Raw genomic sequence first — 54,015 nt, forward strand, 5'->3', positions numbered from 1 at the left:
ACCATGGCCTCTCGACCTTTGGGCGTCAGGGGGGCATTCTTGTGGGTGTCCATTCGGTTCTCCGCGAATCGCTGGTGGTTTGGCGACTTCAGAGTTCCCGGTCAGGGCCGAATGGACAACCTCCTGAAAGCCCACATCTAGTGGAGCTTCGGATTTGATATTCGCTCGGCGAACCCGGGGCCGGATGGGCAGCGAATGTCAAATCCGCTCCACTAGCCACCTTGAAGTCCGGCTCGCGCTGCATGATCTTATGGCCACCACGGCCACGGCGATGGCTGATCGGAATGATTTTTGGGCCTGCCAAATCCGTTCATGGATTCATCTGAAATCACCCTCGAAGCGGTTTCTTCCGTCAGCCAGATTGCGGCTGACGAGTGGAATGCCTGCGCGAATCCAGTTGCTTGCCCTGATGGACTGCCGGAGAACTTCAAGAACCCCTACAACCCCTTTGTCTCGCATGCGTTTTTCGCGGCCGCCGAGGCGTCCGGATCGGCGACGGCCCGGACCGGCTGGGGGGCGCGTCATTTGCTCGCCCGGCGAGAGGGCGAAATCGTCGGCATCGTCCCCTGCTATCTGAAATCGCATTCGAGGGGCGAATACGTGTTCGACCGTGGCTGGGCCGATGCGTATGAGCGCGCGGGCGGAAGTTATTACCCGAAGCTTCAGGCCTCGGTCCCCTTTACACCGGCAAGCGGCCCTCGCCTCCTGATCCGCGGCGATGAGAACCAGGACGAAATCCGCTCGGCGCTGGCGCGCGGTCTGATTGGGCTGTGCCAGGCCACCGAAGCGTCATCCGTGCACGTGACGTTTGCGCGCGAGGCGGAGTGCAAATTTTTGGCCGGGCACGGCTTCCTGCAACGGACCGACCAGCAATTCCACTGGCGCAATCAGGACTACCGCAGCTTCGATGATTTCCTTGCTACGCTGAATTCGCGTCATCGGAAAGCGATCAAGCGCGAGCGGCGCGAGGCGGTCGCCAGCGGAATTACGATTCACGCGCTGAGCGGCAGCGACATCACCGAGGACGCGTGGGATGCGTTCTTCGCGTTCTACATGGAAACCGGCTCGCGCAAATGGGGCCGGCCTTATTTGACCCGTTCGTTCTTCTCGCTGGTCGGCGAGAGCATGTCGAACGACGTGCTGCTGATCATGGCGAAGCGCGACAGCCGCTGGATTGCGGGCGCCATCAACTTCATCGGCTCGGACACGCTGTTCGGCCGCAACTGGGGCGCGGTCGAACATCATCCGTTCCTGCATTTCGAGGTGTGCTATTATCAGGCCATCGACTACGCCATTGCGCACGGCCTGAAAACGGTTGAAGCCGGCGCGCAGGGCGAGCACAAGATCGCCCGCGGATACCTGCCTCAGACCACGTATTCAGCGCACTTTATCGCCGACCCGGGCCTGCGTTATGCAATCAACGATTATCTCAAGCGCGAGCGCGCCTATGTCGCCGAGATGGGGCGCGAACTTGCCGAGACCGGACCGTTCCGCAAAGACAGCGGCATTGTGGACAACGATTAGATCAGGAGATTTTCATGTCCGCCTATGACCCGCAAAATCCGTTTGCCAAGATCCTGCGCGGCGAATTCCCCTGCTACAAGATCCATGAGGACGAGCACACGCTGGCCTTTCTCGACATCATGCCGCGCTCTCCGGGCCATACGCTGGTGATCCCGAAGGCGGCCGCCCGCAACATCCTCGACATCGACCCGGATGACCTTGCGCATGTGACGCGCGTCGCGCAAAAAATCGCGAAGGCTTCGATGACCGCGTTCAATGCCCAAGGCATCACGGTCCAGCAATTTTCGGAAGCGGCCGGCGGACAGGTCGTGTTTCACCTGCATATGCATGTCATGCCGCGGCAGATGGGCGTGGCGCTGTTGCCGCCGGCCAGCCGCAAGGAAGATGGCAAGGTGCTGGAGGCCAATGCCGCCAAGCTCATGGCGGCGTTGAAGGGAAATTGAATTTAGAAGGGGTCCCTCAATACCCCGGCTCTCCCCGTTGCGCAGCGAGCGGCGAGAACTCGCAACGATCGGGCTTGAGGTCGATCAACGGCGTCTCATCGAGACAATCGAGCCCTCGCACCAACACGCTCGAACCTTCGATGCCGACGAATTTGACGATCGAGGTGCCGATTGGGTTCGGCCGCACCGGCGAGCGTAACGAGAATGTGCCGCGCGTCTTTCCGTTTTTCTTCGGGCTCTGCAGCACGAGATTGCGCGGCGATCGGTGCAGCCAATAGATCACTTCGAGGTGCTGGTAGAAATCGACGCCGTGGAGCGCCGGCACCCACGGTTCGAAGATCTCGAGCCGGCAGACCGGACCCTCATGGCCGCCTTGCCGCGGCGTTTGCTCGTGCGATTTCCAGGGCGTGCGGATGCGGCCGATAAAAACAAGACCGGCATCATGAGCCGCTGGCATTTCGACGGCGACTTCGCCTTCCCGTAGTTGCGCTTTCACAGTCATTATTTCAGTCCAATGAAATGTTCCGCGCCTTGACCACCGCCGACCACCGGGCACGATCGGCCTCGATGAAGGCGGTAATCCCGGCCGCGCTTTGCGGGCGCTTCACCGAATAGCCGATTTTCTGAAGCGTCGCACGAAACGCCTCATCATTGAGGGCCCGGTCGAGGCTCCCTTTCAGAATGGCTGCGACATTCTCCGGCACCTTCGCAGGCACGGCAATCGAGAACCAGACACTGACGAGGTAGTCGGGATAGCCGCTCTCCGCAATGGTCGGGACATCAGGCAGTTCGGAGCGCCGTTTCACTGACGTCACACCGAGTGCTCGCAACGATCCAGCCTTGACCGAGGGCAAAGCCGTGCCGAAGGAATCGAACATCAGCTGGACGTTGCCAGCCAGCAGATCGACCAGCGCAGGGCCCGCGCCCTTGTACGGCACATGGGTCATCTCGATGCCGGTCATCTGCTTGAACATCTCGCCCGCGAGATGAATCACGCCCCCGGTTCCAGCCGAGCTGAAAGAGAGCTTCCCCGGATGCTGTTTGGCGTAAGCCACAAACTCCGCAACGGACTTGGCCGGCACGGAGGAATGGATCTCCATGACGAGCGGATCCTCCGTGACAATCGCCAGCGTCCGAAAATCCCGATCGGGATCGTAGGCGAGCTTCTTGTAGAGCATGGGATTAAGCACAAACATCGAGCCCGACACGACCAGGAGCGTGTACCCGTCGGCATCGCCGCGCGCGACCGCTTCGGCACCGATCGCGCCCTGGGCGCCGCCCTTGTTCTCGACGAACGTTGCCTGCTTGAGGTCCCTGGCGAGATAATCCGCAACCGCCCGCCCGACGACGTCGGTCGGACCGCCGGCAGAATAGGGAACCACGAGGCGAATGGGCCGCGTCGGAAACTCGGCCGTCTCGCCGCGCGTTGCTGCGAAGAGGGCCGCCATACCGACAAGTCCAGCGATCAAGGCCGACTTGAGAGGTGGGCCCATTCTCGTTTCCTCCGCAAGCGTCATGGTGCTAGTGGTCCGATTCTAACATTCGCATCCCTTCTCAGCGGACATTTTTGCGAATGTTAGAATCAAAGGACCACTAGCAAATATATGTTTCTAGTGGAGTTTAGGATTTGACATTCGCTTTCCGAACTGGCGGCTAGATGGGTAGCGAATGTCAAATCCGCTCCACTAGCGGGATCATCAAACCAGCAATGTCGGGGTCAGCCAAGCCACCATTTGCCGGCCAGCATCACAAGTTCACCGGATACGACGCCCGCGAAGATCGACCGCCGCGTCAGCGCGAACACGACAAAGCCCACCACCACCGCGCCATAGCGCAGGACGTCCGGGACGCTTGCGAGCGCGCCCGGCGGCCGCACCAAAATCTCCGCGATAACGCCTGCGAGGATCGCTGTAGCCACTGCCTTGATCCACATCAGGAGATCGGAACCCTCGTCGATTCCGCTGCCGAGCCACAGGCCGAGCATGCGCCAGATCTGGTTGGGGAATACGCCCGCCAGCAACAACACCACGAGTGCGTGCCAGTCGCCGACAAAATTGAGCAGGAAGTCGCTCATGACCTCTCCCGCCATTTGTGGACGCCAAAGGCGATCGTGCCGGCGGCAACTCCGCTGATCAGGATATCGATGCCGCTGTTGAGCAGCGAAGCCAATGGATAAAACGCAAGCCCGAGGCCCAGCGCCAGCACGTCCGCAAGCCCCCGGGAGTTGCGGGCGGTCGAAAACAGAAACGATAGCGGCGTCAGCAGCAAGATCGCGGAAGCAAATGTCTGGGTCAGGTTTGCCGCCAGCTCATAACCGATCGCGGTCGCCACCAGACCGATCAGCGCGAGCCCGCTGCCAAGCCCCTGCACAAAGGCCATGCGGCGGTCGCGCGGCACATGCGGCAGGAAGCGGTAGCACTCGACCCAGAGCGTCACCGCCGTAAAATGCGCGACCAGCGCGAGCTGACGCTGCCTGGTTTGCGGCGTGCGCATCATGGGCAGCACTGCGACCACCATCGGAAACAGCCGGACCGCGCTCACGGTCACCGCGATCGCCGCTTGCACGATGGACGCGCCGGAGGAAAGCGTCGAGATCAGGATGATCTGCGCAGGTCCGGCCCAGACCAGAAGGGTCGCCAGTATGGCCCAGGCCAGCGAGAAATGCGTGTCGTGGGCGAGCGCGCCGATGCCGACATAGGTGACGAAAAGCACCAGCGACAGAATGGTGAAGCGAACCGCGGCCATCCCCAACGCAAACGCACGTAATGGCCGGTGCCATTGGGGTGAATCGAGCGGCGGAAATGACATGAAAGATTGGCGTTAAGGTGAATCGGCGCTGGCCATAACGCGGACGAACCGTGTGGCCGTCAACCTCGCCGAAGTTCAAGGCTGTCATGCGCCGCTTACCCCCGCATCCCCACGTTCCTCAGCACGAAACATGCGCCGCCGGCGCGGCGGATGCGGTTACAGAGGTTGTCAGCCTCCGGCCGCGTCTCGGCGCCGATGCGCACCTGGTAGAACGTCCGCATGCCGCGGCTGTGATTCTGCGAACTGAGCAAGCTCGGCGACTGGTCGCCGATCACGCCGCGTAATTTCGCCATCGCGCGCGAATACATCGCCATCGCCAGATCACGATTGAATCCTCCGGCTAGCTGCACGCCCCACGGCTTGGCTGCACCGAACTGAACGTTCTCTTCCAGCCGGCTGACGAAATAATTCGGAGCGCGCTTGAGCAGCGCCATCAGGTCCCGGCAGGTGGTATGCGCGGCCCCACGGTCAGACACTTGCCCGCCCCGGCCGGCCGATTGCCATTCCTCGACCGTGGCGCCGGTAATCACCGAAACATAATGCCGCGTCTCCTGTGGCATCGATCCGCCGCCGGCTAGCCATTCCTGCACCCGCCGCGGCCCCGCATTGTAGGCGGCCGCCGCGAGCCCGAGATTGCCAAACTGACTACGCAACTGGCTAAGGAATTCGGCCGACTTCGGCAGCGCCTGCACGGGATCGAACGGATCGAGCAAGCGGCGCTCGCTTGCCGTTCCCGGCATGAACTGCGCGATGCCCTGCGCGCGCTCACCGCCGCGGGTCATCGGTCCGATGGCGTCGGGCTGAAAGCGGCTTTCTTGCCAGATGACGCGGGCAAAGAACTCGAGCGGCAGGTTATTGGCCCTCGCCGCCGCCTCGATCATCAGACACATGGCTTCCCGCGTGTTGGGATCGGCCGGCTTTTCCGGCGCCGGCGGGATCGCGAGTTCTTCGACGCTCGGGATCGCTATTCCGAAGCGATCGTTCTCGGATTGAGTCTCCTGCGCGACTGCGGCGCCGATGCCGCAGAAGAGCATCGCGGTAGCGACGGAGACCCAAATAGAGGAGCCGTTGAACCCGTGCATTGCAGTCCTGCCTTGGAAGTAAAGCGCCTTGACACCTTACGCCCGCCGTTTAGCTATCGTTCCAAGATGGCGGCTTGAAGAGAGCGTTCCCGATGACGACCGTTTCCGACGACCGTACTGGCTTCGCGCCCGACGACGATGCGCCGATCCCCTATATGGCGCGCACGCGGGAATATTACGCCGCAATCGGCTACACCACGCCCTATCGCTGGGCGCATTATGTCGGTGCGCCGTTTCAACCGCTGCGCAAGCCCCTCGCGCAGTCACGCATCACCGTCATAACGACCGCGGCACCGTTCGATCCCGCGAAAGGCGACCAGGGTCCTGGCGCCAAATACAACAGTGGCGCGAAGTTCTATTCCGTCTACGACGGCGATACTTCCCGGACGCATGATTTGCGGATCTCGCACATCGCCTATGACCGCGTGCACACCTCGGCCGAGGATAGCGGCAGCTGGTTTCCGCTGCCGCAGCTGCTACGCCTGGCCTCCGAAAAGCGGATCGGCGAAGTGGCTCCGCGCTTTTTCGGCGCGCCGACCAACCGCAGCCAGCGCGCGACGATCGAGACCGACGCGCCGGAAATTCTCGTCCGCTGCCAGGCCGATCGCGTCGATGCAGCGGTGCTGGTACCGAACTGTCCGGTCTGCCACCAGACCGTCAGCCTGGTCGCCCGGCATCTCGAAGCGAACGGTATCCCGACCGTCGTGATGGGATGCGCCAAGGATATCGTCGAGCACGCGGCGGTACCCCGCTTCCTGTTCTCGGATTTCCCGCTTGGCAACTCTGCCGGAAAGCCGCACGACGTCGCGTCGCAGGCCTTCACGCTCGAACTCGCCCTGCGCGTTCTGGAGACGGCACCGTCGGCCCAGACCACGGTGCAGTCGCCGCTGCGCTGGAGTGCGGACCCCTCCTGGAAACGCGACTACAACAACGTGGCGGCCTTGAGCGCCGAGGAGCTCGCCCGGCGCCGACGCGAATTCGACGCCCAGAAGCAAATCGCGCGGACATTGCGGGACACCGCTGCCTAAATTGCCTGCATACCCGCGGTGAGGGCTCAATCTTCGCAATATTGATTTACGTTAACGCGGCTTTTTGGCCGCGATGGCCTTCCGCTACCGCCAAAGCCGCGTAAAAGTCTGCCCGTTTTTTAGGAGCTTTTTGATGGTTGAGCGACGCCAGGCCCCACGCGACAAGGTGATTTACGGCGGCACCGCCGAGATTGCCGAAAATGGCGCGTCCCGGGATTGTGTGATCCGCGACATCTCGGAAAACGGCGCACACCTCGAATTCGGCAATACCGTCCGTCTTCCCAAGAACTCGTTGCACCTGACCATCGCGCGCAAAGGCCGCTCGTTCATGGCGCGGGTCATCTGGCTGCGCGACAATTTCGCCGGCGTGGCGTTCAACACCGAGCACTCCTTCGAGCTGCCCGGCTCCGACCTCGCTGAACGCTTGCGCAAGAGCGAGAAGAAGAAGCGCCAGCTGCAGCGGCGCATCAAGGAATTGATCGGCGAAGGCTGAGGTCAGACGCCTCAACCTTGCCGTGGATTGGCGCGATCGGCCGCCGCGCCTCGCCTGCTTCCAGCACGAAGTGCTGATCGAGCGAATACCAGGGCGCCGCGAAGCCGAACTCGTCGGTGGGCTTGTCGTGGCGAACGTAGTTCCCGATCAGCGCCCGCGTCACACCGAACTGGACATCCGAGTCGATGTTCGGATCGTCCGGTGAGTAGACCTGCGAGATCAACGTCTTGAAGCCGGGCTTGAAGACCATGAAGTGCAGATGCGCCGGACGAAAGTTGTGGCGGCGCGTGGCACGCACCAGATTGCCAACCGGTCCGTCGACCGGAATTGGATAGCCGGCCGGCTTGACGCTCGTGAAGGTGAACCGGCCGCTTTGGTCGGAAACGAAGCGGCCGCGCAGGTTCATCTCGGCCTGCTTGGCGTCCTGGTTCTCATAAAGTCCCTCTGGCGAGGAATGCCAGACATCGATTTCGGCGCCTGCAACCGGATTGCCGCTGGTGTCCACGAGCGAAACCGCAACGCACAGGCCCTCGCCCGGCGTTGGCGAGCGCACAAGCGAGGAGCCGCTCGCAGCCATCGGCTGATCGTCGCGCCAGAACGGCCCCAGCATGTTGGCCTGGGTTTCCGTCTGTCCCTGATTGCCGTTGTTGAGCAGGCAGACCAATGGCGACACGCCGAGCGAACCCGCCATCAGCATCACCTCGTTGTGCGAGGCGGTCGTCTTCTGCCCCATCGCCGCAATCAGCCGAACTGCATCGCCAAACTCGCGTTCGGTCAAACGCACCTCACGTACAAATCCGTGGAGATGCCGCACCAGCGCCAACAGGATTTCGCGTGAGCGCGGATCCTCGACGCGGGACATGGCCTGTTCGACCGCCTTTGTCACCATGGCTTGATTTTCGATGATCATATCGGCCTCCCCGCGCCGCTTTCCGGCTGGCCTTGTTTCTAGCAAAAAGGCCGGCGCGATGCGCCGGCCTTTCTCTATCTTCATGTCGCCTGCCCTAAGCTTTCACCAGCGGGCCTCGCGAGGCCGGGCCCTTCGACCCGCCGCCGCCCCCCCCGGGACCACTCGGCTTTGGCTTACGCAGCACGGTGCGCTTGCGCGCGCCGGGCAGTTTCTCGGGCTTCGGCGTGACCGGTCCATCGACAAACTCGAAGCCGATCTTGTCCTGGGACGTCGCCTCGTCCTTGACCAGCACGACACGCACATGGCCGCCGCCCTTGAGCTTGCCGAACAGAACCTCGTCGGCCAGCGGCTTCTTGATATGCTCCTGGATCACGCGCGCCATCGGCCGCGCACCCATTTGCTCGTCATAGCCATTCTGAATCAGCCAGGCCTTGGCGGGCTCGGACAGTTCGATCGTGACATCGCGATCGGCAAGCTGCGCTTCGAGCTGAAGCACGAACTTCTCCACCACCATGCCGATCACATCCGCATTGAGGTGCGCGAACGAAATGATGGCATCGAGACGGTTGCGGAATTCCGGCGCGAACTGCCGGTTGATCGCCTCATGGTCGTCGCCTTCACGCCTGGAGCGGGTGAAACCGAAGGCCTGACGCGCGAGATCCGACGCGCCTGCATTGGTGGTCATGATCAGGATCACATTGCGGAAGTTGACCTGCTTGCCGTTGTGGTCGGTGAGCCGGCCGTGATCCATGATCTGGAGCAGCACGTTGTAGAGATCGGGATGCGCCTTCTCGATTTCGTCGAGCAGCACCACGCAATGCGGATGCTGATCGACGCCATCGGTAAGCAAGCCTCCCTGGTCGAAGCCGACATAGCCGGGAGGCGCGCCGATCAGGCGCGACACGGTGTGCCGCTCCATATATTCGGACATGTCAAAGCGCAGCAACTCGACGCCGAGGCTCGCCGCCAGCTGCTTGGCCACTTCCGTTTTGCCGACGCCGGTCGGACCCGAGAACAGGTAGCAGCCGATCGGCTTCTCCGGCTCGCGCAGGCCTGCACGCGCCAGCTTGATCGAGGCCGACAGGGACTCGATCGCCCTGTCCTGGCCGAACACCACCCGCTTCAAGGTCTGCTCGAGGTGCTTGAGCACCTCGGCATCGTCCTTGGAAACGCTCTTGGGCGGAATCCGCGCCATCGTGGCGATCGTCGTCTCGATTTCCTTGATGCCGATCGTCTTCTTGCGCTTGTTCTCGGACACCAGCATCTGCGCCGCGCCGGATTCGTCGATCACGTCGATCGCCTTGTCCGGCAGCTTGCGGTCATGGATGTAGCGCGACGACAGCTGCACCGCGGCCTCGATGGCCTCGTTGGTGTATTTCAGCCGGTGATAATCCTCGAAATAAGGCTTCAAACCCTTGAGGATCGCAATTGCGTCTTCCACCGTCGGTTCATTGATATCGATCTTCTGGAAGCGGCGCACCAGCGCACGGTCCTTCTCGAAGTGCTGACGGTATTCCTTATAAGTCGTCGATCCCATGCAACGGATGGTGCCCGAAGCCAACGCCGGCTTCAGCAGATTGGACGCATCCATCGCACCGCCCGAGGTGGCGCCGGCGCCGATCACGGTGTGAATTTCGTCGATGAACAGGATCGCATTCGGATGCGCCTCGAGCTCCTTGAGCACCTGCTTCAGCCGCTCCTCGAAGTCGCCGCGATAGCGCGTACCGGCGAGCAGCGTGCCCATGTCGAGCGAAAACACGGTCGCCGCGGACAAAACTTCCGGAACTTCGCTATCGACAATGCGCTTGGCGAGCCCCTCCGCAATGGCGGTCTTGCCGACGCCGGCCTCGCCCACGAACAGCGGATTGTTCTTCTGACGGCGGCAAAGCACCTGGATCGCGCGGTTGATTTCGGCGTTGCGTCCGATCACCGGATCGATCTTGCCGTCGCGCGCCTTCTTGTTGAGATTGACGCAATAGGTCTCGAGCGCCTCGCCCTTCTTCTTGGCGTCCTCGTTGCCCTTGGTCTCGGTCTCCTCGTCGACGCCACGAACGGGACGCGCTTCCGAGACACCCGGCCGCTTGGCGATGCCGTGGCTGATGTAGTTGACCGCGTCGTAGCGCGTCATGTCCTGCTCTTGCAGGAAATAGGCTGCATGGCTTTCGCGCTCGGCGAAGATCGCGATCAGCACGTTGGCGCCGGTCACCTCTTCGCGCCCTGAAGACTGCACGTGAATCACGGCGCGCTGGATCACGCGCTGGAATCCGGCGGTCGGCTTGGCGTCATCGGCGCCGTCGGTTACCAGATTTTCAAACTCGGTCTCGAGATAATTGACAAGGCTCGTGCGCAGCTTGTCGAGATCGACGCTGCATGCGCGCATCACGGCGGCAGCATCTGAGTCATCGATCAGCGACAGCAATAGATGTTCGAGCGTCGCGTATTGATGATGACGCTCGTTTGCAATCGCCAGCGCACGATGCAGGGATTGTTCTAGGCTTTGGGAAAAAGTCGGCATTCGCGTCCTCTGTGGCCCCCGGCCATCATGATCGTCGTTGGCTGGTCAGGCAACGACAACCTTTGTCATATATAGTTGCGCCCGATCATGGCGAAAGGCCGGCTTGCACGGTTCTCCCGCACGCTGACATGAAGGTGCCGATTTACCCGTGATTTTGCGGGTTAACGATTCCGATTTTCGGGCATGAAACGCTGAAATACGTCAGCTCCCGATATGGCTAGTGGTCCAATTCTAACATTCGCATCCCTTTTTCGGCGGGCACTTTCGCGAATGTTAGAATTAAAGGACCTCTAGCAAACATAAGCTTCCAGTGGAGTTCTGGATTTGACATTCGCTTGATGAATCCGCGGCGGGATGGGCAGCGAATGTAAAATCCACTCCACTGGCGCGACGTCATTTCTTTTCCATCACGCATTGCAGAGGATGCTGGTGCTTGCGCGCAAAATCCATCACCTGCGTTACTTTCGTCTCGGCGATTTCGTAGGTGAAGATGCCACACTCGCCAATGCCGTTGTGATGGACGTGCAACATAATCTTGGTTGCGGCCTCGACATCCTTCTGGAAGAATTTTTCCAGCACGTGAACGACAAACTCCATCGGCGTGTAGTCGTCGTTCAGAATCAGCACACGATAGAGGTTCGGCCGCTTGGTTTTCGGCTTGACCTTGGTGATAACCGACGTTGCCGGGCCCCCGGTTCCGCCAGGGCGGCTTTCATCGCTGGCCATTCGAGGAGAGAACGAGGCGATCGACAACGGTTGCGGATCCGGGCTGGTAATCGAGCGTAACATGGCAGCGGTGTCTGGAGTCCTCTTGCGAAAGCCGAATAACGCGACAGGGCGAGGTTCTACCGGCGGCACGAGCCTTCGGCCAAATTCGGAAAACTCCTCCTGACCGTCCGCCCCTTGCCGACATGACCCATCCAGGCCCGCGGCGCGAACAAGAATATGGGTCGAGCTGCATCCGCCTGCAAGCTCGGAAAATATTTGCGATCGCCCAGCTGACAGTCTCCAGGCGACCGCTCGGCTTGCTGCAAACCCGATTCTCCGAACGGCGTTCCCAAAGTTTATCAATTAGACCTGTCTTGACAAAGCTTGGCCTCTGGAGATTCACGCTGCTTTTCCAAGCTGGCTATTTTCGGGCGCGACGGTCGGCCAGAACTGCCCGACCCCCTTGCTTCGACCGGCGTTCTCCCGCCCGGATTTGGCCCAGCGTTCCCGAAACCAGGCGACCTGGCCCAGGCGACCAAGCCCGTCAGCTCGCCTGGCGCGGCCAGCCGATCCAAAGGGCATGTGCGTCGCATAAGAGCCCGTATTGCCCCCTGGAAAACTTCCAATCCGGTGCTTTCCCGCAAGGCTTCCTTAATCATTTGGAAACCCCCGCCCCCTACCCTGATTCCTAGGGCTTGTCCGGTAAGGGACCGGCTCGGAAATCTGTTTATGAACAGCGTCTTAGCTAGAATGGCGGACTGTCAGCCGAAGCGGCGGAATGAACCGCGCTGTCGGCTTCTGAACAGGGAAAGGTCATCGGACGGTTGGGCATAATTTGGCCTCACGAAGCGGTGATCAAGACAGAAAATAGGACGGGAAAGTTCATGCTTCGGACCAACTTGGTTACCTCGCGCGGGTTGCGGGTTTACTTCTTCGGGTTTGTCGCGGTCACCGCCGCAGTCGCCTTCACCACCGATATCGCCGAAGCACGCCATTACCGACACTACCACCACGCCGTCCGCAATCACCACGCGGAAGCGTCGGAGGACAGCTATGGCCCGCCCTTCTCGGAGATGATCGTAGACGCCAATTCCGGCGCGACGCTTTCGTCTACCAATCCGGATGCGAGCCGCCATCCCGCGTCGCTCACCAAAATCATGACGCTTTATCTGCTGTTCGAGCGCCTCGACGCCGGCAAGATCAAGCTCGACACTGAACTGCCCGTTTCCAGACGTGCGTCCGAACAGGACCCGACCAAGCTTGGATTGCTGCCGGGCCAGACCATCCGCGTCGAGGATGCGATCAAGGGACTGGTGACGCGTTCCGCCAACGATGCCGCTGTGGTGATCGCCGAGGCACTCGGCGGCAGCGAGGAAGATTTCTGCAAGTTGATGACGCGCAAGGCCCATGCGCTCGGTATGACCCATACCACCTACGTCAATGCCTCAGGGCTTCCCGATGACGCGCAGGTAACGACCGCGCGCGATCAGGCAACGCTCGGCCGCGCCATTCAGGATCGCTTCCCGCGCTACTATCGCTATTTCTCGACCGTATCGTTCACCTTCCGCGGCCATTCGATCGCCAACCACAACCATCTGTTGGGTTCGGTTGAAGGCGTCGACGGTATCAAGACCGGCTACACGCGCTCTTCCGGCTTCAATCTCGTCACTTCGATCCGCAGAGGCAATCGCCATCTGGTTGGCGTGGTAATGGGCGGCCACAGCGCCGGCTCTCGCGATGCCATAATGCGCAATCTTCTCGCCGAAAATCTTGATAAGGGCGCGACCCACCGCACGGTCGCCGCGATCACCGAGCACAATCCGTCCGGGCCCAACGTTCAAGTTGCGAACAGCGACGACGAGGATGCGGCCTCCGCGTCGGACGCCCCGACCGCGGCGCTTGCGCCTGCACCTAGCCAGCCGGCTTCGGTTTCGATCACGCCTGCGGCGCCGCGGCCTGCGGCTGCAGCTTCCCTGATGTCGAGGGCGACAGCCGACGCATCGTCGCTAAAGTCTGGGTCCAGGGCAGAACAGGCCCGGACCGAGCCTGCCCCCTTGACCAGCGGCGTTATCCAGACCCAGCCGATCGCCGCGATCCCCGGTTCGTCCGAACCGATGAAGCCGGTCAGGGTGAAGACGGTTCAGATCAAGGCTGGTCAGGTCAGACTGGCCTCCGCCGGTCCTGCCCAGCCCGCCCCGCCCATCACCAGCACGATCCCGGCACGATCCGACGTTGCGGAAACCTCCAAAGCGGTGGTCGCAAAGGCAGAACTGCCCCCGCAGCCCCTCGGCCACGGCACCGGCAACGGTATCTTGGGCGTGCTGCCGGCCTCCAGCGTCGCTTCCCCATCGCCCTCGCAGACATTGGCCCACGCCGAACCTGCCCAGCAGCCGTCTGCCAAGCCCGAAACCGTCCATACCGGATGGATTGTTCAGGTCGGCGCGCTTGAAAGCGAGAGCGAGGCGCAAAAGCGGATCGAGGCGGCCCGCGACCATGCCCATGGCCTGCTCAACAAGGCCGATCCTTTCACTGAGACGGTCGTCGCCAAAGGCGATCGTACCCTGGTTCGGGCCCGTTTTGCCGGCCTTGACCGCGACCAGGCGGAAGCCGTCTGTCGCACGCTCAAGCGCAGCGACATCTCCTGCATGACGGTTCACAACTAAGACAGCAGACAGCCAATTCCCTGCAAACGGGCGGCCGCCTTAAGGGGCCGCCCGTTTCGTTTGCAACCTCTCGTCAAGATTTTGCGGTTAGACCTTAAGCAAAATCGGTCACGCCGGGTAACGGCGGGCGGTAACGGCGTCTGATGGATGGAAGGTGGCGGCTCAAAGGCGTTCAGCGTTTGATGGCGTTCCGGAGTTAGTTGCGATGCGTGCGAAGCAAAACCTCTTTGGCCTCGTTTACACGGGCCGCGAGGTACGTCGACCCCCCCTGGTCGGGATGAAGTTTCTTCATGAGCATACGGTGGGCACGGCCGATCTCCTCGCGTCCCGCCCCCGGCTTCAGGCCAAGGATCTGATAGGCCTCCTCGTCCGTCATTTTGCTGCTCGCCGCCGCACGGCGTTGCCGCCCTGCCGCATCGCCTTGCGCGTTCTGACGCCAGGCGGGAAACCGGCGGTCCAGATAGCTTTCAAGTAACGGCACGCTCTCGGCGTCCAACTCACCGAACATTGCAAGCAACGCCGGAAGGTCGAAATCCTCCAGCGAGCGTCCGGCATTCCGGCCGGAAACGATCGTCCCCGTCAGCGCCCCGGTATCGTGATCTAACGCCATCTCGAAAAACCGGGAGCGGACGCGCGAGGCCTGGCCGCGTGACCGCTGCCCGCCTCCGACGCCAAAAAGTCCGCCAATTGGCCCAAACCCTTGCGAGCCGAGCGGCGCCCATCCGAGTAACCCGGCGCCAAAGATGCCAAGCGGTACGGCGACCGCGAGTTCGCCCTTGAGCCCGGTGAAAGCCGCAACCGCAAGCGCAAGTATGCCGCCGCCGATCTTGACGGCGCGCGCCAGCACGGCCGGATTGGCCGCGCGAAACATCTGCAGCAGCAAATAAAGTATGATGACGGCGACGGCGCCTGCGACCAGGGTGGGCATGGTTCTCCATATAGCAATTGCACCGCGCGAAAAAAGCGTGACGAGTCCGACCGGCCATCGGATCGTCAAAAAACGCTTTGGCGCTGCGCTTCCCTGAAATTATCATTTTCAGCGTGCTGGAATTTCTGCGGGAGGGCAACATGACGGTCCAGGGTTTGACGACCATCAAAAGCAGTCATGGACCGAACGAGACCATGGCGCGGCTTGAAAGCGCCGTGAAAGCCAAGGGGTTGACGGTCTTCGCCCGGATCGATCATGCCGGCGGTGCGTCCGCAGCCGGCCTTTCGTTGCGGCCGACGGAAGTCCTGATCTTTGGAAATGCCAAGGGCGGAACGCCGCTGATGCAGGCCGTCCAAACCGTTGGAATCGACCTGCCCCTCAAGGCGCTGGTCTGGCAGGACGCGTCGGGTGAAACCTGGCTTTCGTGGAACGATCCGGCGTGGCTCGCCGCACGGCACGGCCTGAGCGGCGTGGAAGCCGTAGTCGGCAAGCTGGCAGCACTCCTCGAAGAGCTGGCCAAGACGGCAACGGCGGCGTGAGGAGAGTCACTTCATCTGACCGAGCAGATTGGCCGCACCGCGGTCGTTTCGTGAAAGCTTGAGCAGTGCCTCGCGTCCTCCCGCGGCATAGGCGGCGGCCGCGCGCAAAAGCTCCCGCAACTGGGCGGCTGCGCCCGGATCGAATCGCGACCACGCCCCTCCGGTGAGCCGCGCGATTTCGCGAAACGCCCGCTCGACCGCGGCGTCGTGCCCTTCCTGAAACATGAAGACCGGCACCTTGAGCAAACCGAGCTCACCGGCTTTTACGCAGAGGTCATCGACGCCTTCCTCCATGGCATCGCCGACGAACACAACGGCCCGCACCCCGGAAGCGACGGCCTCTCGCCGTGCCTCCGACAACACCTTGCCGATCTGGGTGTTGCCGCCGCGGCAATCGATCTTGCCCATCAGCCGCGCCAATGTGGCGCTGTCGGAAATCCAGCCCGAAGCGCGGCATTCATCGAAGCCGCGATAGTAGACCAGCCGAATATCGAGGCTGCCGAGCAAGGCAGCTTCGCGAAACATGTCGGCTTGCAGGGCGCACGCCATGTCCCACGTCGGCTGGCGGCTCATCGTAGCGTCGAGCGCGAAGATGAGCCGGCCCTTGTTGCCCGGTGCGAAGGGCGACATCGCCTTTGCCCTGGCGACAAAGGCGGCAATGTCCTCGGACGTCGACGGTGGCCGCTCCGGCAACGGATTGCCTGCGCGGTCGCGCGCGATTGGCTTGTCGGACTTCGGGTTGCGGGGATCACCGGACATGGCCTGCTCCTGCCGGCGCAATGTGGGTTGCGCCCACAGGCCGGTCAATGCGGCTGCACAGGTCCAACCCTACGGCAAACGCTGGCTAGTGCGGTGAATTTGAAGTTCCTATCAGTTTCGCGGTAATCTCGTCATAGGAGCTTCAAATTCTAAACCGCACTAGAATCATATAATTGGCTAGTGCTCCTTTGATTCCGAAGTTCGAAACGTGGCTCCGCAAAATGGGCTCAGCGCGAGTTGAAGCCGCCGTCCATGCCGCCGGGAAGCGGCGCGGGGTCAGTGGCCAGATGCTCAACCCAGTTGAGCACCTCTGCGCGCTGCGCCGGCGAAAGCTTGACGAAAGCCTTCCATAGCCTCAAACCTTGGACGGTCTCGTTCGATGGGTAACCGAGCGTGGCGCTGACTTCCAATACAGATGTGCGGTTTTTCATCTCGCGCCTTTAGCGGTGATGTGGGCAAGATGATGTCGGCAATGGGAGCCAAACACGCCTCGCCCGGGTGGAAAGTATGCCAAGGAACAACCCCTCGGGCAAGGCTGCTTGGATACCGGCGACAGACGCAATGGCCGAATTGCAGCTTTTTCCTGCGGCAAAACGCTTGAAGCGCGTGCAAGCGTCGAAGCGGGCAGAAGGATTCCGGCATTGAAACCCCACGTCGCGTTGCGGCAACAATCAGCAATCGAGCAGACACGCTTCACAACACATGCGCCCGGCGCACGTTCCCATCGTTGAGGCCGCTTCCGTCGATGTCGGCCTCAATGGTCGAACGCCCATGAAAAACTCACTTTTATGTGACGCCTTGTACCGAAAGCTCCGAAATAAACCGTCGCCGCCGCTGTTTCCACCATTACGTAAAACCACACGGAAGACCTGTCCATGCCCAAGGTGCCGCCCGAGGCCGCGCTGCTCTCGCTTTCGACCTCGGTCCCTCCCCACATCTTCCCGCAGAAGGATATTCTCGACGCCGCCTGGGAGGTCTTCGGCAGCCGCTTTCCCGACTACGGCCGCTTCGCCAGCATTTTTGCCAACACCGGAATCATCAAGCGCCATGGCGTCAAGCCGTTCGACTGGTACCTGACCCAGCGCGGCTGGCCAGAGCGGACGGAGGCCTTCTTCGAGGGCGCGGAAGCGCTGTTCATCGAAGCCGCAACCGGCGCGTTGGCCAAGGCCCACCTCGCGGCCGCCGACGTCGACACCGTGGTCACGGTCTGTTCGACCGGCATTGCGACGCCAAGCCTCGATGCGCGGATCGCAAAACGCATGGGCTTCCGTTCGGACGTCTCGCGTGTGCCGGTGTTCGGGCTCGGCTGCGCCGGTGGCGCCTCCGGCCTGTCGATTGCCTCCCGCCTGGCGCAGTCGCGCCCCGGCACCAACGTGTTGATGGTGACGGTCGAGCTCTGCACGCTGGCGCTTCGGCTCGACGAACTCTCCAAGGCCAACATCATCGCCACCAGCCTGTTCGGCGACGGCGCGGCGGCGATCGTGCTGCGCGCAGGCGACGGCGGCGAGACGCTGATCGAGGCGGTCGGCGAGCATCTTTGGCCGGATACGCTGGACGTCATGGGATGGAACATCGATCCCCTGGGCTTTGGCGTGATCCTTCGCCGCACCATACCCGAGTTCGTCACGTCCGAACTGAAGCCGGCGCTGACGCAGATCCTGGCGCGCATGGATCGCAAGATCGCCGACTACGACAAACTCATCTTTCATCCCGGTGGCGCCAAGGTGATCGACGCGATCGAAACGGCGCTGTCGCTCCACCAGGGCACGCTGGAGCATGAGCGGGCCGTGATCGCCGACTACGGCAACATGTCGGCGCCGACCTTGCTGTTCATCCTCGAACGCAACCTCGCGAAAGGCTTAGCCCACCGCTCGCTACTGACAGCGCTCGGCCCCGGCTTTACCGCGAGCTGTGTCTCGCTGCGGCGCGCGGCGTGACGGCGACTGCGATCCTCCTTGCTCTGGTGACCGCCCAGCGCGGCGCCGAGTTGATCCTTTCCCGGCACAACACGAGAAAGTTGGTGGCGCAGGGCGCCATCGAAGTGGCGCCGCAGCACTACCCCCTGATGGTCGCCGTGCATGGCGCCTGGCTTGCCGCGCTCTGGGTCTTCGGACACGACCAGTCGGTCAATCTTGCCGCACTTGCCGCCTATCTTGCGCTTCAGGTCTTGCGCGCCTGGGTGATGATGACGCTCGGCCCGCGCTGGACCACGCGCATCGTCGTGCTGCCGAACGCGCCGCTGGTCGCGGGCGGTCCCTATCGCTATCTCCGCCACCCCAACTATGCCGTTGTGGCCGGCGAGATCGCCGTTCTGCCGTTGATGCTGCATCTTCCCGAACTCGCCGTGCTGTTCACGACGCTCAATGCGATTGTGCTTTTCATTCGCATCCGCGCCGAGGACCGCGCGCTCGATCTCTCGCGCCGCCATGCGCTGCAAGAAGCACCAAGAGCGACAACGCCGTGAACGGAGACGCCATCACGAGCGAGGCGCTGGCCCTGCCGGAAGACGCGAGCGCGAAGACCTGGCTCGGCTTCATCCTGATGTGCCTTGGCATGTTCATGGCGATCCTCGACATCCAGGTGGTCGCGACTTCGCTGCCCGCCATCCAGCAAGCGCTCGGCATCTCGCGCGATGCGATGAGCTGGATCCAGACCGCCTATCTGATCGCCGAGATCACGGCTATCCCCCTGACCGGCTGGCTGACGCGGCTGCTCTCGCTGCGCTGGCTGTTCGTCGCGGCGATCAGTCTCTTTACTCTCGCCTCGGTCGGCTGCGCGGCAAGCGGCAGTTTCGCGACGCTGATTTGCTTTCGCGTCTTGCAGGGCTTCGCCGGCGGCGCGCTGATCCCGGCGGTGTTCTCCGCCGTGTTCCTGCTGTTTCCGCTGCGTCTGCATCCGGCGGCCACGACACTCGCCGGCATCGTCGCGGTGCTGGCGCCAACCATCGGCCCCGTCGTCGGCGGATGGATCACCGACAGTTGGTCGTGGCACTGGCTGTTTCTGATCAATATCGCGCCGGGAATATTGGCGACCGCGGCCACGCCGTTCCTGCTGCCACAGGAGAAAGTGAACCTCGCCGAGTTCAAGATCCTCGATCGGCTGTCGCTTGTCTTGATGGCGATCGCGCTCGCCACGCTCGAACTCGGCCTCAAGCAGGCGCCGCTCGATGGCTGGCTCGCACCGAGGCCGCTGCTCTTGTTCGCAGCGAGTTTGGCGAGCGGCTGGATTTTCGCGAAACGAACGCTCAAGGCGGTGTATCCCGTCGTCGAACTCACCACGCTCCGCGCGCGGGCTTTTGCCGTCGGCTGCGGCTTGAGCTTCTGCCTCGGCGTCGCCCTGTACGGCTCGGTCTATCTGATGCCGGTGTTTCTCGCCTATGTCCGCCGCCACGACGCCTTCGAGATCGGCACCATCATGCTGGTCACGGGCGTGGCGCAACTCGTCGCGGCGCCCGTCGCGGGCTATCTCGAAAGCCGGCGCGATCCGCGCAAGCTGTCGGCGTTCGGCTTTGCGCTGTTTGCGATCGGCCTGGGCATGAGCGCATTCCAGAGCCGGACCGCCGACTTCAACGAGATGCTCTTGCCGCAAGTGCTGCGCGGCGTCGCCATCATGTTCTGCCTGCTGCCGCCGACGCAACTGGCGCTCGGCGCGCTGACGGCAGCGCAGGTGCCGGACGCCAGCGGGCTCTTCAACCTGATGCGCAACCTCGGCGGCGCGATCGGCATTGCCGTGATCGACACCATTCTTTACGGCCGCACGGTCGGCCATGGCGAGGCGCTGCGTGACCGGCTGATCGCGGGCGACGTGTCGGCGGCAAAGGCGATCGGCCTCGATGTGCAGTTGTTCCTGCATCCGCCACCCGACGTGACGCAGGCCACGATCGAGGCCTACGTCCGCCCGATGGTCGAGCGCGCGGCGTTTGCGATGTCGGTCAACGAAGCCTGGGCATTGCTGTCGGCCGTCGCGCTGGTGGCGCTGACGCTGGTTTGGTTTTGGGGCAAGCCGCATGCGAGATCTTGATCCCTCCCCCTTGCGGGCCCGCCCTACTTCACCGTCGAATCCTGTTTCAGTACCGCGAGCGCCTCCTGCACCGTGGTCATGAACTGCGCCGGGAAGATGATGGTCGAGTTCTTCTCGACCGAGATTTCCGCCATCGTCTGCAAGGTGCGGAGCTGGAGCGCGACCGGATGCTGGGTGATGATGTCGGCGGCTTCGCCGAGCTTCACCGCGGCCTGGTATTCGCCCTCGGCCGCGACGATCTTGGCGCGGCGCTCGCGTTCGGCCTCGGCTTCGCGCGCCATCGCCCGCTGCATGTTGTCCGGCAGCATGATGTCCTTGATCTCGACCGCCGTCACCTGCGCGCCCCATGGCTCGGTATGCGTGTCGATGACGTCCTTGATCTGCTCGTTGATACCGGCCGTATCCGACAAGAGCTGATCGAGGCTGAAGCGCCCGACGACGTTGCGCACCGTGGTCTGGCTGATCTGGTTGATCGCATTGTAGACGTTTTCGATCGCAATAACCGCCTTCTCGGGATCGGTGAGGTGATAGTAGGCCACCGCCGCGATATCGATCGAGACGTTGTCCTTGGTGATGATCTTCTGGGAGGGGATCTGCATGGTGACCGTGCGCAGGGATACCCGCGTCATGGTCTGTAGCGGCACGAAGATGAACGTCAGCCCGGGACCGCGCACGCCCTCGAACTTGCCGAGAAAGAACACCACGCCGCGTTCATATTGCTTGATCACGCGGATCGCGCCGAAGGCATAAATGACGACGAGCACAATCAAGAAAGAAAAGCCCATGTCGCTCTCCTCGTTTTAATCCCTGAGCCGGACCATCGCATTCTATGTAGGGTTGATGAAGCCAAAGCTACAAGGCCTTCCCGTCACCCTTTCGGCTCGCTTGCCGCTTGCCAAGCCTCCCCTGCTCGGGCAATTTTTCGCCCCGAACCGGCCCAGCGAAAACGCCGGTCATCACACGGGAGGTCACCATGCTCTCACGCCGAGATTTTGCGACCGTCGCATCCTGCGCGCTCTGCTCGCTGTCAGGGTTTATCGCCACCGACGCTTCCGCCCAGACGCCGCCGCCGGCGACCAACGGTACGCCGGGCGTGAAACGGAAAATCCTGTCACAGACCGATGGTCCGACGCCGGGGTACACCACCCTGGTGGTCGATATCGAGATCGAACCCGGCGTCTTCATCGGCCGCCACACCCATCCCGGCATCGAGAGCGCCTACATGCTCGAAGGCGGTTTCGATCTGCCGATCGAGGGCCAGCCGACCAGGACATTCAAGCCCGGCGATGGCGTGGTGATCCCGCCCAACACGCCGCATGCCGGCGGCAAGAACGGCGACAAGAAGAGCCACATCGTCTCGACCTACATCGTCGAGAAGGGCAAGCCGCTGGCCTCGCCGGCGTAGGGCTTGCGCCACTCTCTCCTTCGTCATGGCCGGGCTTGACCAGGCTTGACCCGGTCATCCACGTTTTGCTTTCGCGGATACAAGACGTGGATGCCCGGCAGAAGGCCGCAGAGGGCCGGGCATGACGAGGAGACACCGTGATGCTCATACGCAACGAGGCATTGACAAACTCGCCCAATGTGTATAAATACACACCATGAAGAGCCGAGAAATAATCTCGGCCTTTCAAGGAGATGGTTGGGTTCAAGTGGCGCAAAAGGGCAGCCACGTGCAATTCAAACACCCCCGAAAACCTGGCCGTGTCACGGTTCCTCATCCCAAACGGGACATCCCGATCGGGACACTGAGGAGCATCGAAAAGCAGGCCGACCTGAAACTGAGGTAAGCGCGATGCGCAACTTCATTGGTCTCATCCATAAGGACGCCGACAGCGACTTCGGCGTCTCGTTTCCGGATCTTCCGGGTATTATCACCGCAGGCACCAGCCTCGACGACGCGCGCGCGATGGCGGAAGAGGCGCTCGCCCTTCATATCGAGGGCTTGATCGAAGATGGCGAGGCGATCCCCGAGCCTTCCGCGCTTGAAGACGTCATGGCCGATCCGGACAACCGTTCGGGCGTTGCCATTCTCGTTTCCGTCAAAACGGATCAGCCGAAAGCCATCCGCGTCAACGTCACCTTGCCGGAAGATGTGCTGAATCAAATCGACAAATATGCGCAAGCCCACGGCTTCACACGATCCGGTCTACTGGCGCAGGCCGCGAAAAAGCTGATGACGGAAACGGCGTAGGTTCTTTCGTCGTCGCCGCGAGCCTCCCTTTCTAGCCGTCATTCCGGGGCGCGAGTGAAACGAGCGAGCCCGGAATCCATGTTTCCCCACATTCCAGCGGCACTATGGATTCCGGGCCTGCGCCTTACTGCGCATCCCGGAATGACAACGGATAGAGCGCCCGCCCCTACTCCTGCTGCTTCTCCCAGAACGACAGCAAGCCTTGGCCGGCGGAGCCGCCAATCACGCAGGGAATGCCGATGGCGACCGCGCCAAGCGCTGCGGCCGAGACGCAGCCGAGCGCCACCGCGCCGACGCCAACCTGGCCCCAGAAATCGAGATTGCGCCGCGAGTCCGATCCCTTCGCCTTCATCTCCTCGACCGCGGCGAGCGCATCCTTGCGAACCGCGCCAAGCTGCACCGTATCGGCCGCCTCGACCACTTCGGTGAGCGGCACCTTCACGTTTTCGGGTTGTACCTTGATCTCGCTGCGCAAATATTCGCGCAAAGACGTATCGCGCACCGCGTAGCTGGCGAGCGTATAGCGCGCCATGCTGCCAACGGTGAGTTTATCCACGGTATCGCGGCTCTTGCTCCAGGGCAGCATGGCCATGATGCGCAGGATGGGGCGGAACGAGCCGGTCGCGAAGTAATAGCCCCACAGCGTATCGAGCAGGTCCTGGTTGCCCGCGAAGGTCTGCTGCATCTTGATCTTCTTGTCGTCCTTGGCGAAGGGGTTCTTGGTAAAAAAGCCCTTGAACTTGTCCATCGCGCCGGGCTCTGTTGCTTCGAGCGGAATCTCGGTCAGCGTCGGCAGGGTGCCGGCCAGATACGCATTGATCATCACCTGGCGGCCGGGCATTTTCGGCGCGATCTTGCGCAAGAGATTGCGCCAGTCGGGCACACCGGAAAACGCGATCGCGCGCACGATCACCCATTCGTCTTCCGCCGGCACCGGGAAGAAGCTGTTGACGAGTTGCTCGGCCTTCGCAGGGTTCGATGCGATCGCGCCTGCAATGAAGCCGAGATAGATGCCGGCATTTTCCGGCTCCTTGAAAGTCTGCGCATGAAACAGCACGCGCACGGCAGCGGGAATGTGCCCGTAATCCGGCTTGGCGCGGTAGTTGTAGATCCACTGCTGCACCACGCCGAGCGAGGCGCGCGGGTCGATTTCCTGCGGTGACGTGACGGCGAAAGCGGGCTCGACGAAAAGCAGGATGGCGAGGCAGAACGCTACGCAACGCATGTGATGCTCCTGTAGCGCTGGCGAAGGCCTGCATCTTTCGACCCGCGGAGCGCCATTTGAGCAACAGTCTAAAAATCATTTTGAGCGGCAAAAGGACATTTTCTGGATGGCCTCGCGCCGCTCGCGTCGAAATTGTGGCGAACCCTGAGGTTTAAGGCACCATCTCTCCCCGCCGCAGACATTGTTTCGCCCCTCGCAGCCATTTCCATGGAGGTGAGCCAACAGGTACTGCGTAAATGAGCTTATTGCAGGCGCGAAGCCGGAGCGACCGGCGGGCGAAGACAGGCGTTCTGAGCCTCGCCGCGCTGTTGTTTTTATCCGTACCGGCCTTCGCCGACGACATGAAGCCAGCCGCAACCGACAACAAGCCGAACGCGACCATCGTCGTCGAAGGCAACAAGCGCGTCGAAGCCGCCACCGTGCGCTCGTATTTCCGTAGCGACGCCAACGGCCGCTACGACGAAGCCGCGCGCGATGCGGGCCTGAAGGCGCTGATCGAGACCCGCCTGTTCGACAGGGTTTCCGTCGATCGGTCCGGCGAAAAACTGATCGTGCATCTGCACGAGGCGCCGATCCTGGGCAAGGTCGCATTCGAGGGCAACAAGCGCGTCAAGGACACGGATCTGACGCCGGTCATCGAATCCAAGCCGCGCGGCAGCCTGCAACCCGCCGTCGTGCAATCCGACGTCAACAAGATCGTCGAGGCCTACAAGCATCTCGGCCGCGACGACGTCAGCGTGAAGCCCGTCACCATCGATCGCGGCAACGACCGCGTCGACCTCGTGTTCGAGGTGACTGAAGGCGCCAAGACGCCGGTCAAAGAGATCAACTTCGTCGGCAACACCGCCTTCGGCAAGCGGCAGCTCCGCGCCGTGATCAAGACGTCGCAGAACAACTTTCTGAGTTTCATCACCGGCGGCGACGTCTACGATCCGGATATCGTCAACAACGATCGCGAGCTCCTGCGCAAGTACTACCGCAGCAAGGGCTATGCCGATGCCGAGGTGCCGGCCGTCAAGGCCGAGTACGATCCGGCCGCCAAGGGCTTTGCCCTGACCTATACGATCGAGGAAGGCCAGGCCTATCGCTTCGGCGACGTCTCGGTCGATTCCCATATCGAGGGTCTCGATGCCCGGAAATTGCGTCGCCTGCTCACGGTGCAGTCGGGCGCGACCTTCGATGGTTCGGCGCTCGACCGCAACAACGAGAAGATCTCGACCGAGCTCGCCAAACTCGGCTATCCCTTCTCGCGCGTGCAGGCGCGCACGACGCGCAATGGGGACGGCAAACGGATCGACATTGCGTTTACCATCGATCAGGGGCCGCGCGCCTATATCGAGCGTCTCGACATTCACGGCAATATCAAAACCCGCGATTACGTGATCCGCCGCGAATTCGATGTCCGCGAAGGCGACGCCTTCAACAAGGGATTGATCGACCGGGCCGAGCGGCGGCTGAAGAACCTCGATTACTTCAAGACCGTGAAAATCACGACCAGACAAGGCTCGACGCCGGACCGTGTCATTCTCGATGTCGACTTGCAGGAAAAGGACACCGGAGATTTCAGCATCGCCGGCGGCTATTCGACCACCGACGGCTGGCTTGCCGAACTCAAGCTCGGCGACAGGAATTTTGGCGGCACGGGGCTCGCGCTCAACTCCGCCTTCTCCTACGGCCAGTATGGCCGCGGCTTCGATGTATCAGCTACCGATCCCGGCTTCTTCGGCAACCGCGCTTCGGCCGGCATCGACCTCTCCGCGAAACAGACGGACTTCAGCCCCTACCAGTCCTACGGCACGCTGAATTACGGCGCGACCATGCTGGTCGGCACGCCAATCTCCGAAGAGCTCGGCATGCAGTTCCGCTATTCGATCGCACGCCAGGACGTCACCCTCGATCCCGCTTCGCTCGCCGTACCGCCCTCGATCGTGGTGCAGCAGGCGGCCGCGAGCGGCCCGCAATGGGTCTCGTCCGTGGGCGATACCGCGACCTATTCGACGGTCGACAATCCGAAGGCGCCGACGGATGGATTCACTTCGCAGCTTCGGCAAGACCTCGCCGGGCTTGGCGGCGACGTACGCTTCCTGCGCACGACCGAAGACTTCCACTATTATCACGCGCTCAATGACGACGTCGTCGCGCTCGCCCGCGCGCAAGGCGGCTACATCACCGGCTGGGGCGGCAGCCAGGTGCCGCTGATCGACAACTTCTTCGGCGGACCGTCGCTGGTGCGCGGCTTTGCGCCCAATGGATTCGGGCCGCGCGATCTCACGCCCGGCACCACCATGGATAATGTCGGCGGCAGCATGTACTGGGCGACATCAGCCGAGTTGCAGAGCAACGTTCCCGGCCTGCCGTCGGAGTACGGATTGAAGGCGATTGCGTTTGTCGATTCCGGCAGCGTGTTTCGCTATAGCGGGCCGACGACGTTTCCCGGCTCGACGCAATCGCTGCAACTCGCCAATGCCAACGTGGTGCGTTCTTCCGTTGGCGTCGGCATGACCTGGGCCTCGCCCTTCGGCCCGCTCAACGTCACTTATGCCGTGCCGATCACCAAGGCGTCCTACGACGTGATGCAGCCGCTCGGCTTCACGGCCTCGCCGTTTTGATAACCTTCGTTTCGTAGAGCACTTCATCTCTCCCGCAAGCGGCGCTTGCGGGGAGAGGCGAGGGGAAGGCTACGCCAAGGAGCGGACAAGAACGCGCAACACCAGCAACTCCGCGCAAAACAGGTGGCATTGGCTGTGAATGATGCTAGGAACTCACATCCCGCCGCTTGGCCCGAAACCGGAGCCAGCGACAGACCCGGAGGAGCCGGTGAAGAAGCTTTTCTTGATCGCGGCGCTTGGCTCGTTGCTGGCCGCATGCTCGGTCGCAGAAACCACGCACCAGGCGAACGCCGACCTCGTGCCGCGAGATCCTCCGTTCGCCAAAGGCAACGCAAGCAACGACACCTTCCATCTGCCAGGCCAGGCGCCGACCGCAAATGCTTCCAATTCGGCGCCGATCCCGCCGCGTGACCCGCCTTACGCAAAAGGTAACGCGAGCAACGACACCTTCCATTCGCCCAGCGGTAGCGTGAACTAGTACCTCGTCACAGTGGTTTTGACCGGTCGAGGGTGGAATTTCCAAGCCTGCAACATGCGCTACCGACGAAGTCATGGTGAGCGCAACCTGCATCGTGAAAGCCGGAGACATTGCGCAGACGCCGCGGACGATCGGCAACAACGCAGCCAGTTGCGATTCCAAGCCGGGCGAGAGCGAGCCGCCGCTAGCCGTCATTATCTGCACCAAACCGCAATAGCGCTGAACGGCTTCGCACGGGACGATGCTTCGCATTGCGAGACGCGATGCGATGTAATGCTAGTGGTCCGATTCTAACATTCGCATCCCTTCTCAGCGTGCACTTTTGCGAATGTTAGAATCAAAGGACCACTACCAAATATATGATTCTAGTGGAGCTTAGGATTTGACATTCGCTTTGCGAATTCGCGGCCGGGTGGGTCGCGAATGTCAAATCCACTCCACTAGTGTGGCGACACTGACGTTCCTTTCAGTTTCGCAAAGCCACACTAGAATCATATATTTGCTAGTGCGGCGAATTTGAAGTTCCTATCAGTTTCGAGGTGAGTTCGTTATGGGAACTTCAAATTCAAAGCCGCACTAGAAACAATAAGTTGCTAGAGCTCCTTTGATTCCGAAGTTCGCATCGGTGCGGCCGCAATAGCTTGCGAACTTCGGAATCGGAGCTCTAGTGTCCCCTCGGTTCTGACATTCGTAAAAGTGTTCGCCGAGATACGATACGAATATCAGAACCAGGACACTAGTTCCGCGCGTGGAACCGGTTTCATTTTCAGCAACGACTGCGCGAAACCACTCCGACTTTTCCGCATTAACATAAGTTAGAAAATGGGAGGAGCCGACCATGGGACAATCAAAGCCGTTTCGCCCGATCGCCCTGGTCGTCGAGGACGACCCGATCCAGCGTGAGATGATCGCGCTGCTGCTGGAGGAAACCAACTATGACGTCATTCAATGCGAGGATGCGGAAACGGCCGAACTCGCGTTGAAGAACCGCCACCCGGCGCTTCTCGTCACCGACGTCTCGCTGGTCGGCGAGATGACCGGCCTCGACCTCGTCGAGTGCGCGCGCAGGGTCAATCCGTCGCTTCGCGTCATCGTGATGTCCGGACAGCCGCCGGCGCATGCGTTGCCGGATGGCGTGACCTTCTTCGCCAAGCCGTTTTACCCGGTCGAACTGATCCGCGAGGTCAGCCCCGGCCGCAGGCATTGAGCGATCACCTTCTTGGAGCTTGCGGCTGCCTTCTTGGAGCTCAGATCTCCCTTTTCACCTCTCCCCGCTTTCGGGGAGCGTCGACGCGAGTGAAACGAGCATCGGGGTGGGGACGTTCGATCGAGATCGTCTCGAAGAGATCTGTGGCAGCAGGCGCCCCCACCCGACCGGCCTTCGGCCGGCCACCCTCCCCACGCGTTCCGCGGGGGAGGGACAGAAACTTGTCAATTCTTGGTGCGGGTCGCCGAGGCAAACGCGTCCTTCACGGCGCTCGACAGTTTTGACAGCGTGCAGGCCAGCGAATCTTCGGCACAGTGCACCCTTCCCCGCTGTTCGGCGAGGCGCCGCGGCACCGGCAGCGGCACGTTGGCGGCGGCCGGCGCGAGCGACAGCGGCCCAGCCGCGCCCTGACGCGCGCTCTCGAGATCGGCGCGCAGCTTGACATCCTGCTCCCTGGCGAGCGCCGCCGAGACCGCCTCGCGCCGCTGCCCCTCGAGATAGGTGAGATAATCGCGATCGATCTTCTTGCGCTCTTCCGCCGTCGGATTCGGACCGGCGATGTCGAACTTCTTGTCCTGCATGAAGTCGTAATAGGTATAGCCGGAGCCGTCGGCCTTGCGCCGGCCGGCAAAGCGCGCGCCGCAGCCGGTAAGCCCGCCGTTGAGCTCCTCGCCCTGCGCGCCTTGCGCCTGCATCCGCCCGACGCAGTCTTCGTAGTCGCGGGCGTAGTCCGGCGACGACGCGCCGCCGAATTCAAGCCACACAAAGGCCAGCGCAACGGCGGCGGACGCGGCGACCGCAAGCAACCACGCTGCTACGCTATTCCCGAAATGAAACATTCCCCGCAATTCCCCTTTAGTCCCGCCGTTCCGAAATCCCCAAAGCAGCTGAGAAGGCAGCAGAGAAAGCAGTTGAGAAGGCCGCTGGCAAGCCAGCCAACGCGGCGAATGCTGCCAGGGACCTCGAGCCGAAAGCGGTACTAAAACCCCATCATTCTCCAGCGCCCGTGACGTCCTGAGTTCGGCTCCCCGGCGGCGAACTCGCGGCCAGACCGATAGGAACTTCAGATTCGCCGCACTAGTCCCGATTCGCTGACTAGGCGGCGCGATTGCGGGTTTTTGCAGGCAAGAACAGGATCATGTTGCAGCGCGGCCACAACTGCGGGTTATTTGCCACGCGCATGTTCTTGCCACTTTTGCGCAGCGATCGCGGAGCACAATATCGCTGTCACGCAGAAGGTGTGGTTATGCCTGTTACCAAAGCTCTCGCAACGCTTGCTTCAGTCACCGCCGTCGCGTGCGGCCTGTTCGCCTTCAGCTGGGTTGGCCTCGCGCTGCTCGGCTTCTGAGAGACGCCGATCGGACGTTCTAAGTCGACGGCCTCTACTGCTCTCGCCTTGGTTGAAAGCGCCGTTCCGAAACGGCCAATTCGCGAAGGCTCACCGCTCACGAAAGCCAGTTAGAACGCTACGCCGATCCGGATGCCGCGCCGCCAGACCAGGCGGCTTTTCTTTTTCACGCCGCCGTGCAGCACCTCGAAGCGATCCGGCAGCTGCACCATCGGAAAGATCTCAAGGCACGCCCCGCCCCGCGAATAGTCGATCAGCCGGCAGGTGATCACCGGCTGCTTTGCGCCCACGATGATCTGCGCCTGGGCCGCGATCGCGGTGCTGGGCCGAACGCGCTGATAAAGGCGCTGCGGTTTGGGTTCGGGCGTCATCATGCCACACATGCTCCGCCATCCCAGGTTACGGTATCCTTAAGCGGCGCCGCGGACGGCGGCGACATCCTTAGCGAACGCAATTTGAATCAAAACGGATGGCGTACACGCCCCGCGGCGCTGCCTGCGAGACCCTGCATCGCACAACATTCTCGTTCAAGTTTTAGCGAAGGGTCCAAGGGGCTCTTAAGCGGCGGCGTGCAGACTGCACGAAAGACATATTCCTGCGGGGACGCTCATGCTTGATGAAAAGATCAAGATCAAATGCACGAAATGCTCGCAGATGTTTCGCGAGCGCGCGCAGCGCGTGCGCAACGGATTCCAGACCAACTGCCCTCATTGCAACCGCCTGATCACCTTCGACGGCACTGCCGAGGATCGCAATGTCCGCAAGGCGCTTTTGAACGCCAAGGAGAAGCGGACCGAGATCGAGGCGAGCCGCCGCGCGGCTGCGGTCGCGGCCGAAGGCGCGCCTGTACCGGTGATGGATCGCAGCCAGTATTAGTGGAGTGGTTTTGTCTCTGACGTTGCTTCGAAGAACCCGCGGCAATACCCAAAAGGAACGTCAGCCTCGCCACACCAGCCGCGGCCAGTGCCGCCTATTTGAAGTTCCTGCACCAAAAGCGGCGAATTCGATGGGGTGCGAATTTCAAATCCACTCCACCGGTATGCTGCCATGGCGCAGCCATCCCCGACAAGCGGGGAGGGTGACGGGGGGTGCGTAAAATCTGAAATGTTTCGGGGCGCGGCGCTTTTTGGGTGCGCCGCGGCATTTTGAAGGATGGAACTAACGCTTTCGGATAAAGCCGACGATGTCCCGCGTCAGCTTCATGGTTTCATCGGCGATGGCCCGCGCCCGGTCGGCGCCATCGACCAGAACGGCGTCGACATAGCCGGGATCTGCCACCAGCCGCTTCATTTCGGATGCGATCGGCGACAGCTTTGTGACGCAAAGCTCTACCAGCGAATTCTTGAAGTTGGAGAACTGCCCGCCGCCGAATTCGCGCAGCACGTCAGCCTTGTTGCGGCCCGATAGCGCGGCAAAGATTCCGACCAGATTGTCGGCCTCGGGGCGGATCTCCAGGCCCTTTTCTTCCGACGGCAAAGGTTCGGGGTCGGTCTTGGCCTTGCGGACCTTCTGCGCGATCGTGTCGGCGTCGTCCGTCAGGTTGATCCGCGAGTAATCGGAGGGATCGGATTTCGACATCTTCTTGGTGCCATCGCGCAAGCTCATCACCCGTGTCGCCGGACCCGTGATCAAGGGCTCCGGCTGCGGGAAGAACAAGCCTTCATTGAAGCCGTGGCCGCGGATCGAATCGCCGAAGTCGTTATTGAACTTTTGCGCAATATCGCGCGACAATTCGAGGTGCTGCTTCTGGTCCTCGCCGACCGGAACATGCGTGGCGCGATAGAGCAGGATGTCCGCCGCCATCAGCACCGGATAGTCGTAGAGACCCACGGATGCGTTCTCGCGGTCCTTGCCGGCCTTTTCCTTGAACTGGGTCATGCGGCTCAGCCAGCCGACGCGGGCGACGCAGTTGAAGATCCAGGTGAGCTCGGTGTGGCCGCTGACCTGGCTCTGGTTGAACACGATGTGCTTTTTTGGATCGATGCCGGCGGCGATGAACGCCGCGGTCACTTCACGCGTGGTGCGCGCAAGCTGCGACGGACCGCCCCATACATCGACGCCTTGCGTGATCGCGTGCAGATCGACGACGCAATAGAGACAATTATAGGTCTCTTGCAACTTCACGAAATTGACGATCGCGCCGAGGTAATTGCCGAGATGCAGATTACCGGTCGGCTGCACGCCTGAAAAAACCCGTTCAACATTCGCCATGGTCAGTTTCCGAGGGGCCTGGTATCGCGCCATTTATTACGTGGCATGGCGCTTTGCGCCGTCCATTGCCATGCAAGTCCGGCTTGCGCAAGCTTTCAGACGCTGCTTTGACGGAAGGCGCTGATCGCCTCATTCCATCTGATCACGCCCAGCAAGACCAGAAACAGGCCATAGACCGCGATTCCGCCCGCAATCAGCACCGCCGTCAGGAGTAGATGCATCGGCACGGGTGCATCGGCCGAAGTCAGCACAAACGGCGCGGTTAGCCACAGCAAGCCCCCCATCGCGAGCGCGGCCACGACGATCCGAAGCAGGCGGCGTCGCGCCGCGGCGTCGATCGAGAAGCCGAAAGTATTGGCGCCGCGGCGGATCAAAGACAGCGCCCCGCTCCAGGCGCCGAACGCGATGGCGACCGCGATGCCCGGGACGCCGAACAGCCGGCCGAGCACGATGGCCAGAACGATCGTGACCGCGAGGCCCTTGAGCGTTGCCCACAGTGGGGTCATGGTATCGCCGCGGGCGAAAAAGGCAGGCGACAGCGCCTTGATCAACACCTGCGCCGGGAGAGCGAGCGCCAGCCATGCCAACGCTTGCGCGGTGCCGGTGGTATCGGCCGCGACAAATGCGCCATGCTGGAACAGGAGCCGTACCACCGGATCGCTCAACGCGATCAATCCAAGCGTGGCCGGAAGCGCAAGTCCGGTTGCAAGTTCAAGTCCGCGCGACTGGGCGTGTGTCGTTGCGTTGTGATCGTCGGCGTGCACGGTGCGCGCCAGCTCCGGCACCAGCACGGCGCCGACGGCGACGCCGACGATGCCGAGTGGCAGCTCGATCAGACGGTTGGCGAAATAAAGCCACGACACCGCCGACGGCGAGCTCGACGCAACGATGGCGCCGGCGACGATCAAGAGTTGCGGTCCGGCGCCGGCGACCATGCCGGGAATTGCCTTGGCTAAAAAGCCACGCATCTCGGAATCGAAGGTTACGCGCAGGGGGGTGGCGAAATGGCTGCCGCGCGATCGCAAGATCAGGATCAGCAACTGCAACAGTCCGGCGATGCCGACGGTCGTGGCGACCGCAAATGCTGCGTCCGATTCATCCCATCGCCGCAAGAACAGGACGATCATGACCGCGATCAAGGCGCTATTGAACAGCAGCGGTGCAAATGCCGTCAGCGCGAAGCGGCCTTGTGCATTCAACAGCGCCATGGTCACCGTCGCCGGTCCGGCAAACGCGAGATACGGCAGCATCAGACGAGCATCGGTCACTGCAGGATGCAGGGTTGTTGCGGCAAAGCCGGGTGCCAACGCCGCGATGATCAAAGGCATCAACAGGCCCGCTGCGACGGTTAGTGCGATCAGTGCCGTGCTGACGGTGCCGAGCACGCGGCCTGCGAAGGCTCCGGCCGCGACGGGGCCTTTCGTCTCGTTCACGGAAAGCCAGATCGGCACCAGCGCGTTGTTCAGCGCGCCTTCCGTCAGCAGTCGCCGCACCACATTGACGAGCTGAAACGCCAGCAGAAAGGCGTCGGCGACCGGGCCCGCGCCGAGCAGCGCCGCGACCATGGCATCGCGCGCAAAGCCGAGCAGCCGCGAGGCCAGCGTTCCCGTCGATACCGTGAGAAGTGAGCGAATCATCGGTTCTTCTATAGCAGACGTGCGGATTTGAGTTTGCGTCGGTCGCGGGGATCGTGATAGGCGGCTACCACCTATCAATCGGATATCTCGTCAGGACAGACACATGACCGCCGCGAAATACGACGTGCTCGGGATCGGCAATGCCATTTTCGACGTATTGGTGCAGACCGACGAGGGTTTTTTGAGCCGTCACGGCATGACCAAAGGCGGCATGTCGCTGATCGATGAGGCTCGCGCGTCCGCAATCTATCGCGACATGGGGCCGGCGACCAAGATGTCGGGTGGGTCGGCGGCCAACACCATCGTCGGCATCGCCAGCCTCGGCGCCCGCGCTGCCTATGTCGGCAAGGTCAGGGATGATGAGGTCGGTCGTCTGTACACGAACGATATCCGCGCTGCCGGCGTCGCCTTTGAGACCAGACCGGCCATTGGCGGTCCGGCCACCGGATGCTCCTATATTCTGGTGACGGGCGATGGCGAGCGCACGATGAACACCTATCTCGGCGCGGCGCAGGAATTGATGCCGGCCGATATCGACGCCGACCAGGTCTCGGCCGCCGCGATCCTTTATCTCGAAGGTTATTTGTGGGACCCCAAGAGCGCCAAGGAAGCCTTTGTGAAAGCGGCGGCGATTGCCCACAAAGAGGGCCGCCAGGTCGCGTTGACCTTGTCGGATGCGTTTTGCGTCGACCGCTATCGCGGCGAATTTCTCGAATTGATGCGCAAGGGCACCGTCGATCTCGTTTTCGCCAATGAGGCCGAACTGCATTCGCTCTACCAGACGTCGGATTTCGACACCGCACTGAAGCAATTGCGCGGCGATGTAGGTCTTGCCGCGGTGACGCGAAGCGAGAAGGGATGCGTCGTCGCTTCAAAGGATGGGGTGACGGCGGTGCCGGCGTTTCCGATCAAGCGGCTCGTCGACACGACAGGCGCGGGCGATCTTTTCGCGGCAGGCTTTCTGTTCGGCCTTTCGCGCGGCGCCGGTCATGAGAATGCCGGCCGCCTCGGCGCGCTCGCCGCGGCGGAAGTGATCCAGCACATCGGCGCGCGGCCGCAGGTCTCGCTGAAAGAGTTGGCCCGGCAAAACGGATTGCCGGTCTAGCCCCGGCTTGCTGCCTCTCCCCGCCGTGAGCGGAGAGAGGCTCTCAAAGGTCACGCCGCCTTGCGGCCGCCGGCTGCGTCGAGCCCGTCATAGACGCCGCGTTCGAAGCCCGCGAAGGCCTCCAAACACTTTCCGTCGGCAAACGGCAATACCTGCATCAGGATCACGCCGGCCACGTCGCGGGCCGGATCGATCCAGAAGTAGGTATTGGCAAGACCGGCCCAGGCGAGGCTGCCGGGGCTGCGGCCTTCCGGCGTCTTGCCGGTATTGATCAGGAAGGAAAGCCCCCATTTTTTGACCATGCCCGGATAGAGATCGACATCGTTGGTGTAAGGCGGCGCGGCCGAAACCATCTTGGTCACGACGAGGTCGCCGATATTGTTCTGGCTCATCGCGGCCACGGTCTCAGCCTTGAGTACCTGATTGCCGTTGCCGCGCCCCTTGTTGAGGATCATCTGGGTGAACTTGATGTAGTCGCCGGCCGTGCCGTAGAGCCCGCCGCCACCCATGTGGAATTCCGGGTTCTGCTCGAGTTCGAACTCGAACGTCGCCAGCGAACCATCCGCTCCGCGCGTATGCATGCCGACAAGCCGCTTGCGCATCGAGTCCGTGAGCTTGAAGCCGGTGTCGTTCATGCCGAGCGGCGCAAACAGGTGGTCGCGCAGATAGGCGTCGAGCTTTTTGCCGCTGACCGCTTCCACCGCCTTGCCGACAAAATCGATATTGGTGCCGTATTCCCAGCGGGTACCAGGGTCCGAAGCGATCGGTGTTTTCAACGCGGCATTCTGGCAGGTGATGATGCCTGGGATACCAGCCTTGGTCAGGTAAGTCCCCATGTCGCCGTTCCACATGTCGTAGCAGAAGCCCGCAGTGTGCGTCATGAGCTGGCGTAGCGTGATCGGAGACTTCGCCGGCCGCAGCTTCGCTTCGCCCTTGGCATCGAACCCATCCAGCACCTGCGGCGCCGCGAGATCGGGCAACAGCTTGCCGATCGGCGCATCGAGTGCGAGCTTGCCCTGTTCGACCAGCTGCATCGCCGCCGCGGTTGTGATCGCCTTGGTCATCGAGGCGATCCAGAACACACTGTCTGCCGTCATGGCATCTTGCTTGGACAGATCGCGCTTGCCGAACGCGCCCTGGTAGATCACCTCACTGCCGCTGGCGGCCATGGCGACGATGCCAGGGATTTCCACGGCATCGCTGTTCTGACGCAGAATCTTGTCGATCTGGGCTTTGCTTTGCATGGGGTACCTCCGGAAAGTTTTTTGAAGCGCGCGATCTTCCTCCCCGGTGTTTTCTGCCGCAAGCGCAGTACTTTCCGGTCGCGATCTCGTGAACGACAGGAGCCAGACGGGACGATGCGCGGTAGGTCCCGCCGCAAATGCCACAATTTCCAGTCAATCGGACCGAATTGCCGGCCGGATTCGATCGATCTCCGGGGTCGTTGTGGGACAGATTCCATGTCGCATCTCCAGTAATGCGTTCACATCACAGCGGAAATGCAGCATGCGCGTTGCATTTGGTCCGCGTTTGGATCAAATGAAGTGTGGCGTGGGCAAGGCAAGAGGAACGTTGGATGATCACGACCTGGAGCGAATGGAAGCGGTACCCGCGGACCGGACGGGGTGAGAACCTTGAGGCGCCGATCTCGCCCGGTATCTACGAAGTTCGCTTTGCTGCAACCGGAGCGCTGCATTCGTTCGGCGCGGTCGACAATGTCGCCCAGGCACTGGCGCTGCTGTCGACGGCTTCCAAATCCTGGTTCAGCCGCCGCGGGCCCGCGCAGACGCCCGATCTCGAATATCGCACCTGCGCTACGACCACGAAGGCGGACGCCAAGGCTGCCGCCGAGCGCATGATCGGGCGGCGCGAAACCTATCTGAGCGGCGCAGCCTGATCGCGACTCCCCGGACAGCCGCGCCGTCCAGACCGCCGCCACACGCGCTTCGCAATCCGCCCCGAAGCTGCGGGATCGTTTGTGATGGCGGGTGTCTGACATCGAGATTTGAGATGGGCCTAAAGTCCGAGCGTCACTTCGGCCCAGTGCACGACGACCTCGCTGTTGAGGAACGCGATGACGCTGGGCTCGAGTTCTTTCGGCGCATCGTGCGCGACGGTTGTGGTGGCGACAATCGCATCGCAACGGTCGTTGAAGGCGATCGCGAGCACCGAACCCGGCGCGTGATAGGGCTCTGATACAGCATAGGCGCGGCTGCGGCCTTTCATCCAGGCGATCTTGATCTCGTGGCCCGCGCCCAAAACCTGCGGCTTGCCGCCCATCAAATTAAAATCGCTGAGGCGGTCGAGCTCGTTGTCGTCGGAGACGCCGGTCAGGCAATTGCAAAAGCCGATCTTGGCGCGGATGTAGACGTTGACCTCGACGCCGCAATCCGCCCGCGCGCAACGAAATGCCTTGCCTTCTCCCCACTCGTCGGTCGGAAACGGCCATTTGGCCTCGGTAAATCTGGGATGGCTCGGCGCCATCAGAGCCTGGCTTTGCACGCGCATCGGCCAGGCGAAAAACCCCGACAAGCCGGCAAGCGCCCCGAGCCCAAGGCCCAGCACCACGGCAATGACGGCGCCTCGTCTTCTTCCTGTCATGCTAATTGCTCGCGACGAAGGTCCGCGCCTTGGCGAGCGCTGGCCGATCGGATTTCGAGTCGGCGGCGAGCGCGATCAGCTTTTCGTAATTGGATTTCGCGGTTGCCGTCTCGCCCAATTGCTGCGCGGCTTGAGCCGCGCCGGAATAGCCGTTGAAGCGGTTCGGCTCCTTCGCTTTTGTCGCCTCGAACGCCGCCAGCGCTTCCCTGGCCATGCCGTGATCGAGCAGCATGAAGCCATAGAGCTCGCGCGCCGGCGCGAGCGGTCCAGGCGTGACCGGCGCCTTCTCGGTCTTGTTGTCTTCGGTATTCGCGGCCGCAGACATCGCCTTCAGCCCGTCGTCATGCTTGCCGTCGGCATAGAGAATCCAGGCATTTGCAATCTGTTGCTCGACATCGACCTGCGTCGCCCAATAATCGCTCTTGGCCGAGCGAAGGCGATCGCGTAGTTCGACCAGCTTGGCAGCGTCAGCCTTGGCTGCGGCGACGCCTCCCGAGCGTGCCTCGCCCAGCGCGCGGGCGAAATACGAAATGGCCATCGCTTGCGGAAACTTGTTCGGCTTGACGTCAAGCTTGGCGGCAGCGCTCCAGTCGCCGCGCTCGACCACGTAGCGGGCGGGCGCAGCGGCGCGCGCAAACGCGCCGGCGAAGGAATTGGCATCGGGTGTTATCGCTTCGATGGCGTCGATGGCTTGGCGCGCCTTGTCGTCCTGCGCAAGCTGCAGATAGGCGTAGACCATGTAGTCCCCGCCATGCAGCTGTTCGCCCGTTTCCTCGGCGGCGCGAGCCGCCGCCACCGAGGCAAGATTGGCGGCAATCGATTCCTTCCAATAGCCGACGCGGGTGAAAATATGCGACGGCATGTGCTGCGCATGCGGCGCGTTCGGGGCGATCTTGGCGTAACGCAGCGCCGCCGGCAGGCCCTTGGCTGCGATCGCCGGATAGTCATAGAGATGGATCAGGTAGTGAGCGATGCCGGGATGCTGGGGCTGACGCTGCCAGATCGGTTCGAGGATCGCGGCGCCCTTGAGCTGGTTGGCGTAGGTCTTGTCGGCGGGCGAAGCCGCGACATTCAGCGTGATCGCATAGAATATCTGCGCTTCGTCGTCATCGGGGTATTTCGCGGCGAGCGCTTCCATCTTTTTCAGATAAGTCTGCACACGCGCTTGCTGGGGAACCTTGTCGTAGTCGACATACATCACCGACAGCGCGTCGATGTAATCGCGTTCGCGTTCGCTCTTGGCATCCGTTTCCTTTGCCTTCTGGATTGCGGCCAGCCCAAGCGGCAGGTTGGGGGCGGGGATCGCACTGTGCGGATTGCCCAAGAGCGACAGCGCCATGCCCCAATAGGCGATGGCACAGGTGGGGTCGGCCTTGAGGGCCTCCTCGTAGATCTCTTTCGATTGGGCATACCAGAACGAATGCTGGTAGCGCATGGCGCGGTCGAACCGCCGCTGCGCGACCTCGTTGCAGGTCGTCGCAAAGTGCACCTTGCCGAGCTTTTGATCGGCTTGATCCTGCGCCCCAGCGATCGAGCAGGCTGCAACGATCGTTGCGGCCGCCAAAGTCGAAGCAACCAGAAACGCGCGCATGATATTCTCCCGTTCACCTTGAGAGAGCTGGAATTGAAACCCGATGCGTCCGGCGATCATAGGCCGGCATGACAGGCTTCTCAACGCGCCGGTTGAGCGATTCCGGTCATAACGGCGCGATCCAGTCACTTACCGCCGCAGCACGCCGATCAGGCGATTGGCGAAAGTCAATCGCTCGGCCATGACAAGCACGAAAAACGTCAGCAGTTTCTGGCTGAGCCTGGGGTTCTCCGTCTTGATCGCTTCGAACTGCTGGATGCTCAGGCCATAGAGAATGCTGGCGATCTCGGCCTGGATGGTGGCGTTGCGCGGCGCGCCCGCCACAAGGCCCATCTCGCCGATGGTCGTATAGCGGCCGAGGCTTCGCACTCGCGTCAGGGCGCCGTCGCCGGTCGAAATCATCACCCCGACGCGTCCGTCGAGAATAAAGTGCATGGAATCGGCGGCGTCACCGGCGCGCACGATGATGTCGCCGGCACGAACCTCCAGCCGCTCGCAGCGATGCACCAGTTCCGTCGCATCCTGTTCAGTGCCGAGGATGCGGGTGAACCAGTCCCGCAACGAGGCTTCCTCGCCGCCGTTGCCCTCATGCTGAGCGATGATTTCGTTCTCGCACCACTCCAGGGCATGATCGAGCTCCGGCATGATGCTGACCTCGTTCGAGATGAACTCGCTCGATCGCAGCGCTTTCTCCGCGGCCGCCTGCATGTTCACCAGAACCAGTCGGATGCCGCGGTCGTGAGCCACGCGCTTGATCTGGGCAAAGCTGTAGGCGGCGGAAGAGTCGATGCCGGTCACGAGCTTGAAGTCGAAAAGAAGAAAGCGGCATTCCGGATGGCGCGCCAGCAGCGCCTTGACGTGCTGATAGAGGCGATTGGCCGAGCCGAAGAACAGGTAGCTCTGCAGATTCAGACCCTGAATGCTTCGGCCGTGGGCAGCAAGCACTCCGAGCTGCTCGCGAGAGCGATCGAGCGAGCTTCGATATTCCGATCCGTCGAAGGCGAACTTGATGGAATCGATGCGCGAGGCGCTCAGGGCGAAGGTCGCGCAACCGATGACGACGCCGATCAGGATGCCGGCAATGAAGCCCCATTGCACGATGATGACGATGATGGCGAGCAGCGACAGATATTCGATGAAGGAAAGCCGCCGCCGCGACTGCACGATCCATTTGTGAAGCCCGTCGGCGCCGAGATAGATCAGCAGGCCGCCGAGTACGAATTTCGGCATATAGCCGAGCAGCGTGGGCACGAACGCCAGCATCAATAGCGAAATGACGGCAACCGTCAGTCCGGACAGCGGGCTGGTGCCACCGCTGTTGAAGTTCAGCACCGAGCGGCTGATGGAGATGCAGCCGGGATAGCCGCCGAAAGCGCCGGTGAGCATGTTGGCAAGTCCGGTGACATTGAGTTCGCGCTCCAGATTGGCCTCGCGGTTGGTCGCGACTTCGATGCCGGTGGTATTGAACAGCGTGGAGGAAGCGGTCACGAAGATGACGGCGACCAGGTTGCCGGAAAGATCCGCCAGAAGCTGCCAGGGATAATGACTGAGAGCTTCGCTGCTCCACGGCAGCATGAAGGTGACGCTGGGCGGCGGCTCGAAGGTCCAGCCCGCGGCCTGGGCCTCCGCCACGGAGATGCCGGCCAGCCAGAACAGGACATGCGCTGCAACGACGCCGCCGACGAGAATGGCAGGCAATCCGAATGACGTGCGCGAGCGGTGCCACGTCATATAGAGCACCAGCGCCATCACACAGGCGGCTGCGAGCTTCGACAGCGTCACGAGATCGGCGAAATGACCGAGCATTGCGAATTGCAGGCGCTGGCCAGTGATGACGCGGACCGCGCCGAGCAGGATCAGGCAGCCCGTCGCACCGAGAAAGCCGCCGACCACTGGATATGGCACGTAGCGGATCGCACGGCCCATGCGCGTCATGCCGAAGCCGCACAGCACGGCGCCCGTGAGCACCGTCGTCAACGCCAGCGTGATCAAGACGGGCGCCAGCAGCGGCGCGGAGGGGTTGGCCGCGACGATACGCTCCACCATGGACGAGGCCAGAATGCCGGTCATGGCCGCGGTGGAGCTGTCGGGCCCCGAAACCGCAAAAGGCAGCGAACTGCCGAGCGCGATCACGGCGGCGAGGATAGCGGACGAGATGAAGGTCGTGGCAACGCCGTAGGACAAATAGGGCGCGAGAGGACCGCCAAAGATCAGCAGCGCGTAGGACAGCCCGAACGTGACGGCGAGCACGCCGGCGGCGCTGCCGCCGAGAATATCCTTTAGCATCGCGCGAGGCGACAGCCTCGATGGAAGAGCCGCCGACGGAGTGCTCACCTGCGCGTCCCCCGGGGGTCGGTTTATAATTTGAGATCGTGTCCGGTGACGCGACGATAGGCTTCGAGATAACGCCTGCTGGTCGCATCCACGACACTGGCCGGCAGCGGTGGCGGCGGCGCCTCGCCGTTCCAGCGGCGGGCATGGCGCTCGACATCGAGATAATCGCGCAACGGCTGCTTGTCGAAACTCGGTTGCGGCTGGCCGGCTTTGTAGACGTCGGCGGCCCAGAAACGCGAACTGTCCGGCGTCATCACCTCGTCGATCAGGATGATTCGGCCGTCGGCGTCGCGTCCGAACTCGAACTTGGTGTCGGCGATGATGATGCCGTGCACGCGGCTGATTTTTTCGCCGCGCGTGTAGACGGCACGCGTCATGCTTTCCAGCGCCTCAGTGACGTCACTGCCGACAATCTCGCGCATCCGCTTGACCGTGATGTTTTCGTCATGGCCGCTCTCGGCCTTGGTGGCGGGGCTGAAGATCGCGGGCGTCAGCTTGCCACTTTCGAGAAGACCAGGCGCGAGTTTCTCGCCGGCCAGCGTGCCCTGTCCGACATATTCCCTCCAGGCCGAGCCGGAGAGATAGCCGCGGATCACGCATTCGATCGGAAATACTTTCGTCCGCTTGGACAACATCGCGCGTCCCAGAAGCGAAGCGCGATGGTCTTTCAGCGCAGGCACCTCGCGGATGATGGTGTCGGCATCGGCGCTGATCATGTGATGCGGCACCACGCCTTCCAGTTGCTTGAACCACCAGGCGCTGATCTGCGTCAGCACCGCGCCCTTCATCGGGATGGTCTCGGCCATCACGATGTCGAAGGCGGAGATGCGGTCGGTGGTCAAAAGCAGCACGCGGTCGTCGCCGACGCTGTAGATGTCGCGAACCTTGCCGCGCCCGATCCGCGGAAGAGGCAAGTCGCTCGCCAGCATGGTGGTCATGGACACTACTTTCAAAAACGGACGTGCGCCGGGATGAGAGAAGGTCACTCCGGCAGCGGAATGAACTCGTGTTCGTTGGGGACAGGCGCAAAGCGACCGGACTTCCAGTCCTGCTTGGCCTGCTCGATCCGCTCTTTACTGGATGAAACGAAGTTCCACCAGATATGACGCGGACCTTCGAGCGCATCTCCACCGAGAAACATCATCCGCGTCGGCCTGAGCGTTTTGACCGTGATGCGGTCGCCGGGCCGGAACACCAGTAGCCGCGGACCCTCATAGCGGTCGCCCGCGATCTCGATCTCGCCGTCCACCACATAGATCGCCCGTTCCTCCTGGTTGGGATCGAGCGGTACGTTGACGCCGGTGTCCGCTGTCACCTCGACATAGAACCACGGCGAGACCATTGCGACCGGCGAGGTCGCGCCGAAGGCGCTGCCGGCGATGACCCGCGTCGAAATACCGCGATCGGTCACGGTCGGAAGATCCGTTGCCGCATAATGCTGGAAGGTCGGCGCGATCTCCTCCTTGGCCGCAGGCAGCGCGATCCAGCTCTGCAGGCCCAGCATCTTCTGGCCGTTCTGGCGCTGAAGGTCCGGCGTGCGCTCGGAATGGGCGATGCCGCGGCCCGCCGTCATCAGGTTCATGGCGCCGGGCTGGATCTCCCGGACGTTGCCCTCGCTATCGCGGTGCATGATGCTGCCGTCGAACAGGTAGCTGACGGTGGCAAGCCCGATATGGGGATGCGGGCGCACGTCCATGCCCTTGCCGGACAGGAACTGCACCGGGCCGAAATGATCGAAGAAAATGAACGGGCCGACCATCTGCCGTTTGCCGTGAGGCAGCGCGCGGCGGACCTCAAAGCCGTCGCCGAGGTCGCGGGTGCGCGGCACGATGACCAGTTCCAGCGCATCGCACGAGTGGGAATCGCCAAGGACCGGATCGTTCGAGGGTTGCCAGCTCATTTCCTTCTCCGTTCACTCCGCCGCGGCGATGTATTGCTGTCCGACATAACCAGCGGGATCGCCGAACCGTTCGATCATCACCGCAGGCAGGTCCTTTTCCTTGTGCGTCACGCATCCACCCGAGCGCACCGCATAGCGCGCCTGATGCGCAAGATGCGGCGGCGCGGTGCCTTCCAGGAGTTCACGCGCCGTCTCCATGATCAGCTTGCGGAAGTGCATGATGCCGAGATCGGTGGGGCCGAGATGCTCACGGGTCCGATCGGCGATCGGACCCTGGCTATCCTGGACGGCCGCATCCTGCTCGGAGACGCCCTTGATGCCGGTATAGCTTTTGGTCTTCTGAAGCTTGCGGTCGATCAGGTAGTCGTTCGACTTGTTGCGCAGCGGCACATAATTCTCGTCGACGTCGGCGATCACGCCATGGCCATGCGAATAGGCCTCGCGTTCGGCCGATGTCAGCGGGCGCTCTGGATTCCACGCATAGGTGTAGATCCAGCAACTGGTGTCGGTCACCGGCACAAAGCTCTGGCCGAAGATGCTGTCGCCCGGCATCGCGCTCGGCGCGTAGCTGTGCACCGGCATCAGAAATTGCGCGATCCGCCAATAGATATTGTCGTCACTGGCGATGCGGCCGCCGGCGATCGTCAACCCGGCCTCATGCGGGTTGATCTTGATCACGGGCCGCGGGTCTTGCGCGATCCAGCGCATGTGGTCGGTGCTCACGCGCGAGATCGGATTGATGAAATGCTTCTTGATGTCGAGGATTTCGTCTTCGTCCTTGTCGAACGCCAGATGCGCGAAGGTGAAATGCGCGGTATCGATCGAACCTTCCAGCGCCTGCACCCAGTTGCAGTCCTGCCATTTCTTGCTGACGAAGCGATGCGATGCAGGCACCAGCGCCATTTCCAGCGCGGGCAGTTCCGGCACCTCGCCCGCGGGTCCCATATAGGCCCAGATCATCTCGCCCCATTCGCGCACGGGATATGACTTGATTCGGATCAGGTCCTTGGCGCTAAGGTCCGGATAGGAGGTCGGCATGTCCATGCACTGGCCGTCGGTGTCGAACTTCCAGCCGTGATAGACGCAGCGGATGCCGCATTCCTCGACGCGGCCGAGCCAGAGATTGGCGCCGCGATGCGGACAATACTGGTCGATGACGCCGACCACGCCTCTGGTGTCGCGGAACGCGAGCAGTTCCTCGCCCATCACCACGATCTTCTTTGGTGGTCCGTCGGCTTCCGGCAATTCCTTAGACAACAGCACAGGAAGCCAGAAACGCCGGAGCAGGTCGCCCATCGGTGTGCCGGCGTCGCTTTGGGTGAGAAAGCGGTTGTCCTCCGCACGGAGCATGGCGCGCCTCCGAGGTTTAGGGTCTTTTGGCCAAGCTTGGCTCAGCGCAAGCGGGCCGTCAACGCAACTTGTCGTTCCCGCGGTGTCATCTCTCAGCAGTCGTTGCGAGGGTGAAAGCGACGAGGCAATCCACTCTCGTCATGGCCGGGCTTGACCGATCAAGTCCGGGCATGACGGACTGCGTCCGCATCGACAGCTCAGACACATCTTTGCGCTCCCGCGGCACATTAGCACCCGAGTTCTTGCAAAATTTTGTCCCTCGGAAAAATCAGAGGGCGCGCGGGAATGCCGGGTGCTGGCCGCACCCACAGCCTCGCACGCAAAGTAGAAAAGCGTACGAGTTAGTCACCGCAGGTCCGCCAAAATCGTCCGGCATTCCCCGCGCGGCTGGTTTTACGGCTTATTCCACGCTCTCCCCGGCGATCGGGCTTGTTGTCACCGTCCCCGCGCAATGCAAAGCATTGTCGCGAGTTGATACCAGCGTCGAGATATCAGGACCACGTGGCTTCGCCGTCCGCGACGATGCGCATTCGTCTGTTGCGCCGCCGCGTCCACCGCATCTTCCGCCCAACGTTTAGTGACGATCGCGAAACGCCCCTCATCTCGGGCGGAAGACGCGCGAAGAAGTGCCAGTGATTTGCCCGACGTCGCAAGGAAAACGATCTGCGACAGATTGGCACGACGGGCAAATCAGGTGTGGCGCAAGAATCGTCAGATCGCCACTGTCAATGACGGCGCGTGCCCCCGACGCCGTCATTCCGGGGCGCGAGTGCAACGAGCGAGCCCGGAATCCATTTCTCCCAGTATTGACGTGCAACGATGGATTCCGGGCCTGCGCCTAACGGCGCATCCCGGAATGACGAAAGATGGAATTGGTTCGCCGCATCCGCTCCCCTCAATGACAGTCTTACGCCGGATCCATGCCCTTGGACTTGAGCACGGCTTTGCCACTCGGACCGGTCAGAAGCTCGATCAGCGCCTTGGCGGCCGCCGGATCCTTGGCTGAGGATCCGATCCCTGCCGCGAAAGTGATCTGGCTGTTGAATTCGCCGGGCAACGGACCGACCACACGCGTTCCCGGTACCGCCGCGATCTCCGAGGCCTGCGCTACGGCCATTTCGGCCTCGCCCTTGGCGACGAGTTCGCCGGATTCCGCACCCGGCACCAGGATGGTTTTTTGCTTCATCTGCTCAGTAAGACCTAAGCGATCAATGACCCTGGCCATATGGACGCCGCTGGCGCCGCCCTTGGCCGGATCGGCGTAGGAAATCGACTTGGTGGCGAGCAGCGCCGCTTTGAGCTTTTCCGGCGTAGAGATGTCGGGTAGGGCCGCACCGGCGCGGACGCCGACGGCGACATAGGAGGTCCCGAGGTCGACGACGCTCTCCTTGGCAACCTTGCCCTGGCCTTCCAGGTCGTTGAGAACCGGGCGCGACAGGATCATCACGTCGGCGGTTTCACCCGCATCGATCTTCTTCTTCAGGTTGGCAATCGTGCTGTAGACGATGGTGAGATGGTTGCCGCCGGCCTCATTTTTCGGGGCAAGCTGGTCGAGCGTCGGCGTGAGCGCGACCGTGCTCATGACCTTCACCTCGGCGGCGCGCGCACCGGTCGCCGACGTTGCCAGCGCCAATAGCAGCGAACATCCAAATGCTACCGCAATCGCGGTTCGGCTGATGATGCGTTTGCTCATGATGGTGGCTCCTCGTTTGCCCATTCCATCATAGCCGATGCGTTGCCGGGGTAGTAGAGGCGGCTCCCCGATCTGCTTCGAGGCGGTCATTTCCGTGACCGCCTCGCCTTGTTGCGAGCCGTCAGGCTGCGCGGACCGACGCAAGGAATTTCGAGACTTCGGACCTGAGCCGGCCGGAATCGGTCGACAATGTCTGCGCGGCCGACAGCACCTGCGACGATGCCGAACCGGTTTCCGCCGCGCCGCGCTGAACGTCCGCGATGTTGGAAGACACTTGCTGCGTGCCCGTCGCCGCCTGCTGCACGTTGCGGGCGATCTCCTGGGTGGCCGCGCCTTGCTCCTCCACGGCCGCCGCGATGGCCGAAGAGATTTCGGAAAGCTTCTCGATCGTGCCGCTGATTTCCCGGATGGCTCCGACGGAGTCCTCCGTTGCGGCCTGAATGCCGCTGATCTGCTGGCTGATTTCGCCGGTTGCCTTCGACGTTTGTTCGGCGAGCGCCTTCACTTCCGATGCCACGACGGCAAAACCGCGACCGGCTTCGCCGGCACGGGCCGCTTCAATGGTGGCGTTGAGCGCGAGCAGGTTGGTCTGCCCCGCGATGGTGTTGATCAACTCGACGACGTCGCCGATACGGGTTGCGGCCTTGGAGAGCTCACCGACCCGCGCCGTCGTATTGTGCGCCTGGTCGACCGCCGCGCCGGCCATTTTCGTGGATTCCAGCACCTGCCGGCTGATCTCGCTGATCGACGAGGAAAGCTCTTCCGTCGCGCTGGCGACGGACTGCACGTTAGCGGACGCTTCCTCGGAAGCTCCGGCCACGGTGGTCGCGAGCTCCTGGGCGTGGTCTGCCTGCGAAGTCATGGTGCGGGCGGACGCCTCGAGCTGGCTCGACGCAGCCGAGACGGTGTGGACGATCGCGCCGACGGCTTCCTCGAAGCCGTTGGCGAGCTTCTGCATGTCTTCCTTGCGCTGGCGCGCGACGACTTCGTCCTGCCTGATCTTGGCTTCGGCTTCGTCGTGGGCTTTCTGCTCGGCCTTGACCTTGAAATCCGAGACAGCGTGCGCCATGTCGGCGATCTCGTCGCGGCGGTCCAGTCCGGGCAGCACCACGTCGAAATTGCCAGCGGCGAGCTCCTTCATGCCCGAAGTGAGCCCGGCCAGCGGCCGAATGATGCCACGCGCGATGAAGAAGGCGATCACCAATCCGAGCAGCACGGCGGCGCCGGCGACGATTTCCTGGGCCGAGATCGTGCCGGCGATGCGGCCGTCGGTCTCGGCGACGGTTGAGACGAAGCGGGTGTCGGTCTCGGACTTTATCTTCCCCATGCTCTCGATCGCGCCAACGATCGCCGGAGTAATGGCCTTGTAATAGAGCTCGTCGGCTCGAACGATATTGGGGCCGGTCTTCTCGAAGGCCTCGCCGTATTTGGTCAGGCCGGTCTTCACCGCGGCAAGCAGGGCGGCGAGATTAGCCGGCAGCTCCGATTTTTCGATGCGGGCGACATCCTGTTGCGCCTTGGCGAGACTGATCTTGAACGTCTCGATGCCTTTGGCGTTGCGGGTTGCGAGCATCCGCCAGTTGGCGATGCGCACGAGCAGAACCTTGGTTTCAAGCGCGATTGCGTCGGACGCGAACGGCGTCCCGGTGGCGCCAGCGACGAATATGGCGACGTCTTCCGCCATCTTGTCGCCATCGGTAAACAGCAGCGCGCGTCCCGCCTGCATATGCTTGACGGCGTCAGCAAGCTTCGCGCGATTGGCTTTCAGCTGGTTGATATCGCCGATCACGCGCTCGTATTCGGCTTTCCGTTCTTCGAAACGCGTCGTTGCAGAGGCATCCTCGAGCAACGCGACGACAGCGCCCATCCGTTTGTCGGCGTCCGCCAGCGAGGCCTCGTCCTGATCGAACGAATAGCGCAGAAGCCCGCGGCGAATGGCTTGCAGATGCGTCGTCATTTCGCCGACCCGAACGGAGATTTTCGACTGCTGTGTCATCAGCTCGACGGAATCTCTGATGCTGCCGAGCTGCAAGAAGCCGATCGCAGCAAGGACCGCAGTCGCGGCGACAAGGATGCCGAACCCTGCATAAAGCCGGCCACTGATTCGAAGATGAGGAAGCGTCACGATGCCATCCTTTGAAAAATCGAAAAATTTGTCCGAACGTTGGCTTGTCTCGTTGAAAGGCGAACCAAGTTGGCCAACAGCCTTGCATCGCAACGGTTGAGATATGGTGAACATTTGTGTAACGCGACCCGCGTTCGGCTGATTGGCGGCCGCTTGCTGTGGCGTTGAACGCCTCCTGCGTCACCGGGTGAAAAGACATCCGTGATTTTACGGAAGAAATGCTGGCGGACGCGACGTTACGTCGCTACCGGCCGCAACGTTCCGCGCAGGTCTACTCCGGCTCACCGCGCCAGCCAATTCTGCACGAATTGCCCGGCGCGCGCGATCGCCTCGCGGCCCTCGGGCAGGATGCGGGCATAGAGATGCCAGGCGTGCGGCATGCGGGGCCAGACCTCGATCTCTGCATCGCACCCCGTTGCTTTCAATCGTTCAGCCATTCGCAACGAGTCGTCGCGCAGGATCTCGTCGCCGCCGACTTGAATGAGCGTCGGCGGCAAGCCGGCCGCATCCCCATAAAGCGGCGAGGCGTAAGGATGGCGTGCGTCGGCGCCAGCCAGGTAACAATCGACGAGCGCGGGAAGCCGCGCGGCATCCATCATCGGATCGGCCGCAGCATTGCTCTGTAGCGATGGCCCGGTCAAAGCGAGATCGGTCCAGGGCGAGATGGCGACCGCGGCGGCTGGCAGCGGCAGGCCTTCATCGCGCATCCGGTAGAGCGTGGCGAGCGCGAGACCGCCGCCGGCGGAGTCGCCGACGACAGCGATTCGTTTTGGATCGATACGTTTCGCAAGCCAACGATACACCGTGACTGCATCGTCGAGCGCGGCCGGAAACGGATGCTCCGGAGCCAGCCGGTAATCGAAGTACAGCACCGACGCGCGAGCCACGGCGCCAAGCCGCCAGGTGAAGTCGCGGTAGAGCGGCGCGGTGCCGATCACGTAGCCGCCGCCATGAAAATGCAGAACACAAGCATCCTCGCGCGCTTGCGGGGCAATGATCCGCACGGCGTTGACGCCGCCGGCATCGAGCGTCTCGGTGCGTGTTCCCCTCGATGGGCCGGGCACGAGGGGCTCGAGCCGCCGCAAACGGCGGCGGGCCGTTTCAAGATCGAGCTCGCGGTGCTTGCCGCTCGGCTTGAACAGGCGCAAGGCCAGTCGCAGGAGTTCCGCTCTCAGGCTCATGCACTAGTGTCCCGGTTCTGACATTCGTATGATATCGCGGCGGGCACGTTTACGAATGTCAGAACCAAAGGGACACTAGCGATTCTATCATTCTAGTGTGGCTTTGACTCCGACGTTCCTTCGAAGAACTCGCGGCGGCACCGGAAGGAACGTCAGGGTCGCCACACTGGGAACGCGCCGGGGCCATCAGCTGTTTCCGCTTGACCGGCTGACATTGGCAGCCCGTCCGCGCAGAAGGCGTCGTCAGGCCGCGTGGTAATCCGGCGCCGAGGCGAGGTACTTCGCATAGGCCTCCGCATCCGGCGGAAGAAAACGCTCGGCCAATCCGTTACGTCGGGTCTGTTTGGCGCCGATATCGGCGATCAGCTCGTCGAAATGGCGATAATGATAGGGCGCAACGCACAGGCCGCCATAGACGCCGGCGGCCGGCCGCTCGACGCGCTTGAAATGCAGCATCATCTCGATGTTGTCGCGCATCGCTTGCGCCGTCGGTTGCCGCGCCAGCCGGCCATCGGCATAGCGCACCAGCCAGTTGGCGGCGAGGTCGGCGCACAGCACCGTGCAGAACGAGGAATTGAAGCCGACGAAACCCATGTCCGGCAGGTCCGGATTGGCGATCAAGCGGTAGAGCCGGTACTGTCCGTCGGCATCGACCAGTTTGGCGCGCCAGGCTTCGGGCAAGAACGGAACGCCGAGCTTGTAGCCGATCGCAAGTACGGCGAGGTCGGCCTGCACGCGCTCGCCGCCGCTCATCACGATGGTGCCGCTCTCGTAATGATCGAACGTGCCGCGGATCGCCTTGATGCGGCCGTCGGCGACCATCGGATGGAAGTTCGGCGTTGCGATCGGCACCGAGCAATTGATGCCGTCTTCGATCCTGCCATTCGGCACCATGTTGCATTTCTTCAGCTTGAGCTGGGCTTTCAGCAGGCTCTCCAGCCCGCGCCAGTTGGCCCAGATCATTGGCGCGGCGAGGCGGAGCGCGAGGCGTGAGGCCATGCCCGCACCCCAGCCCGGGAACATCTGTTCCTGGGCGCGGATGTAGAGAATGCGTTTGAAGTTGATGAGACCGCCGATGAAATAAGGAATACGCCAGACCGGCTCGCGGAACACGATCGTCACCTTGCGCGCGCCCGACTTCACCGCATTCACGGCGATGTCGGTTGCCGACTTCGATCCGCCGAGCACAACCACACGGCGACCGCTGACGAGGGAGGCGTCGTTATATCCGGAGGAATGCAGGATCCGGCCGCCCTGGGCCTTGAAATCGCTTTCGCCGGGACAATGCAGCTCCAGCGGATCGCTGAACTGGCCGGTGCAAACCGCGACAAAATCGAAATCCTCTTTCGATGTCGCCCCGCTCCTGTCGGACAGCGTCAGCATCCAGCCGGGCTTACCGTCGCCGCGTCGCGCCATGTTTTCGACTTTGGTGTTGAAGCGCAGCATGCGCTCCAGCCCAAAACTCTTCGCGTAGTCGCTGAGATAGGCATGGACCTGCGGCCCGGTCGGCCATTCCGGATAAGAGGCCGGCATCGCGCGATCCGTGTAGCGATAGAGATCCTTCGGGCTCTGGGTCTGCACCTCGGGATAGGAGCGCGCCGGCTCCCAGACACCGCCAAGGTCGGCGCTCTTCTCGATAATGGTGACGTTGTGACCGCGCGTGGAGAAGGCCTTGGCTGCAACTAGTCCGGAGACTCCGGCGCCGATCACGCACACATTTTTGGAGCTGACTATCTGACGGCTGGCCATGGTTTCGCTCGCAATCATCTGTGTTGAACGCGACAGACCGCATTCGGCCGCAAAGCGCGCGGCCGCTCGATCCCGCGGTGGTACGACGTGACGTCCGGCTTGCTAGTGTGGCGGTCCAGAAGTCCGCATCATTTGTGCCGCCGGTTCGTCATGCGGCCTTCTGAACCTAAGCCACACTAGAATCATAAGTTCGCTAGTGTCCTTTCGATTCCGAAGTTCGAAACGTGGCTCCGAAAAATGCTACGAACTTCGGAATCGGGACACTGGCTTAGTCGTTGGCTTCAGGCGGCAGGAAATTCACCTCGTGCTGTGCCGAGATGCGCACGACCTCGGCGGGATCGGAGAGGTTGTGCAGCATGTTGAACAGCGCTTCGAGCTTCTGCATCGGTGAGACCCAGAACATCGCCCGCGCCGGCTTGTCCGATTTGTTGAAATAGCCGTGGGGAATGCCGCGCGGCATGCGCACGAGATCGCCGGCCTTTGCCTTGACCCACTGGCCGTCGAGCTTGAGGTCGAGCACGCCGTCCTGCACGAGGATGAACTCCTCCTGCGTGGGGTGGACGTGAACCGGCACGAACTGGCCCGGCTCGCTGTTGGTTTCGAACGCGAAAGTGGAGTCGCAGATCGCCTTGGGAAAATAGAGCTGGCCCAGAATGTTCCAGCTCTTGCCGGCGTAACCGGTGCCGCCCGGAGTAATGCCCTTCTCGAGTGCAGTCATTGCTTGCCTCCATGATAGATTTCGGCAAAATGAGGATCGGGCAGGCGCAAAGCGCTGTCTATCCGATAAACGAATCTCGCCCACGTGGTGCCCTGCAGCACGAAGTTTTTCGGTTTGCGGCTCTTTTCGGTAAGGCCGGGATATTATAGGCTTAAAACAATAGACAACAGGATCCCCTAGTGGAGTGGATTTGACATTCGCCACCCGTAGCCGAGCACCTCAATGCGAATGTCAAATCCAAAACTCCACTAGCACCCTATATTTGCTAGTGGTCCCTTGATTCTAACATTTGCAAAAGTGCCTGCCACGACGGGATGCAAATGTTAGAATCGGACCACTAGCGCCAAGCATGGTGGATCATGTCGGCAGCCGGGCTGGAAACGAGCGCGCGTCGGCCGCAGGCCGCAAGGCTTGATGGTTTCGCCCGCGTCAGCACCTCCGATGTCGACGAGGCGGCCGAGCAGATCGGCCGCATCTTCTGCCCGCACGATCTTGAGCCGCTGCATGCCAGGGCGACAGGTTTTTTCGCCAGGCACAATTGCGCGGCCTTTGACGGCTTTTCCATCAACTACGTGGCCTATGGCGGATCGGTCGAAATCGATCCGGGCTGTCTGGAGCGCTTCTTCCTGCTGCAGATCCCGCTGAAGGGCTCGGCTAAAATCCGCGCGGGCGCCTGCGAGTTCGAAACGTCACCGTCATTGGCGGCTTCCCTGCTGTCGCCGACGGTGCCGAGCCAGATGGTGTGGAACGACTGCGCGCAAGTGATCCTGCTGCTCGATCGCCGCATGGTCGAACAGCGTGCGGCCGCACTCGCCGGCCGCGCGATTGGCGCCATCGAATTCGATCCCGTTATCGATCTCGAGACGCCGGCCGCGCGCAGCCTGTGCGCAAAGCTTGAGGAGTTGATGCAACTCGCCGAACGCCTCGGCCCGGGTGGCCTGATATCGGCGACCGCCAGCGCGGACTGGCGGGAGACGCTGCTCGACCGTGTGCTCGATGGGCAGCGGCATGGACTGACGGAATCGATCCAGACGTTCTCCGGCCGGGCGGAATGCCTGCCGCGCGCGTTGCACCTGGCGCGGGACTATCTTGAGGCCGCTGCCTCCGAGCCGCTCGATCTGGCGCAGCTCGCTTCATCTGCAGGCATCGGCATTCGCGCGCTTCAGCTCGGCTTCCGCCGTCATTTCGGCGTGTCGATCTCCGAGATGCTGCTCGACATCAGGCTCGCCAATCTCCATGCGCAGCTCTGGCGAGCTCGGGGCGATGCGTCCATCACCGATATCGCGTTCGATCTCGGCTTCACGCATTTGAGCCGCATGGCAGGCGCGTATCGCGCCAAATTCGGCGAGTTGCCCTCGGCGACATTGAGGCGCCGGATGGGTTAGCTCGCTGCGCACGAACGGTGCTGACCCTCATCCTGAGGAGCGCGCTTGCGCGCGTCTCGAAGGATGTGGCCCTTGCGAGCGGTCTCATGGTTCAAGACGGCGCTAACGTGCCTCCTCACCATGAGGGTCTGAAGCAGTAGGGTTAGCGCGCGGGGAGCGTTACTCCGCGGCCGTCGTCTCCGGCAGCTTGGCGCCTTTGCCATAGCGCTGGTCGATATAGTCGATCACCAGCGCCTTGAATTCGGTGGCGATCGTCGGCCCGCGCAGGGTGCGGAATTTCTTGCCGTCGACGAACACCGGCGCCGCCGGTGCTTCGCCGGTACCGGGCAGCGAGATGCCGATATTGGCATGCTTCGACTCGCCGGGGCCGTTGACGATGCAGCCCATCACCGCGACGTTGAGTTCTTCAACGCCCGGATACTGCGTCTTCCAGTTCGGCATCTCGTCGCGGATATGGTCCTGGATGTCGCGCGCCAGTTCCTGGAACACCGTCGACGTCGTGCGCCCGCAACCGGGGCACGCGGCGACGAGCGGCACGAAGGTGCGGAATCCCATGGTCTGCAGGATTTCCTGCGCGACCTTGACCTCGATCGTGCGGTCGCCGTTCGGCTCAGGCGTCAGGGACACGCGGATGGTGTCGCCGATACCTTCCTGAAGCAGAACGCCGAGCGCCGCCGCCGAGGCCACGATGCCCTTCGACCCCATGCCGGCTTCGGTCAGGCCGAGGTGGATGGCGTAGCTGCTGCGCGCCGCCAGCATCTTGTAGACCGCGACGAGCTGCTGCACGGCGGAGACTTTTGCCGACAGGATGATACGATCCTTGCCGAGACCCATCTCCTCCGCGCGCGCCGCCGACAGCAGCGCCGACTGCAGCATGGCTTCGCGGGTCACCGCGCCCATGTCCTTCGGATTGGCGGACTTGGCGTTCTCGTCCATCAGGGTGGTGAGAAGGTC

The 54,015-nt window shown here is 62.3% G+C and carries 49 protein-coding genes; 19 read left to right on the forward strand and 30 right to left on the reverse strand.

Features of this window, described 5'->3' with window-relative positions; translation table 11 throughout:
* Window positions 1–312: 312 nt before the first annotated feature.
* The gene (locus M6D32_RS20535) at window positions 313–1,524 is read left to right on the forward strand and encodes a GNAT family N-acetyltransferase (RefSeq protein ID WP_298259642.1); all 1,212 of its coding nucleotides are present in this window, start codon (window positions 313–315) and stop codon (window positions 1,522–1,524) included.
* Window positions 1,525–1,538: 14 nt separating this feature from the next.
* Window positions 1,539–1,967: an HIT family protein gene (locus M6D32_RS20540; RefSeq protein ID WP_298259644.1), complete on the forward strand. Its 429-nt coding sequence runs from the start codon at window positions 1,539–1,541 to the stop codon at window positions 1,965–1,967.
* Window positions 1,968–1,983: 16 nt separating this feature from the next.
* Here the strand turns inward: M6D32_RS20540 and tsaA are convergent, their stop codons facing one another.
* The 5 genes from tsaA to M6D32_RS20565 form a co-directional block, all read right to left on the reverse strand.
* The gene (gene tsaA / locus M6D32_RS20545) at window positions 1,984–2,469 is read right to left on the reverse strand and encodes a tRNA (N6-threonylcarbamoyladenosine(37)-N6)-methyltransferase TrmO (RefSeq protein WP_298259646.1); all 486 of its coding nucleotides are present in this window, start codon (window positions 2,467–2,469) and stop codon (window positions 1,984–1,986) included.
* A gap of 4 nt (window positions 2,470–2,473) precedes the next feature.
* Window positions 2,474–3,460, reverse strand: coding sequence for a tripartite tricarboxylate transporter substrate binding protein (locus tag M6D32_RS20550; protein WP_298259648.1), 987 nt, complete (start codon window positions 3,458–3,460; stop codon window positions 2,474–2,476).
* 224 nt (window positions 3,461–3,684) lie between these two features.
* Window positions 3,685–4,029, reverse strand: coding sequence for an AzlD domain-containing protein (locus M6D32_RS20555; protein ID WP_298259731.1), 345 nt, complete (start codon window positions 4,027–4,029; stop codon window positions 3,685–3,687).
* Window positions 4,030–4,037: 8 nt separating this feature from the next.
* Window positions 4,038–4,775, reverse strand: a complete 738-nt coding sequence (locus tag M6D32_RS20560; protein ID WP_298259650.1) for an AzlC family ABC transporter permease — start codon at window positions 4,773–4,775, stop codon at window positions 4,038–4,040.
* A 95-nt stretch (window positions 4,776–4,870) separates the two neighbouring features.
* Window positions 4,871–5,857 carry a lytic transglycosylase domain-containing protein gene (locus M6D32_RS20565; protein WP_298259652.1) on the reverse strand — a complete coding sequence of 329 codons (987 nt, stop codon included), beginning with the start codon at window positions 5,855–5,857 and terminating at the stop codon, window positions 4,871–4,873.
* A 92-nt stretch (window positions 5,858–5,949) separates the two neighbouring features.
* Here M6D32_RS20565 and M6D32_RS20570 point away from each other — a divergent pair, with 92 nt between their 5' ends.
* On the forward strand, window positions 5,950–6,885 hold the full coding sequence (locus M6D32_RS20570; protein ID WP_298259654.1) for a glycine reductase: 936 nt from the start codon (window positions 5,950–5,952) through the stop codon (window positions 6,883–6,885).
* Between the two features lie 73 nt (window positions 6,886–6,958).
* Complete coding sequence (locus M6D32_RS20575; protein ID WP_298259733.1) at window positions 6,959–7,378, forward strand: PilZ domain-containing protein; 420 nt, start codon at window positions 6,959–6,961, stop codon at window positions 7,376–7,378.
* On the opposite strand, the gene M6D32_RS20580 is transcribed toward M6D32_RS20575, so the two are convergent.
* From M6D32_RS20580 to clpS, 3 genes are all read right to left on the reverse strand, one after another.
* On the reverse strand, window positions 7,353–8,288 hold the full coding sequence (locus M6D32_RS20580) for a dioxygenase (protein ID WP_298259656.1): 936 nt from the start codon (window positions 8,286–8,288) through the stop codon (window positions 7,353–7,355). The genes M6D32_RS20575 and M6D32_RS20580 overlap by 26 nt on opposite strands.
* Window positions 8,289–8,382: 94 nt before the next feature.
* Complete coding sequence (clpA, locus tag M6D32_RS20585; RefSeq protein WP_298259658.1) at window positions 8,383–10,803, reverse strand: ATP-dependent Clp protease ATP-binding subunit ClpA; 2,421 nt, start codon at window positions 10,801–10,803, stop codon at window positions 8,383–8,385.
* 393 nt (window positions 10,804–11,196) lie between these two features.
* On the reverse strand, window positions 11,197–11,529 hold the full coding sequence (gene clpS / locus M6D32_RS20590; RefSeq protein ID WP_298259735.1) for an ATP-dependent Clp protease adapter ClpS: 333 nt from the start codon (window positions 11,527–11,529) through the stop codon (window positions 11,197–11,199).
* Window positions 11,530–12,395: 866 nt separating this feature from the next.
* Here clpS and M6D32_RS20595 point away from each other — a divergent pair.
* A complete protein-coding gene (locus M6D32_RS20595; RefSeq protein WP_298259660.1) occupies window positions 12,396–14,174 on the forward strand; it encodes a D-alanyl-D-alanine carboxypeptidase in 1,779 nt (592 codons plus the stop codon).
* Between the two features lie 196 nt (window positions 14,175–14,370).
* On the opposite strand, the gene M6D32_RS20600 is transcribed toward M6D32_RS20595, so the two are convergent.
* On the reverse strand, window positions 14,371–15,102 hold the full coding sequence (locus M6D32_RS20600) for a DnaJ domain-containing protein (protein ID WP_298259662.1): 732 nt from the start codon (window positions 15,100–15,102) through the stop codon (window positions 14,371–14,373).
* Between the two features lie 140 nt (window positions 15,103–15,242).
* On the opposite strand from M6D32_RS20600, the gene M6D32_RS20605 reads away from it, so the two are divergent.
* Complete coding sequence (locus tag M6D32_RS20605; protein WP_298259664.1) at window positions 15,243–15,641, forward strand: DUF302 domain-containing protein; 399 nt, start codon at window positions 15,243–15,245, stop codon at window positions 15,639–15,641.
* A gap of 6 nt (window positions 15,642–15,647) precedes the next feature.
* On the opposite strand, the gene M6D32_RS20610 is transcribed toward M6D32_RS20605, so the two are convergent.
* Together M6D32_RS20610 and M6D32_RS20615 are read right to left on the reverse strand one after the other, a co-directional pair.
* Complete coding sequence (locus M6D32_RS20610; RefSeq protein WP_298259666.1) at window positions 15,648–16,400, reverse strand: VWA domain-containing protein; 753 nt, start codon at window positions 16,398–16,400, stop codon at window positions 15,648–15,650.
* A 227-nt stretch (window positions 16,401–16,627) separates the two neighbouring features.
* The gene (locus M6D32_RS20615) at window positions 16,628–16,831 is read right to left on the reverse strand and encodes a hypothetical protein (protein ID WP_298259668.1); all 204 of its coding nucleotides are present in this window, start codon (window positions 16,829–16,831) and stop codon (window positions 16,628–16,630) included.
* Between the two features lie 453 nt (window positions 16,832–17,284).
* On the opposite strand from M6D32_RS20615, the gene M6D32_RS20620 reads away from it, so the two are divergent.
* From M6D32_RS20620 to M6D32_RS20630, 3 genes are all read left to right on the forward strand, one after another.
* Window positions 17,285–18,337 (forward strand): type III polyketide synthase, encoded by a 1,053-nt coding sequence (locus M6D32_RS20620; RefSeq protein ID WP_298259737.1) that lies wholly within the window; start codon window positions 17,285–17,287, stop codon window positions 18,335–18,337.
* Entirely contained in the window at window positions 18,334–18,864 is a 531-nt protein-coding gene (locus M6D32_RS20625; RefSeq protein ID WP_298259670.1) for an isoprenylcysteine carboxylmethyltransferase family protein, read from the forward strand. The genes M6D32_RS20620 and M6D32_RS20625 overlap by 4 nt, the downstream gene beginning before the upstream one ends.
* A gap of 77 nt (window positions 18,865–18,941) precedes the next feature.
* Window positions 18,942–20,420, forward strand: coding sequence for a DHA2 family efflux MFS transporter permease subunit (locus tag M6D32_RS20630; RefSeq protein WP_298259739.1), 1,479 nt, complete (start codon window positions 18,942–18,944; stop codon window positions 20,418–20,420).
* A gap of 23 nt (window positions 20,421–20,443) precedes the next feature.
* On the opposite strand, the gene M6D32_RS20635 is transcribed toward M6D32_RS20630, so the two are convergent.
* The gene (locus tag M6D32_RS20635) at window positions 20,444–21,205 is read right to left on the reverse strand and encodes an SPFH domain-containing protein (protein WP_298259672.1); all 762 of its coding nucleotides are present in this window, start codon (window positions 21,203–21,205) and stop codon (window positions 20,444–20,446) included.
* 188 nt (window positions 21,206–21,393) lie between these two features.
* Here M6D32_RS20635 and M6D32_RS20640 point away from each other — a divergent pair, with 188 nt between their 5' ends.
* From M6D32_RS20640 to M6D32_RS20650, 3 genes are all read left to right on the forward strand, one after another.
* The gene (locus M6D32_RS20640) at window positions 21,394–21,825 is read left to right on the forward strand and encodes a cupin domain-containing protein (protein WP_298259674.1); all 432 of its coding nucleotides are present in this window, start codon (window positions 21,394–21,396) and stop codon (window positions 21,823–21,825) included.
* 196 nt (window positions 21,826–22,021) lie between these two features.
* Entirely contained in the window at window positions 22,022–22,210 is a 189-nt protein-coding gene (locus tag M6D32_RS20645) for a type II toxin-antitoxin system HicA family toxin (protein ID WP_298259676.1), read from the forward strand.
* Window positions 22,211–22,215: 5 nt separating this feature from the next.
* Window positions 22,216–22,614, forward strand: a complete 399-nt coding sequence (locus M6D32_RS20650; RefSeq protein WP_298259679.1) for a type II toxin-antitoxin system HicB family antitoxin — start codon at window positions 22,216–22,218, stop codon at window positions 22,612–22,614.
* Window positions 22,615–22,780: 166 nt separating this feature from the next.
* On the opposite strand, the gene M6D32_RS20655 is transcribed toward M6D32_RS20650, so the two are convergent.
* Entirely contained in the window at window positions 22,781–23,839 is a 1,059-nt protein-coding gene (locus M6D32_RS20655; protein WP_298259681.1) for a hypothetical protein, read from the reverse strand.
* A gap of 236 nt (window positions 23,840–24,075) precedes the next feature.
* Here M6D32_RS20655 and bamA point away from each other — a divergent pair, with 236 nt between their 5' ends.
* The 3 genes from bamA to M6D32_RS20670 all read left to right on the forward strand — a co-directional run bounded on the left by bamA (window position 24,076) and on the right by M6D32_RS20670 (window position 28,133).
* Entirely contained in the window at window positions 24,076–26,448 is a 2,373-nt protein-coding gene (gene bamA / locus M6D32_RS20660; protein WP_298259683.1) for an outer membrane protein assembly factor BamA, read from the forward strand.
* Between the two features lie 208 nt (window positions 26,449–26,656).
* A complete protein-coding gene (locus M6D32_RS20665) occupies window positions 26,657–26,926 on the forward strand; it encodes a hypothetical protein (RefSeq protein ID WP_298259685.1) in 270 nt (89 codons plus the stop codon).
* Window positions 26,927–27,764: 838 nt separating this feature from the next.
* On the forward strand, window positions 27,765–28,133 hold the full coding sequence (locus M6D32_RS20670; protein ID WP_298259687.1) for a response regulator: 369 nt from the start codon (window positions 27,765–27,767) through the stop codon (window positions 28,131–28,133).
* Window positions 28,134–28,357: 224 nt separating this feature from the next.
* On the opposite strand, the gene M6D32_RS20675 is transcribed toward M6D32_RS20670, so the two are convergent.
* Both M6D32_RS20675 and M6D32_RS20680 read right to left on the reverse strand, forming a co-directional pair.
* Entirely contained in the window at window positions 28,358–28,972 is a 615-nt protein-coding gene (locus M6D32_RS20675; protein ID WP_298259689.1) for a hypothetical protein, read from the reverse strand.
* A gap of 619 nt (window positions 28,973–29,591) precedes the next feature.
* Complete coding sequence (locus tag M6D32_RS20680) at window positions 29,592–29,855, reverse strand: PilZ domain-containing protein (protein WP_298259691.1); 264 nt, start codon at window positions 29,853–29,855, stop codon at window positions 29,592–29,594.
* 235 nt (window positions 29,856–30,090) lie between these two features.
* Here M6D32_RS20680 and M6D32_RS20685 point away from each other — a divergent pair, with 235 nt between their 5' ends.
* Window positions 30,091–30,357 (forward strand): hypothetical protein, encoded by a 267-nt coding sequence (locus M6D32_RS20685; protein WP_298259693.1) that lies wholly within the window; start codon window positions 30,091–30,093, stop codon window positions 30,355–30,357.
* Between the two features lie 282 nt (window positions 30,358–30,639).
* On the opposite strand, the gene trpS is transcribed toward M6D32_RS20685, so the two are convergent.
* Window positions 30,640–31,692, reverse strand: a complete 1,053-nt coding sequence (gene trpS, locus M6D32_RS20690) for a tryptophan--tRNA ligase (protein WP_298259695.1) — start codon at window positions 31,690–31,692, stop codon at window positions 30,640–30,642.
* A gap of 95 nt (window positions 31,693–31,787) precedes the next feature.
* On the reverse strand, window positions 31,788–33,329 hold the full coding sequence (murJ, locus tag M6D32_RS20695; RefSeq protein ID WP_298259698.1) for a murein biosynthesis integral membrane protein MurJ: 1,542 nt from the start codon (window positions 33,327–33,329) through the stop codon (window positions 31,788–31,790).
* A 103-nt stretch (window positions 33,330–33,432) separates the two neighbouring features.
* Between murJ and M6D32_RS20700 the strand changes: the two genes are divergently transcribed.
* Window positions 33,433–34,434 carry an adenosine kinase gene (locus M6D32_RS20700; RefSeq protein ID WP_298259699.1) on the forward strand — a complete coding sequence of 334 codons (1,002 nt, stop codon included), beginning with the start codon at window positions 33,433–33,435 and terminating at the stop codon, window positions 34,432–34,434.
* Window positions 34,435–34,484: 50 nt separating this feature from the next.
* Here M6D32_RS20700 and M6D32_RS20705 read toward each other — a convergent pair whose 3' ends face one another.
* The gene (locus M6D32_RS20705) at window positions 34,485–35,678 is read right to left on the reverse strand and encodes a serine hydrolase domain-containing protein (RefSeq protein ID WP_298259701.1); all 1,194 of its coding nucleotides are present in this window, start codon (window positions 35,676–35,678) and stop codon (window positions 34,485–34,487) included.
* 332 nt (window positions 35,679–36,010) lie between these two features.
* On the opposite strand from M6D32_RS20705, the gene M6D32_RS20710 reads away from it, so the two are divergent.
* Window positions 36,011–36,331, forward strand: a complete 321-nt coding sequence (locus tag M6D32_RS20710; protein ID WP_298259703.1) for a hypothetical protein — start codon at window positions 36,011–36,013, stop codon at window positions 36,329–36,331.
* Window positions 36,332–36,450: 119 nt separating this feature from the next.
* On the opposite strand, the gene M6D32_RS20715 is transcribed toward M6D32_RS20710, so the two are convergent.
* The 11 genes from M6D32_RS20715 to M6D32_RS20765 form a co-directional block, all read right to left on the reverse strand.
* Window positions 36,451–37,035, reverse strand: a complete 585-nt coding sequence (locus M6D32_RS20715) for a hypothetical protein (protein ID WP_298259705.1) — start codon at window positions 37,033–37,035, stop codon at window positions 36,451–36,453.
* A 1-nt stretch (window position 37,036) separates the two neighbouring features.
* Entirely contained in the window at window positions 37,037–38,626 is a 1,590-nt protein-coding gene (locus M6D32_RS20720; RefSeq protein ID WP_298259707.1) for a hypothetical protein, read from the reverse strand.
* A 129-nt stretch (window positions 38,627–38,755) separates the two neighbouring features.
* The gene (locus M6D32_RS20725) at window positions 38,756–40,912 is read right to left on the reverse strand and encodes a SulP family inorganic anion transporter (protein ID WP_298259709.1); all 2,157 of its coding nucleotides are present in this window, start codon (window positions 40,910–40,912) and stop codon (window positions 38,756–38,758) included.
* Between the two features lie 71 nt (window positions 40,913–40,983).
* A complete protein-coding gene (locus tag M6D32_RS20730; protein ID WP_298259711.1) occupies window positions 40,984–41,898 on the reverse strand; it encodes a phosphoribosylaminoimidazolesuccinocarboxamide synthase in 915 nt (304 codons plus the stop codon).
* A 44-nt stretch (window positions 41,899–41,942) separates the two neighbouring features.
* Window positions 41,943–42,860, reverse strand: coding sequence for a pirin family protein (locus M6D32_RS20735; protein ID WP_298259713.1), 918 nt, complete (start codon window positions 42,858–42,860; stop codon window positions 41,943–41,945).
* A gap of 12 nt (window positions 42,861–42,872) precedes the next feature.
* Window positions 42,873–44,210: a Rieske 2Fe-2S domain-containing protein gene (locus M6D32_RS20740; protein WP_298259714.1), complete on the reverse strand. Its 1,338-nt coding sequence runs from the start codon at window positions 44,208–44,210 to the stop codon at window positions 42,873–42,875.
* Between the two features lie 907 nt (window positions 44,211–45,117).
* On the reverse strand, window positions 45,118–45,903 hold the full coding sequence (locus M6D32_RS20745; RefSeq protein WP_298259716.1) for a substrate-binding domain-containing protein: 786 nt from the start codon (window positions 45,901–45,903) through the stop codon (window positions 45,118–45,120).
* Window positions 45,904–46,024: 121 nt separating this feature from the next.
* Complete coding sequence (locus tag M6D32_RS20750; protein WP_298259718.1) at window positions 46,025–48,028, reverse strand: methyl-accepting chemotaxis protein; 2,004 nt, start codon at window positions 48,026–48,028, stop codon at window positions 46,025–46,027.
* Between the two features lie 281 nt (window positions 48,029–48,309).
* On the reverse strand, window positions 48,310–49,209 hold the full coding sequence (locus M6D32_RS20755) for an alpha/beta hydrolase (protein ID WP_298259720.1): 900 nt from the start codon (window positions 49,207–49,209) through the stop codon (window positions 48,310–48,312).
* Between the two features lie 243 nt (window positions 49,210–49,452).
* The gene (locus M6D32_RS20760) at window positions 49,453–50,958 is read right to left on the reverse strand and encodes an NAD(P)/FAD-dependent oxidoreductase (RefSeq protein WP_298259722.1); all 1,506 of its coding nucleotides are present in this window, start codon (window positions 50,956–50,958) and stop codon (window positions 49,453–49,455) included.
* Between the two features lie 268 nt (window positions 50,959–51,226).
* On the reverse strand, window positions 51,227–51,676 hold the full coding sequence (locus tag M6D32_RS20765) for a cupin domain-containing protein (protein ID WP_298259724.1): 450 nt from the start codon (window positions 51,674–51,676) through the stop codon (window positions 51,227–51,229).
* A gap of 359 nt (window positions 51,677–52,035) precedes the next feature.
* Here M6D32_RS20765 and M6D32_RS20770 point away from each other — a divergent pair, with 359 nt between their 5' ends.
* Window positions 52,036–53,061 carry an AraC family transcriptional regulator gene (locus M6D32_RS20770; RefSeq protein ID WP_298259726.1) on the forward strand — a complete coding sequence of 342 codons (1,026 nt, stop codon included), beginning with the start codon at window positions 52,036–52,038 and terminating at the stop codon, window positions 53,059–53,061.
* A 159-nt stretch (window positions 53,062–53,220) separates the two neighbouring features.
* Here M6D32_RS20770 and M6D32_RS20775 read toward each other — a convergent pair.
* Window positions 53,221–54,015: flavodoxin-dependent (E)-4-hydroxy-3-methylbut-2-enyl-diphosphate synthase (locus tag M6D32_RS20775; protein ID WP_298259729.1), on the reverse strand; the 795-nt coding region annotated here is incomplete at its 5' end.

This window comes from Bradyrhizobium sp. (genome assembly GCF_027307225.1).
Taxonomy (GTDB): domain Bacteria; phylum Pseudomonadota; class Alphaproteobacteria; order Rhizobiales; family Xanthobacteraceae; genus Bradyrhizobium.

Excerpts from the sequence above, each read along its gene's own strand:
- M6D32_RS20535 (WP_298259642.1), top strand. The coding sequence starts at position 313 with ATGGATTCATCTGAAATCACCCTCGAAGCGGTTTCTTCCGTCAGCCAG.
- M6D32_RS20540 (WP_298259644.1), top strand. The coding sequence starts at position 1,539 with ATGTCCGCCTATGACCCGCAAAATCCGTTTGCCAAGATCCTGCGCGGC.
- tsaA (WP_298259646.1), bottom strand. The coding sequence starts at position 2,469 with ATGACTGTGAAAGCGCAACTACGGGAAGGCGAAGTCGCCGTCGAAATG.
- M6D32_RS20550 (WP_298259648.1), bottom strand. The coding sequence starts at position 3,460 with ATGGGCCCACCTCTCAAGTCGGCCTTGATCGCTGGACTTGTCGGTATG.
- M6D32_RS20560 (WP_298259650.1), bottom strand. The coding sequence starts at position 4,775 with ATGTCATTTCCGCCGCTCGATTCACCCCAATGGCACCGGCCATTACGT.
- M6D32_RS20565 (WP_298259652.1), bottom strand. The coding sequence starts at position 5,857 with ATGCACGGGTTCAACGGCTCCTCTATTTGGGTCTCCGTCGCTACCGCG.
- M6D32_RS20570 (WP_298259654.1), top strand. The coding sequence starts at position 5,950 with ATGACGACCGTTTCCGACGACCGTACTGGCTTCGCGCCCGACGACGAT.
- M6D32_RS20575 (WP_298259733.1), top strand. The coding sequence starts at position 6,959 with ATGGCCTTCCGCTACCGCCAAAGCCGCGTAAAAGTCTGCCCGTTTTTT.
- M6D32_RS20580 (WP_298259656.1), bottom strand. The coding sequence starts at position 8,288 with ATGATCATCGAAAATCAAGCCATGGTGACAAAGGCGGTCGAACAGGCC.
- clpA (WP_298259658.1), bottom strand. The coding sequence starts at position 10,803 with ATGCCGACTTTTTCCCAAAGCCTAGAACAATCCCTGCATCGTGCGCTG.
- clpS (WP_298259735.1), bottom strand. The coding sequence starts at position 11,529 with ATGGCCAGCGATGAAAGCCGCCCTGGCGGAACCGGGGGCCCGGCAACG.
- M6D32_RS20595 (WP_298259660.1), top strand. The coding sequence starts at position 12,396 with ATGCTTCGGACCAACTTGGTTACCTCGCGCGGGTTGCGGGTTTACTTC.
- M6D32_RS20600 (WP_298259662.1), bottom strand. The coding sequence starts at position 15,102 with ATGCCCACCCTGGTCGCAGGCGCCGTCGCCGTCATCATACTTTATTTG.
- M6D32_RS20605 (WP_298259664.1), top strand. The coding sequence starts at position 15,243 with ATGACGGTCCAGGGTTTGACGACCATCAAAAGCAGTCATGGACCGAAC.
- M6D32_RS20610 (WP_298259666.1), bottom strand. The coding sequence starts at position 16,400 with ATGTCCGGTGATCCCCGCAACCCGAAGTCCGACAAGCCAATCGCGCGC.
- M6D32_RS20615 (WP_298259668.1), bottom strand. The coding sequence starts at position 16,831 with ATGAAAAACCGCACATCTGTATTGGAAGTCAGCGCCACGCTCGGTTAC.
- M6D32_RS20630 (WP_298259739.1), top strand. The coding sequence starts at position 18,942 with ATGTGCCTTGGCATGTTCATGGCGATCCTCGACATCCAGGTGGTCGCG.
- M6D32_RS20635 (WP_298259672.1), bottom strand. The coding sequence starts at position 21,205 with ATGGGCTTTTCTTTCTTGATTGTGCTCGTCGTCATTTATGCCTTCGGC.
- M6D32_RS20640 (WP_298259674.1), top strand. The coding sequence starts at position 21,394 with ATGCTCTCACGCCGAGATTTTGCGACCGTCGCATCCTGCGCGCTCTGC.
- M6D32_RS20645 (WP_298259676.1), top strand. The coding sequence starts at position 22,022 with ATGAAGAGCCGAGAAATAATCTCGGCCTTTCAAGGAGATGGTTGGGTT.
- M6D32_RS20650 (WP_298259679.1), top strand. The coding sequence starts at position 22,216 with ATGCGCAACTTCATTGGTCTCATCCATAAGGACGCCGACAGCGACTTC.
- M6D32_RS20655 (WP_298259681.1), bottom strand. The coding sequence starts at position 23,839 with ATGCGTTGCGTAGCGTTCTGCCTCGCCATCCTGCTTTTCGTCGAGCCC.
- bamA (WP_298259683.1), top strand. The coding sequence starts at position 24,076 with ATGAGCTTATTGCAGGCGCGAAGCCGGAGCGACCGGCGGGCGAAGACA.
- M6D32_RS20670 (WP_298259687.1), top strand. The coding sequence starts at position 27,765 with ATGGGACAATCAAAGCCGTTTCGCCCGATCGCCCTGGTCGTCGAGGAC.
- M6D32_RS20675 (WP_298259689.1), bottom strand. The coding sequence starts at position 28,972 with ATGTTTCATTTCGGGAATAGCGTAGCAGCGTGGTTGCTTGCGGTCGCC.
- M6D32_RS20680 (WP_298259691.1), bottom strand. The coding sequence starts at position 29,855 with ATGATGACGCCCGAACCCAAACCGCAGCGCCTTTATCAGCGCGTTCGG.
- M6D32_RS20685 (WP_298259693.1), top strand. The coding sequence starts at position 30,091 with ATGCTTGATGAAAAGATCAAGATCAAATGCACGAAATGCTCGCAGATG.
- trpS (WP_298259695.1), bottom strand. The coding sequence starts at position 31,692 with ATGGCGAATGTTGAACGGGTTTTTTCAGGCGTGCAGCCGACCGGTAAT.
- murJ (WP_298259698.1), bottom strand. The coding sequence starts at position 33,329 with ATGATTCGCTCACTTCTCACGGTATCGACGGGAACGCTGGCCTCGCGG.
- M6D32_RS20700 (WP_298259699.1), top strand. The coding sequence starts at position 33,433 with ATGACCGCCGCGAAATACGACGTGCTCGGGATCGGCAATGCCATTTTC.
- M6D32_RS20705 (WP_298259701.1), bottom strand. The coding sequence starts at position 35,678 with ATGCAAAGCAAAGCCCAGATCGACAAGATTCTGCGTCAGAACAGCGAT.
- M6D32_RS20710 (WP_298259703.1), top strand. The coding sequence starts at position 36,011 with ATGATCACGACCTGGAGCGAATGGAAGCGGTACCCGCGGACCGGACGG.
- M6D32_RS20715 (WP_298259705.1), bottom strand. The coding sequence starts at position 37,035 with ATGACAGGAAGAAGACGAGGCGCCGTCATTGCCGTGGTGCTGGGCCTT.
- M6D32_RS20720 (WP_298259707.1), bottom strand. The coding sequence starts at position 38,626 with ATGCGCGCGTTTCTGGTTGCTTCGACTTTGGCGGCCGCAACGATCGTT.
- M6D32_RS20725 (WP_298259709.1), bottom strand. The coding sequence starts at position 40,912 with ATGCTAAAGGATATTCTCGGCGGCAGCGCCGCCGGCGTGCTCGCCGTC.
- M6D32_RS20730 (WP_298259711.1), bottom strand. The coding sequence starts at position 41,898 with ATGACCACCATGCTGGCGAGCGACTTGCCTCTTCCGCGGATCGGGCGC.
- M6D32_RS20735 (WP_298259713.1), bottom strand. The coding sequence starts at position 42,860 with ATGAGCTGGCAACCCTCGAACGATCCGGTCCTTGGCGATTCCCACTCG.
- M6D32_RS20740 (WP_298259714.1), bottom strand. The coding sequence starts at position 44,210 with ATGCTCCGTGCGGAGGACAACCGCTTTCTCACCCAAAGCGACGCCGGC.
- M6D32_RS20745 (WP_298259716.1), bottom strand. The coding sequence starts at position 45,903 with ATGAGCAAACGCATCATCAGCCGAACCGCGATTGCGGTAGCATTTGGA.
- M6D32_RS20755 (WP_298259720.1), bottom strand. The coding sequence starts at position 49,209 with ATGAGCCTGAGAGCGGAACTCCTGCGACTGGCCTTGCGCCTGTTCAAG.
- M6D32_RS20760 (WP_298259722.1), bottom strand. The coding sequence starts at position 50,958 with ATGGCCAGCCGTCAGATAGTCAGCTCCAAAAATGTGTGCGTGATCGGC.
- M6D32_RS20765 (WP_298259724.1), bottom strand. The coding sequence starts at position 51,676 with ATGACTGCACTCGAGAAGGGCATTACTCCGGGCGGCACCGGTTACGCC.
- M6D32_RS20770 (WP_298259726.1), top strand. The coding sequence starts at position 52,036 with ATGTCGGCAGCCGGGCTGGAAACGAGCGCGCGTCGGCCGCAGGCCGCA.